The 55,859-nt window shown below is 63.3% G+C and carries 56 protein-coding genes and 2 tRNA genes (2 of these 58 only partly in view); 21 read left to right on the top strand and 37 right to left on the bottom strand.

What is annotated here, in order from left to right:
• A protein-coding gene (locus LB533_RS11285) for an LL-diaminopimelate aminotransferase (RefSeq protein ID WP_224677176.1) crosses the window boundary here: on the bottom strand, positions 1-1,201 show its 5' portion. Its footprint begins 17 nt before the window's first position; 1,201 of the gene's 1,218 nt are visible here — the first part of the coding sequence; the start codon lies at positions 1,199-1,201; the stop codon falls past the left edge of the window.
• Positions 1,202-1,275: 74 nt separating this feature from the next.
• Complete coding sequence (locus tag LB533_RS11290) at positions 1,276-1,668, bottom strand: hypothetical protein (RefSeq protein ID WP_224677177.1); 393 nt, start codon at positions 1,666-1,668, stop codon at positions 1,276-1,278.
• A 98-nt stretch (positions 1,669-1,766) separates the two neighbouring features.
• On the opposite strand from LB533_RS11290, the gene phaC reads away from it, so the two are divergent.
• From phaC to LB533_RS11310, 4 genes are all read left to right on the top strand, one after another.
• Positions 1,767-3,602: a class I poly(R)-hydroxyalkanoic acid synthase gene (phaC, locus tag LB533_RS11295; protein WP_224677178.1), complete on the top strand. Its 1,836-nt coding sequence runs from the start codon at positions 1,767-1,769 to the stop codon at positions 3,600-3,602.
• Between the two features lie 216 nt (positions 3,603-3,818).
• Complete coding sequence (locus tag LB533_RS11300) at positions 3,819-5,066, top strand: YcbK family protein (RefSeq protein ID WP_224677180.1); 1,248 nt, start codon at positions 3,819-3,821, stop codon at positions 5,064-5,066.
• Positions 5,067-5,335: 269 nt separating this feature from the next.
• Positions 5,336-5,410: transfer RNA gene (locus LB533_RS11305), tRNA-Glu, on the top strand.
• Between the two features lie 168 nt (positions 5,411-5,578).
• On the top strand, positions 5,579-6,721 hold the full coding sequence (locus tag LB533_RS11310; protein ID WP_224677181.1) for a hypothetical protein: 1,143 nt from the start codon (positions 5,579-5,581) through the stop codon (positions 6,719-6,721).
• A 41-nt stretch (positions 6,722-6,762) separates the two neighbouring features.
• Here the strand turns inward: LB533_RS11310 and LB533_RS11315 are convergent, their stop codons facing one another.
• The 4 genes from LB533_RS11315 to LB533_RS11330 all read right to left on the bottom strand — a co-directional run bounded on the left by LB533_RS11315 (position 6,763) and on the right by LB533_RS11330 (position 8,382).
• Positions 6,763-7,122: a DUF6074 family protein gene (locus LB533_RS11315; protein ID WP_224677183.1), complete on the bottom strand. Its 360-nt coding sequence runs from the start codon at positions 7,120-7,122 to the stop codon at positions 6,763-6,765.
• Between the two features lie 42 nt (positions 7,123-7,164).
• Positions 7,165-7,461, bottom strand: coding sequence for a DUF982 domain-containing protein (locus LB533_RS11320; RefSeq protein WP_140551494.1), 297 nt, complete (start codon positions 7,459-7,461; stop codon positions 7,165-7,167).
• A 178-nt stretch (positions 7,462-7,639) separates the two neighbouring features.
• Positions 7,640-7,876: a hypothetical protein gene (locus LB533_RS11325; RefSeq protein ID WP_140638919.1), complete on the bottom strand. Its 237-nt coding sequence runs from the start codon at positions 7,874-7,876 to the stop codon at positions 7,640-7,642.
• Positions 7,877-7,983: 107 nt separating this feature from the next.
• Complete coding sequence (locus tag LB533_RS11330) at positions 7,984-8,382, bottom strand: hypothetical protein (protein ID WP_224677184.1); 399 nt, start codon at positions 8,380-8,382, stop codon at positions 7,984-7,986.
• 209 nt (positions 8,383-8,591) lie between these two features.
• Between LB533_RS11330 and map the strand changes: the two genes are divergently transcribed.
• The 9 genes from map to LB533_RS11375 all read left to right on the top strand — a co-directional run bounded on the left by map (position 8,592) and on the right by LB533_RS11375 (position 17,566).
• The gene (gene map / locus LB533_RS11335; protein ID WP_140638921.1) at positions 8,592-9,419 is read left to right on the top strand and encodes a type I methionyl aminopeptidase; all 828 of its coding nucleotides are present in this window, start codon (positions 8,592-8,594) and stop codon (positions 9,417-9,419) included.
• Positions 9,419-10,258: a RadC family protein gene (gene radC / locus LB533_RS11340; protein WP_411970882.1), complete on the top strand. Its 840-nt coding sequence runs from the start codon at positions 9,419-9,421 to the stop codon at positions 10,256-10,258. The genes map and radC overlap by 1 nt, the downstream gene beginning before the upstream one ends.
• Positions 10,259-10,488: 230 nt before the next feature.
• Positions 10,489-11,670 (top strand): carbohydrate kinase family protein, encoded by a 1,182-nt coding sequence (locus LB533_RS11345; RefSeq protein ID WP_140521013.1) that lies wholly within the window; start codon positions 10,489-10,491, stop codon positions 11,668-11,670.
• A gap of 36 nt (positions 11,671-11,706) precedes the next feature.
• Complete coding sequence (locus LB533_RS11350; protein ID WP_140638923.1) at positions 11,707-12,483, top strand: glutamine amidotransferase; 777 nt, start codon at positions 11,707-11,709, stop codon at positions 12,481-12,483.
• A gap of 27 nt (positions 12,484-12,510) precedes the next feature.
• A complete protein-coding gene (locus tag LB533_RS11355; RefSeq protein ID WP_140638924.1) occupies positions 12,511-13,281 on the top strand; it encodes an ATP-binding cassette domain-containing protein in 771 nt (256 codons plus the stop codon).
• Between the two features lie 31 nt (positions 13,282-13,312).
• A complete protein-coding gene (locus LB533_RS11360; protein ID WP_140638925.1) occupies positions 13,313-14,299 on the top strand; it encodes an autoinducer 2 ABC transporter substrate-binding protein in 987 nt (328 codons plus the stop codon).
• Between the two features lie 47 nt (positions 14,300-14,346).
• On the top strand, positions 14,347-15,294 hold the full coding sequence (locus tag LB533_RS11365; RefSeq protein ID WP_224556619.1) for an ABC transporter permease: 948 nt from the start codon (positions 14,347-14,349) through the stop codon (positions 15,292-15,294).
• Positions 15,291-16,247 (top strand): ABC transporter permease, encoded by a 957-nt coding sequence (locus tag LB533_RS11370; protein ID WP_140638926.1) that lies wholly within the window; start codon positions 15,291-15,293, stop codon positions 16,245-16,247. The genes LB533_RS11365 and LB533_RS11370 overlap by 4 nt, the downstream gene beginning before the upstream one ends.
• A gap of 2 nt (positions 16,248-16,249) precedes the next feature.
• Positions 16,250-17,566, top strand: coding sequence for a M20 family metallopeptidase (locus LB533_RS11375; protein ID WP_140638927.1), 1,317 nt, complete (start codon positions 16,250-16,252; stop codon positions 17,564-17,566).
• A gap of 67 nt (positions 17,567-17,633) precedes the next feature.
• Here the strand turns inward: LB533_RS11375 and LB533_RS11380 are convergent, their stop codons facing one another.
• From LB533_RS11380 to LB533_RS11410, 7 genes are all read right to left on the bottom strand, one after another.
• On the bottom strand, positions 17,634-18,512 hold the full coding sequence (locus LB533_RS11380; protein WP_140638928.1) for an SMP-30/gluconolactonase/LRE family protein: 879 nt from the start codon (positions 18,510-18,512) through the stop codon (positions 17,634-17,636).
• 40 nt (positions 18,513-18,552) lie between these two features.
• The gene (locus tag LB533_RS11385; RefSeq protein ID WP_224677185.1) at positions 18,553-19,515 is read right to left on the bottom strand and encodes a 3-keto-5-aminohexanoate cleavage protein; all 963 of its coding nucleotides are present in this window, start codon (positions 19,513-19,515) and stop codon (positions 18,553-18,555) included.
• Positions 19,512-20,459 carry a 3-hydroxyacyl-CoA dehydrogenase gene (locus tag LB533_RS11390; RefSeq protein ID WP_224677186.1) on the bottom strand — a complete coding sequence of 316 codons (948 nt, stop codon included), beginning with the start codon at positions 20,457-20,459 and terminating at the stop codon, positions 19,512-19,514. Before LB533_RS11390 ends, LB533_RS11385 begins: the two co-directional genes overlap by 4 nt.
• A gap of 10 nt (positions 20,460-20,469) precedes the next feature.
• The gene (locus LB533_RS11395; protein WP_224677188.1) at positions 20,470-21,276 is read right to left on the bottom strand and encodes an SDR family oxidoreductase; all 807 of its coding nucleotides are present in this window, start codon (positions 21,274-21,276) and stop codon (positions 20,470-20,472) included.
• A gap of 13 nt (positions 21,277-21,289) precedes the next feature.
• The gene (locus LB533_RS11400) at positions 21,290-23,356 is read right to left on the bottom strand and encodes an ABC transporter permease (protein WP_224677189.1); all 2,067 of its coding nucleotides are present in this window, start codon (positions 23,354-23,356) and stop codon (positions 21,290-21,292) included.
• A complete protein-coding gene (locus tag LB533_RS11405; protein ID WP_224677328.1) occupies positions 23,353-24,894 on the bottom strand; it encodes a sugar ABC transporter ATP-binding protein in 1,542 nt (513 codons plus the stop codon). The genes LB533_RS11400 and LB533_RS11405 overlap by 4 nt, the downstream gene beginning before the upstream one ends.
• 76 nt (positions 24,895-24,970) lie before the next feature.
• A complete protein-coding gene (locus LB533_RS11410; protein ID WP_224677190.1) occupies positions 24,971-26,098 on the bottom strand; it encodes a sugar ABC transporter substrate-binding protein in 1,128 nt (375 codons plus the stop codon).
• Between the two features lie 216 nt (positions 26,099-26,314).
• Between LB533_RS11410 and LB533_RS11415 the strand changes: the two genes are divergently transcribed.
• Entirely contained in the window at positions 26,315-26,995 is a 681-nt protein-coding gene (locus LB533_RS11415; RefSeq protein ID WP_140638934.1) for a GntR family transcriptional regulator, read from the top strand.
• Between the two features lie 44 nt (positions 26,996-27,039).
• On the opposite strand, the gene LB533_RS11420 is transcribed toward LB533_RS11415, so the two are convergent.
• Positions 27,040-27,558, bottom strand: coding sequence for a hypothetical protein (locus LB533_RS11420; protein WP_224677191.1), 519 nt, complete (start codon positions 27,556-27,558; stop codon positions 27,040-27,042).
• Positions 27,559-27,721: 163 nt separating this feature from the next.
• A complete protein-coding gene (tig, locus tag LB533_RS11425) occupies positions 27,722-29,197 on the bottom strand; it encodes a trigger factor (RefSeq protein ID WP_224677192.1) in 1,476 nt (491 codons plus the stop codon).
• 476 nt (positions 29,198-29,673) lie between these two features.
• Here tig and LB533_RS11430 point away from each other — a divergent pair.
• Positions 29,674-29,758, top strand: a tRNA-Leu gene (locus LB533_RS11430).
• A 67-nt stretch (positions 29,759-29,825) separates the two neighbouring features.
• Here the strand turns inward: LB533_RS11430 and LB533_RS11435 are convergent.
• From LB533_RS11435 to LB533_RS11445, 3 genes are read right to left on the bottom strand one after another with little or no spacing between them, the layout of a single operon-like run.
• Complete coding sequence (locus LB533_RS11435; RefSeq protein ID WP_224677193.1) at positions 29,826-30,236, bottom strand: hypothetical protein; 411 nt, start codon at positions 30,234-30,236, stop codon at positions 29,826-29,828.
• Between the two features lie 13 nt (positions 30,237-30,249).
• Entirely contained in the window at positions 30,250-30,834 is a 585-nt protein-coding gene (locus LB533_RS11440; RefSeq protein WP_224677194.1) for a GDYXXLXY domain-containing protein, read from the bottom strand.
• Positions 30,831-31,949 (bottom strand): DUF2157 domain-containing protein, encoded by a 1,119-nt coding sequence (locus LB533_RS11445; RefSeq protein ID WP_224677195.1) that lies wholly within the window; start codon positions 31,947-31,949, stop codon positions 30,831-30,833. The genes LB533_RS11440 and LB533_RS11445 overlap by 4 nt, the downstream gene beginning before the upstream one ends.
• 235 nt (positions 31,950-32,184) lie before the next feature.
• On the opposite strand from LB533_RS11445, the gene LB533_RS11450 reads away from it, so the two are divergent.
• The 5 genes from LB533_RS11450 (at position 32,185) to LB533_RS11470 (ending at position 35,175) form a co-directional block, all read left to right on the top strand.
• Positions 32,185-32,325, top strand: coding sequence for a DUF1127 domain-containing protein (locus LB533_RS11450; protein WP_013531315.1), 141 nt, complete (start codon positions 32,185-32,187; stop codon positions 32,323-32,325).
• Between the two features lie 48 nt (positions 32,326-32,373).
• Positions 32,374-32,514 (top strand): DUF1127 domain-containing protein, encoded by a 141-nt coding sequence (locus LB533_RS11455; RefSeq protein WP_013531314.1) that lies wholly within the window; start codon positions 32,374-32,376, stop codon positions 32,512-32,514.
• 569 nt (positions 32,515-33,083) lie between these two features.
• On the top strand, positions 33,084-34,496 hold the full coding sequence (gene trmFO, locus LB533_RS11460; protein ID WP_224677196.1) for a methylenetetrahydrofolate--tRNA-(uracil(54)-C(5))-methyltransferase (FADH(2)-oxidizing) TrmFO: 1,413 nt from the start codon (positions 33,084-33,086) through the stop codon (positions 34,494-34,496).
• Positions 34,497-34,568: 72 nt separating this feature from the next.
• A complete protein-coding gene (locus tag LB533_RS11465) occupies positions 34,569-34,859 on the top strand; it encodes a type II toxin-antitoxin system ParD family antitoxin (RefSeq protein ID WP_224677197.1) in 291 nt (96 codons plus the stop codon).
• Positions 34,843-35,175, top strand: a complete 333-nt coding sequence (locus LB533_RS11470; RefSeq protein WP_140638940.1) for a type II toxin-antitoxin system RelE/ParE family toxin — start codon at positions 34,843-34,845, stop codon at positions 35,173-35,175. The genes LB533_RS11465 and LB533_RS11470 overlap by 17 nt, the downstream gene beginning before the upstream one ends.
• Before the next feature lie 17 nt (positions 35,176-35,192).
• Here LB533_RS11470 and LB533_RS11475 read toward each other — a convergent pair whose 3' ends face one another.
• The 6 genes from LB533_RS11475 to yajC all read right to left on the bottom strand — a co-directional run bounded on the left by LB533_RS11475 (position 35,193) and on the right by yajC (position 40,862).
• Positions 35,193-36,143: a sterol desaturase family protein gene (locus LB533_RS11475; RefSeq protein WP_140638941.1), complete on the bottom strand. Its 951-nt coding sequence runs from the start codon at positions 36,141-36,143 to the stop codon at positions 35,193-35,195.
• Positions 36,143-36,577 (bottom strand): type II secretion system protein, encoded by a 435-nt coding sequence (locus LB533_RS11480; protein WP_224677198.1) that lies wholly within the window; start codon positions 36,575-36,577, stop codon positions 36,143-36,145. Before LB533_RS11480 ends, LB533_RS11475 begins: the two co-directional genes overlap by 1 nt.
• 82 nt (positions 36,578-36,659) lie before the next feature.
• Positions 36,660-37,475, bottom strand: coding sequence for a phytoene/squalene synthase family protein (locus LB533_RS11485; RefSeq protein WP_224677199.1), 816 nt, complete (start codon positions 37,473-37,475; stop codon positions 36,660-36,662).
• A gap of 25 nt (positions 37,476-37,500) precedes the next feature.
• Positions 37,501-37,890, bottom strand: coding sequence for an Mth938-like domain-containing protein (locus tag LB533_RS11490; RefSeq protein WP_140638944.1), 390 nt, complete (start codon positions 37,888-37,890; stop codon positions 37,501-37,503).
• 29 nt (positions 37,891-37,919) lie between these two features.
• The gene (gene secDF, locus LB533_RS11495; RefSeq protein WP_224677200.1) at positions 37,920-40,472 is read right to left on the bottom strand and encodes a protein translocase subunit SecDF; all 2,553 of its coding nucleotides are present in this window, start codon (positions 40,470-40,472) and stop codon (positions 37,920-37,922) included.
• A gap of 51 nt (positions 40,473-40,523) precedes the next feature.
• Positions 40,524-40,862 (bottom strand): preprotein translocase subunit YajC, encoded by a 339-nt coding sequence (gene yajC, locus LB533_RS11500; RefSeq protein ID WP_027024896.1) that lies wholly within the window; start codon positions 40,860-40,862, stop codon positions 40,524-40,526.
• A 287-nt stretch (positions 40,863-41,149) separates the two neighbouring features.
• Between yajC and LB533_RS11505 the strand changes: the two genes are divergently transcribed.
• Positions 41,150-42,025 (top strand): ATP-binding protein, encoded by an 876-nt coding sequence (locus tag LB533_RS11505; RefSeq protein ID WP_224677201.1) that lies wholly within the window; start codon positions 41,150-41,152, stop codon positions 42,023-42,025.
• Between the two features lie 85 nt (positions 42,026-42,110).
• Here the strand turns inward: LB533_RS11505 and LB533_RS11510 are convergent, their stop codons facing one another.
• The 13 genes from LB533_RS11510 to argS all read right to left on the bottom strand — a co-directional run.
• Positions 42,111-42,416, bottom strand: a complete 306-nt coding sequence (locus LB533_RS11510) for a hypothetical protein (RefSeq protein WP_224677202.1) — start codon at positions 42,414-42,416, stop codon at positions 42,111-42,113.
• Between the two features lie 236 nt (positions 42,417-42,652).
• Positions 42,653-44,185, bottom strand: a complete 1,533-nt coding sequence (locus tag LB533_RS11515; RefSeq protein ID WP_224677203.1) for a LysM peptidoglycan-binding domain-containing M23 family metallopeptidase — start codon at positions 44,183-44,185, stop codon at positions 42,653-42,655.
• A gap of 177 nt (positions 44,186-44,362) precedes the next feature.
• Complete coding sequence (locus LB533_RS11520) at positions 44,363-45,016, bottom strand: protein-L-isoaspartate(D-aspartate) O-methyltransferase (protein WP_140551462.1); 654 nt, start codon at positions 45,014-45,016, stop codon at positions 44,363-44,365.
• Positions 45,013-45,771, bottom strand: coding sequence for a 5'/3'-nucleotidase SurE (surE, locus tag LB533_RS11525; protein ID WP_140638949.1), 759 nt, complete (start codon positions 45,769-45,771; stop codon positions 45,013-45,015). Before surE ends, LB533_RS11520 begins: the two co-directional genes overlap by 4 nt.
• Entirely contained in the window at positions 45,771-47,075 is a 1,305-nt protein-coding gene (gene serS, locus LB533_RS11530; protein ID WP_224677204.1) for a serine--tRNA ligase, read from the bottom strand. Before serS ends, surE begins: the two co-directional genes overlap by 1 nt.
• Positions 47,076-47,450: 375 nt before the next feature.
• Positions 47,451-48,314 carry a twin-arginine translocase subunit TatC gene (gene tatC, locus LB533_RS11535; protein ID WP_140495766.1) on the bottom strand — a complete coding sequence of 288 codons (864 nt, stop codon included), beginning with the start codon at positions 48,312-48,314 and terminating at the stop codon, positions 47,451-47,453.
• The gene (gene tatB / locus LB533_RS11540) at positions 48,311-49,045 is read right to left on the bottom strand and encodes a Sec-independent protein translocase protein TatB (protein ID WP_224677205.1); all 735 of its coding nucleotides are present in this window, start codon (positions 49,043-49,045) and stop codon (positions 48,311-48,313) included. Before tatB ends, tatC begins: the two co-directional genes overlap by 4 nt.
• Before the next feature lie 86 nt (positions 49,046-49,131).
• Positions 49,132-49,353, bottom strand: a complete 222-nt coding sequence (locus tag LB533_RS11545; protein WP_015317533.1) for a twin-arginine translocase TatA/TatE family subunit — start codon at positions 49,351-49,353, stop codon at positions 49,132-49,134.
• A gap of 179 nt (positions 49,354-49,532) precedes the next feature.
• Positions 49,533-50,312 carry an SMC-Scp complex subunit ScpB gene (gene scpB, locus LB533_RS11550; protein WP_140638952.1) on the bottom strand — a complete coding sequence of 260 codons (780 nt, stop codon included), beginning with the start codon at positions 50,310-50,312 and terminating at the stop codon, positions 49,533-49,535.
• Complete coding sequence (locus tag LB533_RS11555; protein ID WP_140639226.1) at positions 50,309-51,112, bottom strand: segregation and condensation protein A; 804 nt, start codon at positions 51,110-51,112, stop codon at positions 50,309-50,311. Before LB533_RS11555 ends, scpB begins: the two co-directional genes overlap by 4 nt.
• 60 nt (positions 51,113-51,172) lie before the next feature.
• Positions 51,173-52,192, bottom strand: coding sequence for a beta-N-acetylhexosaminidase (gene nagZ / locus LB533_RS11560; RefSeq protein ID WP_140517130.1), 1,020 nt, complete (start codon positions 52,190-52,192; stop codon positions 51,173-51,175).
• A 126-nt stretch (positions 52,193-52,318) separates the two neighbouring features.
• Entirely contained in the window at positions 52,319-55,699 is a 3,381-nt protein-coding gene (locus LB533_RS11565; protein WP_224677206.1) for an SPOR domain-containing protein, read from the bottom strand.
• 103 nt (positions 55,700-55,802) lie between these two features.
• On the bottom strand, positions 55,803-55,859 hold the final stretch of the coding sequence (argS, locus tag LB533_RS11570) for an arginine--tRNA ligase (RefSeq protein ID WP_140638954.1). It continues 1,701 nt past the right edge of the window; 57 of the gene's 1,758 nt are visible here — the last part of the coding sequence; its start codon lies beyond the right edge, outside the window — the gene reads right to left on this strand; the stop codon is at positions 55,803-55,805.

A 55,859-nucleotide genomic window follows, 5' to 3' on the forward strand; every position in this document is an offset into this window, starting at 1 on the left:
GCGGCACGACATTGTTGGGTTGCTTGGCGCTGGTCGCCAGGAAGCGCTTGATGTTGCGCGCCGCCTGTCGGATCCGGTGCTCGTTCTCGACCAGCGCGACACGCACGAAATCATCGCCATGTTCGCCGAAGCCGACGCCTGGCGCCACCGCAACGTCGGCATGTTCGATGAGCAGCTTGGAGAATTCGAGCGAGCCGAGATGGCGGAACGGCTCGGGAATCGGCGCCCAGGCGAACATGGACGCAGCCGGAGCCGGAATGGTCCAGCCCGCGCGGCCGAAGGCGTCGACCATCACATCGCGCCGCTTGTGGTAGATGTCGCGTACTTCGGCGATGTCGGCGCCATCGCCATTGAGCGCGTGTGCGGCCGCCACCTGGATCGGCGTGAAGGCGCCGTAATCGAGATAGGATTTCACCCGGGTCAGCGCCGAGATCAGCCGCTCGTTGCCGACGGCAAAGCCCATGCGCCAGCCGGGCATGGAGAAGGTCTTCGACATGGAGGTGAACTCGACGCAAACGTCGATCGCACCCGGCACCTCGAGCACCGAAGGCGGCGGATTGCCGTCGAAATAGATCTCGGAATAGGCAAGGTCCGACAGGATGATGATGTCGTTCTTCTTGGCGAACGCCACCACGTCCTTGTAGAAATCGAGCGAGGCGACCAGCGCCGTCGGGTTCGACGGATAGTTGAGGATCAGCGCCAGCGGCTTCGGGATCGAATGGCGGATGCCGCGCTCGACCGCCGGGATGAAGCCGTCATCGGGCTCCACCTGCAGCGAGCGGATGACGCCGCCCGACATGATGAAGCCGAAAGCATGGATCGGGTAGGTTGGATTCGGGCACAGGATCACGTCGCCCGGCGCGGTGATCGCCTGCGCCATGTTGGCGAAGCCCTCTTTCGAACCCAGAGTTGCCACCACTTGCGTATCGGGATTGAGCTTCACGCCGAAGCGGCGCTGATAGTAAGCGGCCTGCGCGCGGCGCAGGCCCGGAATGCCGCGCGAGGAGGAATAGCGATGGGTGCGCGGATCGCGCACCACTTCGCACAATTTGTCGACGATTGCCTTGGGCGTCGGCAGGTCCGGATTGCCCATGCCGAGGTCGATGATGTCGGCCCCGCGCGAGCGGGCACTGGCCTTGAGCCGGTTGACCTGCTCGAAGACATAGGGCGGAAGCCGACGGACCTTGTGAAACTCTTCCATGGCAGTTCCAGACATCACTTGGCGTTTGGCAAGGCGCGCCGTGTCGGCAAGTGCCTTGGGCGCGCGCTATATACTTATTTGCAGGTAGGGTCGAGGGCGGGGTCGCATTTGCCTTCGATCTGCTTCAGCGTCTGCGCGCCATGCTTGCTGGCCAGGTCCGTCAGCGCCGCCTGGTTGGTGACTTTGGGGGCGCCGCCATTGGCTGCCTGCGCGCTCTCGTCCCCCTTCAATTCCGCGAGCCTGGCGTTCCTCTCGGCATCGGTGAACTGTTTGGCCGCCACTTTCGGCGGGATGTTCAGGTTCGGAAAGGTGCCGGTATCCTTCGGTCCCGCTGATGTGGCGATGGGCACCGGGCCGCTGGTATCGGTGCTCGAGCAGGCCCCAAGGCACAGCAGGGCAATTGCCGCACCGATGCGGCAAAAACGACCGGCGCCGAAAAAAACAGTCTCGCCAATGTTAATCGTCATATTGTTTCCTTGGCAGCCGGGGTAGAGCGAGGTTGGACCCGTTCGGATGTCCCATGGTAATATGTCAAGAAAACGCTTCGGGAGGAACCCCGCGCACCATGTCCAAAACACCCGATTCGGGCAAAACGGAAGATGGCGGACCTTCGACGGTCGAGCAATATCTGGTGAAGGATCCGGAACGCTTCGCCCTGAACATGGCGCGCATGATCGAGCAGGCCGGCAAGGCGGCTTCCGCCTGGGCCGAGCCGCGCGAGAAGGGCGAAGTGCGCGACCATGTCGCCGAACCGGTCGTCGACATGGTGAAGACCTTCTCCAAGCTCAGCGAATACTGGCTTGCCGACCCGCAACGCGCGCTCGAAGCTCAGACGCGGCTGTTCGCCGGCTATATGACGGTATGGGCGAACGCCATCCAGCGCGTCAGCCCCGATGCTGAGCGAACCGAGGACGCGGTCAAGCCGGAGCGCGGCGACAAGCGTTTCCAGGATCCGGAATGGGGCCGCAACGCCTTCTTCGATTTCTTGAAACAGGCCTATCTCGTCACCTCGCGCTGGGCGGCTGAGCTTGTCGAGCACGCCGAAGGTCTGGACGAGCACACCCGTCACAAGGCGAGCTTCTACGTCAAGCAGGTGTCCAACGCCATCTCGCCGTCGAATTTCATCCTGACCAATCCGGAACTGTTTCGCGAAACCATCGCCTCGAACGGCGAAAACCTTGTGCGAGGCATGAAGATGCTGGCCGAGGACATCGCCGCCGGCAAGGGCGACCTGAAGCTGCGCCAGGCCGACTACTCGCCCTTCGAGATCGGCCGCAACATCGCCACCACCCCCGGCAAGGTGGTCGGCCGCAGCGACGTCGCCGAGATTATCCAATACGATCCCGCCACCGAGACGGTGCTGAAACGGCCGCTGCTGATCTGCCCGCCATGGATCAACAAGTTCTACATACTCGACCTCAACCCGCAGAAATCCTTCATCCGCTGGGCGATCGAACAGGGCCACACCGTGTTCGTCATCTCCTGGATCAACCCTGATGAACGCCACGGCATGAAGAACTGGGAAGCTTATACAAGAGAGGGGCTGCAATACGGCCTCGACACTATCGAGAAGGCCACAGGCGAGAAGGAGGTCAACGCTATCGGCTACTGCGTCGGCGGCACGTTGCTGGCGGCGGCACTTGCCCTACTGGCGCAGGAGGGTGACGATCGCATCAAATCGGCGACCTTCTTCACCACCCAGGTCGATTTCACCTATGCCGGCGACCTCAAGGTGTTCGTCGACGAAGAACAGGTCGCGGCCGTCGAACGTGCGATGAATGAAAAGGGCTATCTCGACGGCACCAAGATGGCGACCGCCTTCAACATGCTGCGCTCGGGCGACCTGATCTGGCCCTATGTCGTCAACAACTACATGCGCGGCAAGGATCCCCTGCCCTTCGACCTGCTTTACTGGAATGCCGATTCGACACGCATGGCGGCGGCCAACCACTCCTTCTATTTGCGCAACTGCTATCTCGAGAACAACCTCTCGCGCGGCAGAATGGAACTTGCCGGCCGCACCGTTTCGCTCGCCGACATCAAGATCCCCGTCTACAACCTCGCGTCCAGGGAAGACCACATCGCTCCCGCGCTGTCCGTTTTCCTCGGCTCGAAATATTTCGGTGGCGAGGTCGAATACGTGATGGCGGGCTCCGGTCATATCGCCGGCGTTGTCAACCCGCCCGCATCGGGCAAGTACCAGTACTGGACCGGCGGCAAGCCGGAGGGCGACTTCGGCGAGTGGATCGCCAAGGCCACCGACCATCCTGGCTCCTGGTGGCCGCATTGGCAGAGCTGGATAGAGGCCAAGGACAACAATCGCGTGCCTGCCCGCAAAGCAGGCAAGCATATGAAAACCTTTGGTGATGCCCCCGGCACCTATGTCAAGGTGCGTGTGTAACCGACTGTAATGTCTGGTGAGTTGACGGACCCGTAAAAGCGGGCGAAATGGTGTCGTCAACCATCTTGCCGCCTAAATTCGGCAATTGCCGCAAAAATACTTCCAGGCTTGCTGATTTGACACAGGTCTCGTTTCCGGATCGGAGACAAGGGGCACCTCGACGCAGCCGTTCGGACGCCGCGCCAAGGATATACCGATCGGATATCGAGGGGGAATTTGACTTTGAAATCAGCAGGGTGGAGCCTCGCGAAGGGAGAACGCCGCACCATTGCGGCGGCGCTCTGCTCCGTGCTCCTGGCCTCCTGCACCTCGGCCGGCGACCCCACAATGTCGGTTGGCATGCCCGGCTACAATGCCTCCGCATCGGACATCCACGCAGCCTCGACAAACACGCCGATCGTGGCCGGCGATTCGTCGTCGCAGACGGCGACCACGCAGACCACCGTGATGGCGGAAGGCGACACAGCGCTGCCCGAGACGGTCGCCTACGTGCCGATTGCCAAGCCGCAGGCGGCCTTCCCCCTCACCGCGCCGGCTGAAGCTGAAACGATTGCCGGAAACACGCCGCAATCGCTGGAGCAGCAGCCGCAGACGGCGCAGCAGACCGATGCGGCGGCGCAGAAGATCGCCGCCGCCGACGCGGCCGTGACGGCGCCGAAGCAGGCCGTCACACCGGCGATGAACAATCCAGTCTATGTGACCGCTGGCGAGGCGCCGCAGGCCGAGGCGCCGAAGAAAAGGGGGTTCCTGGCCTCGATGTTTGGCGCCACGCCGGCTTCGGCGAAGCCCGCTCCACTGGTCAACACGCGCGCAGGCGAACAGCCGGCCGTGCAGGCCAAGCCCGCCCCGGGGGCGGCAAAGCCGATCATTACACTGGCCTCGGCCGATTCCACGGCGAAACCGGTGCAACTGGCTTCGCTCGGCGACGACTCAGGTCACATCACCGGCAGCGATGCCCTGCCGGGCGTCCGCCAGACGGCGCTGTTCGAGATCAAGCGCAAATCCGGTCTCGACGACGAAAGCGACGTCGACCTCAACGAGGATGAAGGTTCGGGCGGCCTCTACCAGGTCGCCTCCGCCGCCGGCATGGCGCGCCTGGCGCCCAACGGGCTCTTGAAGCAGAACGAGAGTGTCGACGTGGCGTGCCTCAAGCCCTCGCTGGTGCGCGTGCTCAAGACAATCGAAGGCCATTACGGCCGCAAGATGGTCGTCACCTCGGGCTATCGCGACCCCGCCCGCAACCGCCGTGCCAACGGCGCCAAGAATTCGCTGCACATGTATTGCGCCGCCGCCGACATCCAGGTGCCGGGCGTCTCGAAATGGGAGCTGGCGAGCTACGTCAGGACGATGCCCGGCCGCGGCGGCGTCGGCACCTACTGTCACACCGAATCGGTCCACGTCGACGTCGGCCCCGAGCGCGACTGGAACTGGCGCTGCCGCCGGCGCAGCGGTGGCGAAGGCTGACCAGGGCCGGTTCGGCTGGACGCGCCAAAGCGCGTCGCGCTGAAACGGACGTCACTGTTGAGCGACATGCATATTGCATCAGGCCGCTTCCGCAATCGTCTGAAAAGTGACCGCAAATCCACACGCCGGCTGGGGACGGCCGCCAGAAAAATTGCCGCCGGCGCTGCGTGAATCACTCGCTTCGGCAGGCAGGAAAAAAGTTGTCCAAGCCGGCACCTGACGGGTTGCCGGTTGCGCACAACGCCAGTATAAGCCGCTTTCATCTGAGCGCGCCCATCGTCTAGCGGTCAGGACACCGCCCTTTCACGGCGGTAACAGGGGTTCGATTCCCCTTGGGCGTACCAGCTTCACTCGAAGTCTCCTTCGCTCCCTTTCGGCGTCAAGAGCTATCGCGCCGGACAGGGTAACACCCCCTTCCGAAACGTCATTTTACGTGTTGATCATTCCGCCGCCTCGACCTTGTCGAGGGCAAGGCTCGATGGTTAAATCGGCTTTCCCAGGGGGATGCTAATATGGCAGTTCACCTTTCGGCGGATGCTCGAGCTCCTGCGGCGAGGCCGCCACAAAGATATCTCTTTGGCCCGCTGGCGGACTTCCTCATGCTTGGCGGGAGCGCATTCCTGATTTTGCCAGCCCTGTTCTTCGTGCCGCTCAAATACGAAGGCGCCGTGGCTGCGGTGATGCTTTTCCTGGCTTATCTGACCAACTATCCACACTTCGCCCACTCCTACCAACTCTTCTATCGCAATTTTGGAAGCAAGGTGCGCGGCGACGGATACGACAGGGGCCTCCAGATCCGCTACATTTTCGCCGGCATTGTCGTTCCCCTGCTCATGGGCGGGTTTTTTGCTTACGGCTCGATAACGGCGAACGCCCGGCTGCTCGGAAACGCAGCCAACGCGATGTTCTTTTTCGTGGGCTGGCACTACGTCAAGCAAGGCTACGGCATGTTGATGGTGGACGCGGTGTTGAAGCGCAGGTTCTTCACCAATCCGGACAAGAAAATCCTGCTGGTCAACAGCTATGCCGTATGGCTGTTTGCATGGCTCCAGACGAACACGGCGGTCAGCCAAGCAAAATATTACGGTCTGGAATATTACACGTTTGCCACCCCTGTGTGGCTCAATGCGATCGCGCTGTCGGCCGCGGCCGCTTCCACGGCCGCCACCGTTGTGATGCTGATCAATCGCTGGAGTAAAAATGGCGGCAGCCTGCCGTATAACGGCGTCGTCGCTTACAGCGCGTCCCTGTACCTCTGGATCCTGGTCGTGAGAATAAATCCGCTCTGGCTGCTCGTGGTGCCGGCACTCCATTCGCTGCAGTACCTGGCCGTGGTCTGGCGCTATCAAAGCAATGTCGAGCGTGACGGGCCCGATTCAGAAAGGGTTCCGGACTCCAGAATCCTGTCCATTCTTGGTCCGATCTACAGGATGCGTGTCCTGGGGTTCGTCATCGCCGGCGGGGTCCTCGGCGGTCTCGGTTTCTGGCTGGTTCCGGCGGCACTGACCGCCTTGATCCCTTACGACAAGGAAGTCCTGGGTTCGTCGCTGTTCTTCTTCATAGTGCTGATCTTCATCAACGTGCACCACTACTTCCTTGACAATGTCATGTGGCGACGCGGCAACCCCGAAGTTTCAAAATATCTGTTCCGCTAGCGGTTGGCACGGCCGGGTGCGGGAACGCCTTGCGGAGCACTTCAGGCGGAAAGAATTGGCATCGGCTCGGTTGCCGCGCCGGCCGATATCTCTTGTTGCACGGCGAAGAAGAACCTGCGCACCTCGTCGCTGGCCGCCGCTCTGTCCCTGCCTGACCTGACGACGAGATCGAACAACTCCGTTGCCTTGGCCCTCCAGAACGAGGTGGCGCTGTCGCCATGCAAACTGTCGAGCCTGGCAGCCACCTCCCGAACCAGGAATGCCTGACGGTCGATCGGGAATGCACGGATTTTTTCTGGGGACATCTTCCGAACCACGAGACTGACGCAACGAATCAACCATTGCCGAACAAGCATGGCGTAGCCGCGAAAGTGGAAACGGAAGCTTAATGGCATCCGCATCGATGCGCCGTTCGGCCATGAGAACGAAATAGCGCAGCACCCTCAGGCTTGCAGCCCTCTCGCCTGGCCACCGCGCTTGCGCGGCGCCATCATGTCCCGGGCCATCAGCCCGGTCACCCGGCAGAACGCCATGAACGCCCGGCAGGCATCCTCGGTCTTGACCACGTCCACGGTGGCGCCGAAGCAGGCGTTGAAGGCCTTCTGGTAAATCGGGCCTTGCCGGCGCAGCGGCCAGTCCTGGAGAAAATCAAGGGCCTGTTCGACGCTGTAGATCTCCTCGACAGGCAGGCCGGGTCCGGGCGCGATACGCACCGGCACCTCGAATTGCAATCTGTCCATCCGCCATCTCCCGAACTGTCGTCACCAGCGGCAACGCCATCCGTCGTAAAAAGTTGCTTTGACCGGCCGCTACCGCAGGAATGTGGCGTCTCCGCGGTCATGGACGTTTTGCCGCAGCCGCCGCAAGCAACCGCCAAGGCGCTCGACCTTGTCGAACGCGGGCGCCTTGGCGATCCGGCTACTGGTTGGCGGGATCGGTCTCCGCATCGAAGGCCATGCGCACCGCCGTAAGCAGCACGAAGGCCGACGGCACAGCGAAAATCCCGCCAAGGACAAGTGCCCCTGTCGCCGAAAGGCCGAGCGTCTCCGTCAGCGCCCAGTAGACGGTTCCGATACAGATGAGCGCCTGGACGGAAAGGAAAATGGCGGCGCAGGCCGCGCGTGAAAGGCTCTTGAATGTCTTGATACGTTGCATGGAAACAATCCGGAAATGACGCGCCACACACCGCTGCGCGACCGAGGCCGCCGCACGGATCGCGACGCGAACAGGAAGTGATTTGAGTGAAGGAGCGGTTGAACCGCTCAGGCCGGAAGCGACGGCGGTGCGCGCGGCTGATTGGCAGTCGCCCAAGATGTACGGGCCAACTCGCCAGCAGCGACGATCTCCGCCGGCGGAACCGAAACAAACCAGGAAAAGACGGTGTCCCGAGCCGGCAGGGCCGGATGGCCGCCGGCGAACTTGACCAGGGCCGGCCGGCCGGAACGAACTTCCAGCGCCTGCGCCTTGCCGGTGATGCGCAGCAGCGCCGCCGCTTCGCCGGACCGCTCCACGCCGGCGCTGGCGACACCGGAGGCTGCTCCGGCATGGACGGGCACCTCCGGCCGGCCAAGGGACAGCATCGCCAGCAGCACCAGGCTCATCAGCAATGAGCAGGCCGCCTTCAACGGCGCTTCCGGCAGTCTGGCGTGTCTGACCCTCATGAAATCTCCAAAAACCTCCCTCGCCCTACCGTACGGTCGACTGAAAGGGAAGGAACAAGGGCGTCAAAGACACCGGGGCGCGCCGAATATCCCTCCCGCTTGGTCGTGTCCGGGCAGTTCTTCCTTGAACCTTTTGCCCTCAAGTGCCAAATCTGGGGAGATTTTCACGCCGGCTCCCTTGCAGAGCCACACCCGCAAGACGGACACCAATGGTCACCTATCTCGACGCCGCCACGGCACCGCTTAGAAACACCGGCCAGATCCGCCTCTACGGCGAGGAAGGTTTTGCCGGCATGCGCAAGGCATGCGACCTCACGGCGCGCTGCCTCGACGAACTGGTGCCGATGGTTGCGCCCGGCGTCACCACCGACACCATCGATCGCTTCGTTTTCGAGTTCGGCATGGATCATGGCGCGCTGCCGGCGACGCTCAACTACCGCGGTTACACCAAGTCTTCCTGCACCTCGATCAACCATGTCGTCTGCCATGGCATCCCCGACAACAAGCCGCTGAAGGATGGCGACATCGTCAACATCGACGTCACCTACATCCTCGACGGCTGGCACGGCGATTCCTCGCGCATGTACCCCGTCGGCACCATAAAACGCGCGGCTGAACGCCTGCTCGAAGTCACCCACGAATGCCTGATGCGCGGCATTGCCGCGATCAGGCCCGGCGCCCGCACCGGCGCCATTGGCGCGGCCATCCAGAGCTATGCCGAGGGCGAGCGCTGCTCGGTGGTGCGCGACTTCTGCGGCCACGGCGTCGGCCAGTTGTTCCACGACGCGCCCAATATCCTGCATTACGGTAGCGCCAATGAGGGCATCGAGATGCGGCCCGGCATGATCTTCACCGTCGAGCCGATGATCAACCTCGGACGGCCGCATGTGAAAGTCCTGTCGGACGGCTGGACGGCGGTGACGCGCGACCGCTCGTTGTCGGCGCAATACGAGCACACGATCGGCGTGACCGACACCGGCTGCGAGATCTTCACGCTATCCCCCAAAAAGCTCGACCGCCCCGGCCTGCCGGCATAATGTTTCGTCCTGCCGGACCTCGCGGTCGGGAGAGTTTGGGGGCAGACGATATGTCACGTGACGACGACGAGCGCAGTTTCTTTGCAGAAAAGCCTGCGCAACTTCTCGCGACCATGCACTCTCCTGCGAAAGCCGGGCCTCCCGCGAAGGCCAGGGGGATTGAGGAGAAGCCGCATTATCTCGGCCATCGCGACCGTTTGCGCGAACGCTTCGCCTCGGCAGGTCCGGACGCCCTGCCCGATTATGAGCTTCTGGAACTCCTCCTCTTCCGCCTGATTCCCCGTGCCGACACCAAGCCGGTCGCCAAGGCGCTGCTCTCTCGCTTCGGTACCCTGGCCGAGGTGCTTGGCGCGCCAGTCGGCCTCCTCCAGGAGGTCAAGGGCGTGGGCTCGGCGGTGGCGCTTGACCTGAAAGTCATTGCGGCGACGGCCCAGCGCATGGCGCGCGGCGAGGTCCATGGCCGCGAAATCCTCTCCTCCTGGCAGCAGCTTCTCGACTACTGCCGGTCAGCCATGGCCTTCGAGGCGCGCGAGCAATTCCGCATCCTGTTCCTCGACAAGAAGAACACGCTGATTGCCGACGAGGTGCAACAGACCGGCACCGTTGACCATACGCCCGTCTATCCGCGTGAGGTGGTCAAGCGCGCTCTCGAACTGTCGGCGACGGCAATCATCCTGGTGCACAACCACCCGTCGGGCGATCCTACGCCATCGCGTGCCGATATCGAGATGACCAAGGAGATCATCGACGCTGCCAAGCGGCTCGGCATTTCCGTGCATGACCACATCATCATCGGTCGCAAGGGCTATTCCAGTATGAAGGGGCTGCTGCTGATCTAGATCATCGGCTTGGCGAAGCCACCCGAACGAAAGCAGGCAATCGCCGGCGCGGTCTTTCGGCTCAAGAATTTGAAAATCGTTCAATTCTGGAACGAATGGCCCGAAATTCAGGCCATCTCGCCACAAGTTTCCAAATTCCCCTGCAAATTCCCGGTCTTTTAGAAGATAATTCCGTTGAGGGGCGGCTTTTCCGTTGATACCGTTTGAAACGCTTCAATTGGAACCTGCCATTGCAACGCAAGCGCCCAACCATAGCGGATGTCGCACGCGCCGCCGGTGTCTCCATCGGAACGGTGTCAAACTTCATCAATGGGACCGCCGGCCTGAAGGAGGCCACGCGCGAACGCATTGAAAAGGCGATCGCCACGCTGATGTACCGGCCGAGTTCGTTTGCGCGTTCGCTGCCGGGCCGCGCGCCCCACAGGCCGAAGAATCTCGATCATCTGCCGAGGCTCCTGGTCGCGGGCCGGGTCAGCGTCGACTTTCTCTGCCGCGTCGACGTCCTGCCGCATCGCGACGACCGCATCACCGCCAGCCATATCGAGAAGGCGCTGGGCGGGCCTGCGGCCAATCTCGCGGTTGCCGCCGCCGGTGTTGGGGCGCCCTACGCTCTCGACGTGGAACTGGCGACGGCGGTCGGCGAAGACCCGGAGAGTGACTGGGCGCTCGGCGCGCTTTCCAAACTGGGCGTCCACGCATTGCCGATCCGCAACACCCCCAACAACCGCCTTTCGCAGGCCATCGTGATCATCGAGCGCAATGGCAGCCGCACGATCATCAGTGAACCGTTCGAACTCGGCGAGATCGATCTGACCGCCAATCTGGACATCCAGCCCGAACCGCGCCCGGCCTGTCTTCACATCGAAGGCTTCCACTACGAAACGATGACCGCTTCCATCGCGCGCTTTCATCAGGCCGGCTGGAGGGTGAGCCTGCATTCGGCCGGCCTGCCCAAGAGCGCACGCACGCCCGAAACGTTCACGCAGATGGTCCGGCACATCGATCTGACCTTCATCAACGACGTGATGATGCGGGAGATTTTCGACTTTCGCTCCAGGATGGCGACAATGATCGAAGAGGTGCGGCTGATGCTGGCGCGCATCAAGCCGCGCGGAACGGTCGTGCTCACTCTCGGCGAGTTTGGCGCGGTCGTCTTTCCGGCGAATGGCGGGCCGCAGATCGAGGTGCCGGCACTGCCTGTCGACCGCGTCGATGCGACGGGCGCTGGCGACAGCTTCGCCGGCATATTCCTAAGCCTCTGGCTGCATGGTGCGTCGCTGGACGACGCCGCCCGCCATGCGGCGATCGGCGCGAGCCTGACGACCACGGTCGAAGGCGCACAGGGCTACATCGCGGATTTCGCGACTTTGAAGGCTGCCGCCTTGGCGAACAACGCCATGTTGGCAAGCTGAACCGACAACTTACGGGAACCCAGGAGAGTATTGATCATGGCGAAAACAAGAGTGCTTCTGGTCGGCGAGAGCTGGATGAGTTCGGCGACCCACTACAAGGGGTTCGATCAGTTCGGCAGCGTCACCTTTCACCTGGGCGCGACGCCGCTGGTCGATGCCTTGAAGGGCAGCGAATTCGACCTCGACTACATGCCGGCCCATGAAGCCGTCGAAAAGCTGCCCTTCACCATGGAGGGCCTGTCGCAATACAAGGCCATCATCCTCTCCGACATCGGCGCGAACTCGCTGCTGCTTCACCCCGATGTCTGGCTGCACGGCAAGACAGTGCCCAACCGGCTCAAGCTTCTGCGCGACTGGACCCAGGCCGGCGGCGGCCTGGTCATGATCGGTGGTTATTTCTCCTTCCAGGGTATCGACGGCAAGGCGCGCTGGCACCGCACGGCCGTCGAGGAGGCGCTGCCGGTGACCTGCCTTCCCTATGACGACCGGCTCGAGATTCCCGAAGGGTTCCGGCCTGAAATCACCGGCCCCAAGGATCACCCGATCTTTGCCGGCATCGAAGGCGAATGGCCGCTGCTGCTCGGCGCCAACGAGGTCATTGCTCGCGATCGCGACGACGTCGAAATCCTCGCACGGTTGCCGCAGGATCAGGGCGGCCATCCGCTGCTGGTCACCGGCCGCCATGGCCAGGGCCGCACGCTGGCCTGGACGTCGGATATCGGCCCGCATTGGCTGCCCAACAGCTTCGTGGAATGGCCGGGCTATGCGCATCTTTGGACCAACGTGCTGCGCTGGGTCAGCAAGGCCGTCTAGCCGACCAGCAACCGCCGGGGAACCGCCATGACAGAACCGTTTCTTGTCGCCAGAAATATCGCCAAGCGCTTCGGCGCTCTGACCGCGCTTGCCGATGTCGACCTGGAGATCCGCTCCGGCGAGGTGCTGGCGCTTCTCGGCGACAACGGCGCCGGCAAATCCACCTTCATCAAGATCCTGGCGGGCGCCCATCCGCCCAGCGATGGAAAGCTTCTCATCGAGGGCAATCCGGTGGCTTTCTCCTCGCCCAAGGACGCAGCATCGTCGGGGATCGCGACGATCTTTCAGGAACTGGCGCTCTCGGAAAACCTGTCGATTGCCGAAAACGTCTTTCTCGGCCGCGAATTGAAACGCTCCATTTTGGGTATTCCCTTCCTGAAGCGCAAGGAGATGCGCCAGCGCGTCGATGGCCTGTTGAAAGAGCTCGACGCGCATATTTCCGATCCGGAAGCACCCGTCGGCAGCCTGTCCGGCGGTCAGCGCCAGGCCGTGGCCATCTGCCGGGCGCTTAATCTGAATGCCAGGCTGGTCATCATGGACGAGCCCACGGCGGCACTCGCCGTCGCCGAAACCCGCAAGGTCCTGGCACTGACGCGGCGGCTTGCCGCGCGCGGTTGCGCCGTCGTCCTCATCAGCCACAACATTTCCGAAGTGTTCGAGGTTGCCGACCGCATCGTGGTGTTCCGGCGCGGCCGCAAGGTGGCCGAGCGGCTGGCGGCCGAGACCAGTCACGAGGAAGTCGTTTCGCTCATAACAGGCGCCCATCCCGACGTGCGGGCGCTTGAAAAATCAAACTGAAATGCACGTCCATTCCAGAGAGGATAAACCAATGCTTTCTCAACTCAAAAAGGCGCTCGCCGTTTCCGTGCTGTCACTCGTGGTCGCCACGGCGGCCCATGCCGCCGACAAGCCCAAGGTCGCCTTCGTCCCGCAATTGATCGGCATCCCCTACTTCAATGCCATGGAAGCCGGCGGCAATCGCGCCGCCAAGGACCTGGGCGTCGATTTCATTTATTCCGGCCCCGTCGACACCAACCCGGTCGATCAGTTGCAGATCGTGCAGAACCTGATCGACCAGGGTGTCCAGGCGATCTCGGTCAGCGTGCTGGATGCCTCCAGCATCGCGCCCGTCGTCGAGAGCGCCAAGGCCAAGGGCATCAAGCTTTTCACCAGCGACAGCGATGCACCCGACAGCGGCCGTGCCGTCTATGTGGCGCAAGCGACCGACGAAGGGCTCGGCACGACGATCATCGACGAGCTGGTGAAGCGCGTCGGCGAGGACGCCACGATCGGCATCGTCTCCGGCGAGGCGACGGCGTCCAATCTCAACGCCTGGATCGGCTTCATGCAGAAAGAGGCCAGCACCAAATATCCGAAGCTGAAACTGCTTGCTCCGCAATTTGCCGGCGGCACGGCCGAGCGCGCCGCGCAGATATCAGGCGATCTCATGGCCGCCAATCCCGACATCAAGGCCATCATCGCCGTCGCATCCTCGACCTGTCCGGGCGTTGCCCAAGCCATCGAAACCGCCGGTAAGATCGGCTCCGTCATCGGCACGGGCTATTGCAGTCCGAACACGGCGCGATCCTACCTGAAGAGCGGCGCCTTCGGCTTTACCGTGCTGTGGGATCCCGAGCAACTGGGCTATCTCACGGTCTGGGCCGGCAAGCAGTTGATCGACGGCAAGAGCTTCGAAGCCGAGAACAAGATCGCCGGCCTCGAAAAGCCCGCCACCTATGATGCTACCAAGGGCATCCTGCTGCTGGGGCCGCCGGCTGTCTTCACCAAGGACAATGTCGACAAGTTCAACTTCTGAGCCTTGGGATGAACACGGTGCGACAGTTTGGAAACGGCGTTTTGGCCATGAACGGGCGGGAGTGGTCCCTGCTTGCCGCCTGTCTCCTGGCGATCGTCATCTTTTCTGTCGCATCGCCCCACTACGCGACGCCAGGCAATGCGGCGACCGTCCTGCGCAACAGCGTCGAACTGCTGTTGATCGGCCTTGGCATGACCTTGCTGCTTGCCATGGGCGGCATCGACGTCTCGATCGGCATCGTCATGGGCCTGGCGGCAATAGCAATCGGCCGTGTGCTCGGAGCCGAGGGCAATCCGCTGCTGGCGATCATCGCTGGCCCTGCGGTCGGTGCGCTGCTCGGCTGCGTGACGGCCACCGTCGTCGTCCTCGGCCGCGTCCCGGCAATCGTGGGAACGCTCGGCCTGCTTGGCGTCTACCGCACCGCCGTCTTTGTCCTTCTCGGCGGGCAGTGGCTCTCCGGCCTGCCCTCGAGTCTCACCAATCTTCTGGCAACCACCGTACTCGGCATTCCGGTCCCAGCCATCGTCATCGCCGTCGCCTATCTGGTCGTCTGGCTGGCGTTGCGGCGAACCCCCTACGGGCCGCACCTGCTGGCGATCGGCAATTCCGAGGAAAAGGCGCGGCTGTCGGGAATCCCCGTGGTCAAGGTGCGCTTCATGACCTTCGTCATCAGCGGCGTCCTGACCGGCATTGCCGCCACGTTCTACGTCGCCACCTACCGCAATGTGGAGATGACGATCGGCAGCACGCTGGCCCTCGATGCCATCGCCGCGGTCATTCTCGGCGGCACGAGCATATTGGGCGGCAGATGCAGCTTGATCGGCACGGTCTTCGGCGTACTGCTTCTGAGAATTCTCCAGAATGGATTGCTCTTGATCGGCGTTCCCTCGCTTTGGCAGCCTGTGGTTACCGGTGTTCTCATCATCGGCGTGCTCGGCTTCGAAGCCGTCTCCAACCGGCTGCCGTTTGCCCAATTCCTGCGAGCCCGCGCATGAACAGGATCCGGAACCTGCAGGGCCCCGCCCTCACCTTGGCTCTGCTGTGCGGTCTCTGGCTGGTCGTTATTGTCGGCCTGCTGGCGCTCAAGCCTTCGGTCTTCAATCTCGGCACCGTCACCACAATTTTGCAATTTTCGACGATCCTGGCCCTGGTCGGCCTTGGACAGGCGCTGGTCGTCCTGGCCGGGGGCGCGGGCATCGACCTGTCCGTTGGCGGCGCCGTTTCGCTCTCGGCGATCGTTGCCATGCTTTCCCTGAAGCTGGGGTTGCCGCCCCTTCTGTTGCCAGTCGTCTGCATCCTGGCCGGCGCCGTGCTCGGTGCCTTGAACGGATGGCTGGTGAACGGGCTCGCCCTTCTCCCCTTCATCGCGACGCTGGGAACATTCTTCGTCTATTCCGGCCTGGCGCTTGCCGCCACCGGCGGTGCGGCGCAGTCCGGCGTGCCCGCCTGGCTGCTCGTTTGGGGGCGCGGTGCGATCATGGGCATCCCCGTGCCTTTCCTTACGCTCGCCGTCCCCTGTTTCGCGCTTGCCGGTCTCGTGCTGCTCTCGACGGCTTGGGGACGCTGGATCTACGCCATGGGCTTCAATGAACGTTCGGCCAAACTGGTCGGCATTCCGGTCGATCGCGTGCGCTTCATCCTTTATGTGCTGAGCGGCGCGCTTGCCGGTGCGGCCGGGCTCGTCTCTCTCGCCTGGCTCGGCAGCGGCAGGCCCAATATCGGCCAGAACCTCGAACTGGAATCCCTGACCGCAGCCATGCTGGGAGGCATCGTCATCACTGGCGGGCGCGGTGGCGTCGGCGGCGTGTTCGCAGCCGTCCTGCTGCTGGTCACGCTGAAGACCGGCCTTTTGCAATTGAACATCAACACGGTCTGGCAGGTGGGGATTGTCGGCGCCCTTCTGGTTTTCGTCCTTCTCGCCGACCGACTTTCCCAACGTTGGAGATAACAATGCCTTCCATGGAAGAGACCATCGCCGCGCGCGTCGAGGCAGCCGCCGAGCGCATCGTGAAGACGCTGAGCGATCTCGTCGCCTTCCCCTCGATCGTGAAATCGAATCCGAAGGAGGCCGGCCCCGGCGAGCGGGATTGCCAGCTCTACCTGCAAAAGCGCCTTGAGGCGCTCGGCTTCTCGACCGATCTCTGGGATCCGGACGGCCCGGCGCTCTACGAAAAATACAAGGGACGTGCCGGCGCCAACAAGGGCAGGACGTTCGAGGGCCGGCCCAATCTCGGCGGCGTTTTGAAAGGCACCGGCGGCGGGCGATCCATCATGCTGACCGGCCATATCGACGTCGTGCCGCCGGGTGCCGCCGGCCACTGGACCACCGATCCCTTCCAGCCTGTCCTGAAGGACGGATACCTGCACGGTCGCGGCACGGTCGACATGAAGGGCGGCGTCGCCTGCATGCTGATGGCCGTCGAGATCCTGAAGGAGCTCGAGGTTCCCTTGTCTGGGGACGTCGTCTTCACCACCGTCGTTGACGAGGAAATCGGCGGCATGGGCTCGCTCGCCATGGTCGATCGGGGCTTTCGCGCCGACGCCGGCATCATGACGGAACCGACGGCGAACAGGATCGCACCGCTTTGTCACGGCATTCTGTGGGGCAAGATCATCATAGACGGCATAGGCGGCCATGCCGAACTGACGCCGAACTCCTGGTATTCGAGCGGCCCGGTCGACGCCGTCCAGCTTTGCCGGCAGATCCTCGACGGCATCGACATCCTCAACCGGCGCTGGATGTTCGATCCCAGGAAGAACCACCCGCTGATGGACCTGCCCAACCAGATCATCGTCACCCAGATCAATGCCGGCGAACATCCATCCTCCATGGCGGGACGCGGCGAGATCATCATCGACGCACAGTATCTGCCGAGCGAGCATGACGAGTTCAGGCTGGGTGGCAACGTCAAACGCGAAATCGAAGAGCACATCGCCAATGTCTGTCAGGCGGATCCTTATCTGCGAAAGCGCCCTGCCCGTGTCGAATGGATCCTCGATGCCGATTGCGCCGAGATCCCGGCGGACAACCCCTTTGTCGGCCTGTTCCAGGAGGCCGTCAAAGCAGCCGACCTGTCGCCGGCCCTGAGCGGCTTCGGCGCACACAGCGACATCGGCCTGCCGACCGGCCTGGGCCACACCCCGACCGTCAACTTCGGTCCTGGCGATCCGGCGCAGGCGCATCAGCCGAACGAGCGCGTTTCGGTGCGCGATCTCGTCGACTGCACGAAGGCCATCGCCATCGCGGTGGAGAAATGGTGCCGCTAGCGTAGCCGGCTGCGAGCGGCGGGGGAGCTTGCGGAAGCAATCCGGGGCTTAGCAAAGCAGTTCCCCGTCACCCGCCAAAGCGCGGTTCGGGAACGCCGGTCACGCCAAGGCCGGTGATGGCGAACAGGCTGCCGCGCAGCACGCCATCGCCGGGAAAACGCGGCAGCGGTGGCTTGGCCATGGAGGTGACGTAGAGCGTGTCGAGCTTCGGTCCGCCGAACATGGCGCTGGTGATCTTCTTCACCGGCATGTCGATGATACGGTCTATGCTGCCGTCCGGCGCATAGCGCACCAGGCGGCCATCATAGACCAGCGCATTCCACAGACAGCCTTCGGCATCGACGGTCGAGCCGTCGGCGGCACCACCGCGGCTGGTGTCGACGCGAGCGAAGGTGCGGCGGTTGGTGGCCGCACCTGTCGCGAGGTCGTAATCATAGGCCCAGATCTCACCGGTCCAGGTGTCGGCGAAATAGAAGGTGCGGTCGTCGGGGCTCCAGCATGGACCGTTGGAGCAGATGATGCCGGAATCGATCCTGGTGACGGAAAAATCCGGGTCGAGCCGATAGAGACCGCCGGACGGCCCCTCCTCCATAGTGTCCATCGAGCCGGCGAAGAAGCGGCCGCGCCGGTCGACCTTGCCGTCGTTGAGACGGTTCATCGGCTTGTCCGGCTCCGGATCATGGATCAACGTCACCTCGCCGGTGGCGAAATCGAGCAGATGGAAACCGCGCTGCAACGAGACGACAGCGCCGCCGCCATCCTTGCGCAGCGCCATCGAGCCGATTTTCATCGGCACGTCCCAGCAGCGGATCTCGCGCCCGTCGGCAGTCGCGCGGAACACGCGCCCATCGAAACTGTCGATCCAGTAGAGACGCTCCTGCTCGACGTCCCAGAGCGGTCCCTCGCCAAGCGTGGTCTTCACGTCCACCACGACTTCGATCTTCATGCCGTCCTCCTCTTTGTGGCTCGCGCAGCGATTGGGTGCGTCAGAAAGCGACCTTGCCGCCGCCCTTCAGCGACAGGATCTCGCGCGCTTCGTCCGGTGTCGCCACCTCCATGCCGAGCCCCTCGATGATCTTGCGCGCCAGCACGACCTGCTCGGCATTCGACTTGGCGAGCTTGCCCCTGCCGGCCCACAGGCTGTCCTCCAGCCCCACCCTTATGTTGCCGCCGAGTGCTGCCGATTGCGCGGCGATGCGTAACTGGCTGGCGCCGGCGCCGAGCACCGACCAGCGGAACTGGTTGCCGAACAGCCGGTCCGCCGTGCGCTTCATATGCGCGACATCCTCCGGATGCGTGCCGATGCCGCCCAGCAGACCGAACACCGACTGCACGAAGAAGGGCGGCTTCACCAGCCCGCGGTCGGCGAAATGGGCGAGGTTGTAGAGATGCGCAATGTCGTAGCACTCGAACTCGAAGCGCGTGCCATTGTCGTAGCAGGTGGCAAGGATGTACTCGATATCCTTGAACGAGTTGCGGAAGACGAGATCACGCGTCGCTTCCAGATGAGGCTTTTCCCAGTCGAACTTGAAGGTCTCGTATTTGTCGGCGAGGTGATAGAGCCCGAAATTGATCGAGCCCATATTGAGCGAGGCCACCTCCGGCTTGAACTGGGCGGCCGGGCGCACCCGCTCCTCGACCTTCATATAGGGGCTGCCGCCGGTGGTGATGTTGATGGCGGCATTGGTGCCTTGCTTGACGCGGGGCAGGAAACGGGCAAAGGCCTCCGGCGTCTGGTCGGGCTTGCCGGTCTCCGGATCGCGGGCATGCAGATGCAGGATCGCCGCACCCGCTTCCGCGGCGGCGATTGCCTCCGAGGCGATCTGGTCCGGCGTGATCGGCAGGTAAGGCGACATGGTCGGCGTGTGGATCGCCCCCGTCACCGCGCAGGTGATGATGACCTTGCCCGTGGCCGCCGTGGCGCCGGGCTTGCGGCTGGTTTCCTTCATTGTCCGAACTCCTGATCCGATTTCTTCTTGTGCGCCGCCAGCGCCATCAGTCGGCGATCCCGCCATACCTGCCGATCAACCAGCTTCTCCCGGGGCAAGCGCCTGCTACGCTCGGCCTCGACGGTTTCCATCACCTCGCCCGCCCAGTCGACGCGGCGCAGCATCTGCGGAAAAATATTGGAATAGATGCCCTGGTAGCGCTCGGCATAGTCGCGCACGCCGCCCGGCGCGTTGAGGTCGATCGTTTCGAAGGGCCCCATGAACGACCAGCGCAGCGCCAGCCCGTCGCGGATGCCGATATCGACGTCCTCGACGCTGGCATAGCCGTCGGCGACAAGCCGGAAAGCTTCCTCGAGCAGCGCCCCTTGCAGCCGGTTCATGATGAAGCCGTCGAGCTCGCGCTTCATCACCAGCGGCGCGTGGCCGGCATCGATGAGGAAGGCCCGCGTTCTTTCGAGCGTCTCGGCGGACGTCCACGGCGCCGGCACCACCTCCGCCGCCGGAATGAGGTAGGGCGGGTTGATCGGATGCACGACCAAGCAGCGGTGCCGCCCCGGGAGATGATCGGTGAATCTCGACGGCAGCAGCGCCGAGGTGGAACTGGCGATCACCGCCTGCGGGCCGGCCAGCGCATCGATGCGCGAGAACACCTCTCGCTTCACCTCGAGATTTTCCGGCGTATTCTCCTGGATATGCACGGCACCGGCCAGCGCCGCGTCCATATCCCTCACGACGGCGATACGCTCGAGCACCGCGTGCGCGGACTGTCCGCGCAGCAGGTCGTTCGAAGCTAGATCGCCGAGCACGCCTTCTATGTAGTCGCGTGCGCCGCCGGCCGCGACCGGCGACTGGTCCCACATGCGCACATCATGGCCGGCGCGCGCGAAGCTGATCGCCCAGGCCCGTCCGATGAACCCGCTTCCGACAATTGCAACCTTGGCCATTGCTTGCTCCTCAAAGCGTTTCGACGTTGCCGTCGACGCCGAGCGACTGGCCTGAAATGTTGATGCCCGCGTCGGACAGCAGGAATGCGACCATCGACGCCACGTCATACGGGCTGGTCATGCGGCGCAACGAGATGTTCTGCAGATAGCGTTCGGTCATCTCCTGGTGGCTGATGCCGACCTGTTTGGCGCGTGCCGAGATGACGCTCTCGATGCGCGGCCCCTCTATGATGCCCGGCAAGATGGCGTTGACCCTGATGCCGTGCGGCCCGAGCTCCTTTGCGAGGCTCTGCGTAAAGCCGATGACGCCGAATTTGGCCGCAGAATAAGGTGTGCGGAACGCATAGCCGTGGCGCCCGGCCGCCGACGACATCGAGACGATCGAACCGCCGCCGGCCGCCTTGATGAGTGGCACCGCGCGCCGCGCGCACAGGAACTGGCCGGTCAGGCCGATGTCGAGACAGCGCCGCCAGTCGGCCGGATCGATTTCGTCGACGCCGCCGGTCGGCCCGGCGATGCCGGCATTGTTGATCAGTGCGTCGAGGCCGCCGAGTTTCTCCTTCACCGCCTCGAACAGCCGGTCGACATCGTCGTCGCGCGAGACGTCGGCCTTGACCGCCGCGACAAGCGTCATCTTCTTGGGAGCGGCCGCCAGGGCTTCGTCGGATACATCGCACACGACGATGCGCGCACCAAGCCGCGACAGTGTTTCGGCAATGGCGAAGCCAATGCCGCCGGCGCCCGCCGTTACCAGGACACGTTGCCCTTTGAGCCCTGCCAGGAATTCGTCCGGCGATTTGGGTGCGCTCGTGCTCATCATTCCATTCCCTTCATTGAATGCGTCTTTCGCGCAGCGCCATGACGGCACCGAGCACCACCAGCCCGAACAGGATCGCCCGTGTGGCGTAGGGCAGCGTCGTGCCGGCCAGCAGCATCTGCAGCGCCGTCAGCAGCAGCACGCCGCCGAGCATGCCGAGATAGTGCCCGCGCCCGCCCGTGATCAGCGCGCCGCCGACCACGACAACGGCGATGGACGGCAGGAGATAGTCGTCGCCCATGCCGAGGCTGGCCTGGCCGGAAAAGCCGGTCAGCATGACGCCGACGATCGCCGCGCACAGCGCCGACAGCATATAAACGAAGATCAGCGTCCGCCCGACGGCAATGCCCGAAAGCTGGGCGGCGCGCGGGCTGTTGCCGATGCCGTAGACCTTGCGGCCGAAGGCGGTGCGACCGAGCAGCAGCACCGCAAGGGCCACGAAGACGACCATGAACGGCACGACGGGCGTTACCACCCATATCTTGCCGGTCATGAACCAGCGCAGCATCGGCGAGGAGAAGCCGGCCGGCGTGCCTTGCGAATAGAGAAGCGCGAAACCTTGCAGGATGCCGTTGGTGGCGAGCGTCATGACGATCGGTGAGATGCCGAGGAAAACGATGCCGATGCCGTTCGCCAGTCCGATAAGACAGGCGATGGCGAGCACCACCGGCAGCGCATAGACGAGTGCCGCGTCCGATCCGTTCACCAAGCCGGCAAGGAGGATGCCCGACAGGCCGATCGTCCACGGCACCGACAAGTCGAGCCCGCCGGTGAGGATGACGCTGCCCTGCCCGAGCGCAAGCACGGCAAGGAAACTCGACAGCACGAACAGCGAGTTCCAGTAGGTGGGATTGAAGATGGCCCGGCCGAGCCAGACCTGGGTGACGATCATGACGACGGCTAGGCAGACATAGGCCGGCAGCGCGTAGCGCAGCGCCTCGGCATTGCGCACGCGAAAGCCGGGCGCCTGTCCTGGAACGGCCGTTTTGTGAGCGATGCGCAGCCTGCGGTCGCGGGGATCGAGTTGTGACGGCAGCATGCCGGCGCGCCAGGCGGCAAGCCGCGCGCGCAAGGCGCGGACCTGGTAGGCGAGGACGGAGCCATGCGACAGCGAGCCCGCGAGCACGGCAAGGATCAGGATAGTGCCCTCGGCAATGGTCGAATAATAGGCCGAGACGTTGAGCACGAGCAGGACGTTGACGACCATCATCAGGATATAGGCGCCGAAGACGGTGCCGAAGGGGCCGCCCTGCCCGCCGCCGAGCCGCGTGCCGCCGACCACGACGGCGGCGAACATCGACAACAGCAGCGGATTGCCGACGAGCGGATCGCCGCTGCCGGTCTGGGCGCTGATGAACACGCCCGCAAGCCCGTAGCAGCCGCCGGCGATGACATAGACGAGGAAGCGCACGAGAACGACGCGCACGCCGACCGCGGCCGCGGCATCTGGATCGCTGCCGACCGCGTAGAGCGCCGTACCGAACCGCGTGCCCTTCAGCCAGAACCATGCCAGCAGGACCGCGCCGATGACGACCAGCGGCATGGGCAACCAGCCCGGGATCGCATCGCCGAGATAGAAAGTGCCGAGATCGGGCGAGACGAAGCCGCCGGGCTTGTCCATGACCAGCAGTGTGATGCCTTGCAAGATGAACATGGTCGACAGCGTGACGACGATGGGCTGCATGCGCAGCACCGCGATGAAGAAGCCGTTGAATGCCCCGACGAGCATGCCGACGCCAATGCCGGCCAGCGTCCACAGCCAGACGCTCGTTCCGGTCGCCATCGGATCCATCGACGTGGCCAACACTACGTTGACCAGCGAAACCACGGCGCCCGCCGACAGGTCGAAGCCGCCGGACAGGATGACGATGGTCTGGCCCATCGCCGCCAGCGCCGAGGTGGCGCCGCCGCTCGACAGGAACGAGATATCGAAATAGGTGAGCCGCCCGGCGCTGATCAGGTCGACGACGACGAGCAGCACTGCAAAGACGATCGCCGCGATAATGGCGCCGCGATGCCGCGCCAGAAGGCGCACCAGGGATCCGGCCTGTCCGGTTGTTAACGAACCGACCGCGCTCACTGTGCTGCCTCCAGCATATTGCCGCCATGTCCCAGCGCCGGCCGCATGATCGCGCTCTCGGTGATCTCGTCGCCGGCGAGCTCGGCCACCAGCCGTCCGTCATAGAGAACGAGCACGCGGTCGCATTGATGGACGAGTTCGGGAATTTCGGTCGAATGCAGCAGGATCGACCCGCCGGCCGCCACATAGTCGCGCATCATCACGTAGAGCTCGTGCTTGGTGCCCACATCGATGCCGCGGGTCGGGTCGAAGAGCAGCAGGATGCGGCTTTCGGCAACCAGCCATTTGGCGATGGCGATCTTCTGCTGGTTGCCGCCGGAAAAGGCGCCTGCTCTTGTCCACAGCGCACGCCTGTCCACCTCGACCGTCGAGAAGGCCGCCTGCACGGCCCGTGCTTCCTCTTCCTCGCGGATCAAGCCGAGCCGGGTGAAGCGGCCGACCACCGGCAGCGATGCGTTCTGCCGACCCGACAATTTCAGGAACAGGCCTTCGGTCTTGCGGTCCTCCGGCACCAGCCCGATCGCCATGTTGGGCCTCAGCGCATCGGCCGGCGAGCCGAGCCACACTTTACGGCCGTCGACCATGACGTGGCCGCGTTGGATCTCGGCCATGCCGAAGCAGGCGAGGAACAGGTCTAGCTGGCCCATGCCCTGAAGTCCGGCGATGCCGACGATTTCGCCCTTGCGCAGGTCGAAACTGGCGCCGTCGAGTTTTCTGCCCGCCTTGAGATCGCGTACGCCGAGCACCGGCGGACCGAAGACCGCCGCACCCTCGGGCTTTGGCGGAAAGGTCTGCGCGAGAGCGCGGCCGATGATCTTCTCGATCACATCCTCGTCCGAGATGTCGGCCACAGGTGCCGTGACGATGTGGCGGCCATTCCGCAGGATGGTCAACGTATCGCAGAACGCCCGCACCTCGCGCATGCGGTGGGTAATGAACACGACCGTCGTTCCGGCGGCCTTGAGCCGCGCGATGATCGTTCCCAGCCATTCGACGTCGCCGCCCGAAAGCGTCGAGGTCGGCTCGTCCAGCAGCAGGATGCGCGGCTTCCGGTAGACGGCGCGCGCGATCTCGATCTTCTGGCGGACCGCGAGATCGAGCGTCGCCACCTCGGCATCGAGATCGACCGAAAAACCGAGATCGGCAATGTGCCGTCCGACCGCCTTGCGCGCGACCGACCGCCTGATCAATCCGGTCGGGCCGGATGGCGCATAGGGCAGCAGCATATTGTCGAGAACGCTAAGGTCGCGGACCAGCGTCATCTCCTGGAACGCCGTCTGCACCCCGCGGTCGTGCGCGGCGCGCGGCGAACCGAGCGCGGCCGGCGCGCCAAGGATGCTGATCTGGCCTTGGTCGGGCCGCACCAGTCCCGATAGGAGCTTGACCAGCGTCGACTTGCCGGCGCCGTTCTCTCCCAGCAAGGCGTGTACGCTGCCGGGCGCGATCGCGAAAGAGACGTCGTCGAGCGCGACGGTCGCCCCAAACGCCTTGCGTATGCCGTTGACGGCAATAGCCGGCACATGCGTTGTTGAAGTCATCATTCCCGGTTCCGGCATGCCATGCCTGCATGCGCGTGGAGCCACACAGCGCTCCACGCGCACGGACTGCTGAAGCTTACTCTTCGGGTTGGCCGACGAGCGCCGCGTTGAGACCGATCTCGGGCGTCTGGTCGGAGAAGATCGACGCGAACCAGCCTGGGTTGGAAACCAGCGACGGCTTGAAGGTGTTGCATCCGGCCTTCATTTCCGCCCAGGTGCCCTCGTTGCAAAGCTTGATCGTCTCGTTGGTGACGATCGGCAGCGGCAGGATCGTCGCTTTCGGCACATCCTTGCCCTCGATCGCCTCGATGGCGAGCTTCAAGGCGAGCGCGCCGGAATAAGGCGGCGAGGCATAGGAAATGCGCGGCGCGCCGAGTGGCGCGTAGGGAGAAGCGGCACCCTCGACCTCGGTGCCCTCCGGCAGCATCTGGATGCGGCCGCCATTGGAGCCTTCGCCGGCGCAAGGCAAAAGCGCGCTGGCTTTCCTGCCTGCCTCGAGCTGCATCGAATTGGCGGTGAAGCAGCCCACCTGCATCCACAGCCCGTTAATGTCGTCCCAACTGCGCGTGGCGAGAATCTTGGAAAGCTCGGTGCGTGCCACGGCCTGGCTCCACATGCCGACCGCCTCGCCGACGATCTTGATGTCGGGATATTTGGCGAAGACCGCCTTGGCAGCTTTGGTGCGCAGGTCATCGACCGAAGTGCCGGGAACGCCGGTCACGGCGATGATGTTGCCCTTGCCGTTGAGCTTCTTGGCCAGCCATTCGGCTGTCACCCTGCCAGCCTCCTCCTGGTCGATATGGACATTGTAAGCGCATGGCTCGGTGATCTCGGCGTCGTAGGCGAAGACCTTCACCCCCTTGTCGCAGGCATTCTTCACGACCTGATTGAGCGCGGTCGGCGAGATCGGATAGACGACGATCGCCTCGGCGCCGCTTTGCACCATGGCGTTGATCTGCTGGATCTGGCGCTGCGCATTGGGCCCGGCGACCTGGACTTGCAGGTCGACCTTGTCGGCAAGGCTTTTGTGAGCGGCCATGGCCTTGACCATGTTGGCCGCCTCGGCCTGCCAATCGTTGCCGATATAGCTCATGCTCAGAAATATCTTGTGCCTTTCGGCGGCCTCGGCCGCGGACATGCCAAAGGCGCAGGCAGCCATGCCGGCCAGCAGCGCAAGCCGCCGGGCTTTCAATCCGATACCCATTATGAAACTCCTCCCGATCCGAACGATCGGATGCCTCCCAAGGGCACGAGACGTGACCTTGCCATCCGATATCCCAAGCGTATCATCATTTGATCAAAGATCAATGATGAAATATGCTCATGACAAGGCGACGGCCGGGGCGCTTGACGCCGCAGCCGGAAGCCTGCATTCCGGATACGGGTCATGGCGCAGCTTGCGCGGGAAGGTTGAGGGGAGATGGCTGGAGCGGCGTTCAGAAAGCCGGGTGTCGAGATCGCGCCCCTGTCCAAGGAGACCTTGCAGGACAGGGTCTATCGCCATGTCACCGAATTGATCCTCGACGGCAGCATCGTGCCGGGCGAGATGGTAACGGTGCAAAGCCTTGCCGATGCTTTCGGCGTCAGCCCGATGCCGGTCAGGGAGGCGCTGCGGCGGCTGACCGCCGCCAACGCGCTGATGGTGGTTTCAGGCCGCTCGATCGGCATTCCCGCACTCAGCCGCACACGCCTCGTCGATCTGAGAAACGTCCGCTTCGAGATCGAGGCGATCGCCGCTGCATGGGCAGCCGAGCGCATGGACGACCAGGCTATCGCCCGGTTGCGCCAGCATCTGGACGCGCTCGAACAGGCCAATGCGGCGGGAGACGTCAAGTCCTATCTGCGCGCCAACTACGCCTTTCATTTTTCCATCTACCGGGCGGCCGGCTCCGAGAACATCCTCAACATCATCGAGAACCTGTGGCTGCAGATCAGTCCTTATTTCAACATGCTGCATGATTCCGGAAACTACTCGACCGCCAACGCGCACCATCAAAAGATGTTCGCCGCGTTGCGCGACCGGGACGCGGAAGCGGTCAAGGCCGCGGTCCGCGCCGACATCGACGCCGCCTTCGACGTTCTGGTCGGTCTGCTGAAATAGCCCAAATGAGTTCCGTCGGCGCCCAAAGCGCGCAGCGGACACGTTCAAGGCATAGAGGTGTTGCAACTGCCGGCAAGCTGGCTGACCGCTTCATCGAATCCGGCCAGGTCGAAATCGGCCTGGCCGCGTCCCGACAGCAGCCCGAAGCGCCACGAAAGCTGGAGCCGGTTCGCGGCGGCAAGGCGCTTTATGCCGTCGGCGCCATCGCGCACCAGCATGCGGCCGCGCGGGCCGACCAACCAGCTCTCGTCGAACTTGTTGTCGCCGTCGACGGTGACCGACATGGTGATCTTGCGATTGGCCGTGACGGTGTCGTTCAATTGCAACCATTCGGTCCAGCGCGGTTGGCTGTCCGGGCGGCAGGCGATGGTCAGGATCGGGCTATAGCTCAGGGCGCCACCGCCGGTGATCAGCTTGTTGGTGGCATGAACCGAAGCCGTGACGAGGCCATCATCGTCCGTGCCGATGCGCCAGGTGCCGGCATCGGCCTGGGCGAAATCGCAGGCAAAGGCCAGGACGATCGCCAAGGCGACGACGCGTCGCGTTTCGAAGAATAGGCTCAACCGCCCCTCCAACAACCCTGTGGTTTGCAGCAGGAGCGCAGATAGTGATCAATGCTTGGTATCGACAATGGTCACCGTCCGCGAAACGGATTGGCTGTTGCAGTTTCGCAACGAAAAAGGCCGCCTCGAGGGGCGGCCTTCGTCAGTTCCATCAAGTCGGGACTTATTCGGCGTCCTTGGCGGCCTTCTTCTTCGGCGCTGCCTTCTTCTTCGGCTCTTCCGTGTCGTCGCTCTTCTTGTCTTCAGTCTTCTTCGACGCGGCCTTCTTCGCCGGCTTCGCCTTGGTCGCGGTCTCGGCTTCCTCGTCGTCGGCCATCAGCTCTTCCTTGCTGACCTTGACGTCGGTGACCGAGATCTGCCCGAGCAGGTGATCGACCACCTTCTCCTCGAACATCGGCGCGCGCAGCGCATTCAGCGCCTCGGGATTGTTGCGGTAGAACTCGAAGGCTTCCTGCTGCTGGTTGGCCGGAAAGCGACGAACCTGCTCGAACAGGCCGCGCTGCAATTCCTCGTCCGACACGGTGACCCCGGCCTTCTCGCCGATCTCGGCCAGCACGAGGCCAAGGCGCACGCGGCGCTCGGCGAGCCGCATATATTCGGCGCGGGCTTCTTCCTCGGTCGTCTCTTCATCGGCGAAGGTGCGGCCGGCCGCTTCCAGATCGCGGTTGACCTGCGCCCAGATGTTGTTGAACTCGGCCTCGACGAGCTTCGATGGCGCCTCGAACGAATAGGCCGCGTCGAGCTGGTCGAGCAGCTGGCGCTTGACCTTCTGGCGCGTCATCGAGCCGAACTGGCTCTCTATCTGGCCGCGCACGATCTCGCGCAGGCGTTCCAGCGACTCCAGACCGAGATTCTTCGCGGTCTCGTCATTGATTTCCAACTCACCCGGCTTAGACACTTCCTTGACCGTGACGTCGAAGGTCGCTTCCTTGCCGGCCAGATGCGCCGCCTGGTAGTTTTCCGGGAAGGTCACGGTGACCTGCTTCTCGTCGCCGGCCTTGCTGCCGATGAGCTGATCCTCGAAGCCCGGAATGAATTCCTTGGAGCCAAGCACCAGCGGCTGATCGGTGCCGGCGCCGCCGGCAAAGGCCTCGCCATCGATCTTGCCGACATAGTCGATGCTGACGCGGTCGCCTTCGGCCGCCTTGCCGGTCTTCGGCTCGTAGCTGCGCGCCGATTCAGCGACGCGCTTGACCTGCTCGTCGATCTCGGCCTCAGGCACGTCGAACACCTGGCGTGTCACCTTGATGTCGGAAAAATCCTTGATCTCGATGGCCGGGATGATCTCGTAATTGAGGCGGAATTCGAAGTCGGCGCCGCCGGCCAGGATCTTCTCGGCTTCCTTCTCGTCCTCGGTCATGATGACTTCGGGCTGCATGGCGGCTTTTTCGCCGCGGCCCGAAATGATCGACCGGGTCGAATCGTTGAGGATCTCGTTGACCACCTCGGCCATGAACGACTTGCCATAGACCTTGCGCAGGTGCTGCACCGGCACCTTGCCGGGACGGAAGCCGTTGATGCGAACCTTGTTCCTGGCGTCGGTCAACCGCGCCATCAGCTTGGCTTCCATGTCACCAGCCGGCACGGTGATCTTGATCTCGCGCTTGAGACCGGAATTGAGTGTTTCGGTGACCTGCATCGTAAAACCTTTGTTTCCACCAATGAGGCTGCCAAACGGCTCTCCGCCGTTCACAGCCTGCCGGTATAATCTTGCCGGGAATGGCTTTTGGTACGGAACCTGGCGATTTGACCGGAAATACGGCTCAAACTCTTCCAAACTGCGTTCCAAAATGTGAATAAGTCTTTGTTTTTCCTACTTCTTATCACATTTTGCAGAAGCGGATCGTCGCGTCCCGTCACATTCGACACGCCTTTTGTCACAGGCGAGGCCAATTTTCAACCATCTTCGCGTTTAGGCGAATAACCATCATTTCGGCCCTGACATTGACAGAATGATGGCTAATGGGATCGCCGGTCCATGCGGGCGTGGCGGAATTGCCAGACCTTCAAGTCGGGGCCGGCGGCTGCCGCGATATTCAAAGGACGATGCGGTATTCCACCTCACTCCCAAAGACCTCGACAAGTCCGCCGAGGCTCTGCTACAGCCCGCCTGAGGCGCGTGTGGTGGAACTGGTAGACACAGCAGGTTTAGGTCCTGCCGCCGCAAGGCTTGGGGGTTCGAGTCCCTTCACGCGCACCACTGAATGCCGGCAAGACAATGTTTCGCGGCTAGTCCGCGGCGCCCGGCAAAAAATCAGGAAACCGTCTTAGGCGAGCTTCTTGATGCGACCCTTGTCGAGGCGGAAGATGCCGTCATTACCACCTTGGCGCTGGAAATCATCCTGCAGCTCGTCCCATGTACCAAGATACTGACCGCAGTCGTCGCACTTGATGCTCGTCGAAGGTTCGGCATCGGCAGGAATCCGCAGTCTTATCGTGCCGCAAAAGGGGCACTCCAACTGGTGGTCCAAGTACCCCGTCGCCATGGGCTTTCCATCTTTCTGAATGCCACTGCCATCGTGGAGAATATACCCACCACGCAACACAATCCAGTGGCGAGACGCGAATGCCGGAAATGGCCCTGGGATCGATCGACGTTCAGGACGTTCCAGCCACTCCAAGGCGTGAGCTTCGGGGCCGCGCCGCCCTTCGCTCTTCAAGCTGTGGATGGCGGCCACCCCGTAGCACACCTTAATATAGCGGCTCCTGAAACAGCGTCTTGTCGCCATCCACCAGCGCCTTGATCTGGGCGGTGCCGTCGCTGGCCAGCGCAAGACGGATCCCGAACGGGCGCACCCGCATGTCGTTCTGGATTGCCATCCCCTCGCCTTCCGGCAGGTAGAACCGTTCGATGCCGTAATCCGGCGCGATCGTCATTCCCTCGCCGCGAAGATCCCAACCTTCTGCGACATGACCGCGAATATCGGCCTCGTTGGCACCGGCCGGTGTCGGCGCGGCGCCGAACCAGGCGGCGCTCGGCGTCCAGTAGCCGTCGGCGTTCTTCTTCAGGCGGACGACGATCGAGGTGTCGTCGCTGGAAAGTTTTCCGGCCGGGATGTTGGCGATCATCGTCACGGGTATGCGCGAGATCTCGTAGGCGAGCATGACATAGTCGCCGCGCAGCAGGTCGCGCGGATCGACAGGCTCGATCTTCAGCAGCACTTCCTTGCCGCTGCGCAGGATCGCCGCCCGGCCGGCGATGATCCACCCCAAGAAGCCGATCTGGACAAGCGCCAGCACCAGCGCCGAGATAACAAGCCTCTTCCCGGTCATCATGCCGTGGCTCCTCCGGTGGCGGGATCCTTCATGCGTTTCTCCACGCGGATGATGACGATCGCCAGGATGCCAAGCAGCACCGCCGCGGCAAGGAAGAAGCCGGCCGTGTCGAGCATCGACTGCAGAGTTACGACATAGATCATGGCGAGTTCGAAGGCGAAACCGAGATAGGCAAGCCAGCGCAGGCCACGGCTTTCACGCCCTGCGAGCACAATGGCGGCGACGATGCCGGCCAGCGCGACGACCGAGGCAATGGCGAAACCGCTGTTGTAGCTGCTTTCGTCGGCCAGTTCGAACTGGATGATGGCCAGGCCGGTGAGGAAGCCAAGCAGCGCATGTAGCGGCAAGCGGCCGCCAAGCTGCACGATCCTGTCGACCGGTTCCGGCGCGAAGACGGAAGCCACGAACAACAATACAGACACGATGACCAGCGGGATCGCCACCGGCAGCGTCTCGTGATCCACGGCGACCAGCACAAGATAGAAGAGCAGAGACAGGATGATCAGGTGCCGCGCCGCCTGGCTGCGGGTCCAGAACGAGACGGCAAACAGCACGATCGCCATGACGAGGAAGAGATGCGGAAACTGGCTGCGGTTGAAATAGTCGAACCCTTTCAGGAACAGCCAGGCATCGGCGATGCCGACCGCAGCGACGGTCAGCGGGTTGGACCGCAGCGCCACCGCCGCCAATGCGGTTCCGGCGCCCCAGGTGATCAAGGCCGAGGCCTCGTCCCCCGACAGATGGTACATCTGGCCTATCAGCGCGATCGAACCGCCGAAAGCAGCCGCCGCCACGATCCACAACGCCTCGCCGATCGCCGCATGGTCGCGGGTTTTCAGCACCGCACCGCCGACATAGCCGCCAAGGATGACAGCAAAGAGCGCGGCAACGCGCGCCAGCCGCGGAATGGCTTCCCAGTTGGCGGCGATGAAGATCAGGATGGCCGCGCCGAACAGGAGCGCGGCCATCATCGCCAGGATCGAACCGAAGCTCAATGACTGGCGCGCGTTGATCTCGACATCGCGCCTCAATGCATCGGCCGTCGGGGCGTCGATCAGTCCGGCCTCGAGCCATCGCGCAATGTCCAACCTGACCCGTGTCGCGTAGCCCGCCATGCCTTCCCCCGCTGCTTGGTCGGTTTTTCAGCTGGAGCTGCCAAACCGTTGACGTCACGGCACTTTCTGATTCTGGCTTCTTTGTGTCAGGTCCGTGAAGGCTTGTTAATGTTGCATTGCACAATTTGCATTGCTGCCATGCAGCCATAGCGCTTTTAAATCGATATGGGCCCGCCTATTTATGGTTTGTACACAAACGGAATGATCCGCAAGAAAAGACGAAACGAGAAATACCATGAACCTGATCCGCAACTACCGCAACTGGCGCCGCTACCGGGACACCGTTTCCGAGCTGAGCCGCCTGAGCAACCGTGAACTGACCGACCTCGGCATCAGCCGCAGCGACATTCCTTACGTCGCTCGCAAGGCGGTCTAATCCTTCGGACCGCGAATGGTCCGAACCAGTTTTGAGAAGAGCATGACAATGAACCTGATCCGCAACTATCGTAACTGGCGCGTTTATCGCGAGACGGTTACCGAGCTGGGTCGCCTTTCCAACCGCCAGCTGCATGATCTCGGCATCGTCCGCGACGAAATCAAGATCATCGCCCGCCAGGCGATCTAACAACGGAATTTCGCCAGGGTCGACCTCCTCCCCGACCCTGACGAATACGGTCACCCCTTACCTCCTCCCAAGGGTTGACCACCAAAACGGCGCCCGCCGCACCTCCTCCCGCGGCGGGCGTTGTTTCCTCGGAGCAAAAGGAATTTTGCTCTGGAGGTTTCGCCCCTCTTCCAAATGGCGAAAAGAATTTCGTCAAAGCCGACCTCCTCCCCGGCGATGACGAATACGGTCGACCTTCACCTCCTCCGAAGGTTGGCCACCCAAACGGCGCCCGCCGCACCTCCTCCCGCGGCGGGCGTTGTTTCCCGGAGCAAAATGAATTTTGCTCCAGAGGGCTTTGCCCCCTTTCAAAATGGCAAAAAGAATTTCGTCAGAGCCGACCTCCTCCCCGGCGATGACGAATACGGTCGGCCTTCACCTCCTCCCGAGGGTCGACCCCCAAAACGACACCCGCCGGACCTCCTCCCCCGGCGGGTGTTGTTGTTTTCAGAGGCAACTTTCGCCGTCACGGCCACGTCGCCTCAGCGCGGCAATTGCAATCGTTCCCCCAAGCGATTATTCCGGCGCTCATGAGCAAAAATCCCATCCACATCGTCGGCGGCGGCCTCGCCGGATCCGAAGCCGCATGGCAGGCGGCGCAAGCCGGCGTTCCCGTTGTGCTGCACGAAATGCGGCCCGTTCGCGGTACCGAGGCGCACAAGACCGACGGCCTGGCCGAACTCGTCTGCTCCAATTCCTTCCGCTCCGACGACGCCGAGAACAACGCCGTCGGTCTTTTGCATGCCGAAATGCGGCTGGCCGGCTCCCTGATCATGAGCGCCGGCGACGCCAACCAGGTGCCGGCCGGCGGCGCGCTGGCCGTGGACCGCGACGGATTTTCCGACGCGGTGACGGCCAGGATCGAGGCACATCCGCTGATCTCCATCCAGCGCGAGGAAGTTTCCGGCTTGCCGCCGGTCGAATGGGATCAGGCCATCATCGCCACCGGCCCGCTGACCGCACCCTCGCTCGCACAGTCGATTGCCGAAGCGACGGGCGCCGATGCGCTCGCCTTCTTCGATGCGATCGCGCCCATCATCCATTTCGACACGATCGACATGGACACCTGCTGGTTCCAGTCCCGCTACGACAAGGTCGGGCCCGGCGGCACCGGCAAGGACTACATCAACTGTCCCCTGGACAAGGACCAGTATCTTGCCTTCGTGCAGGCACTGGTGGAGGGCCAGAAAACAGAATTCAAGCAATGGGAAGGCACGCCCTATTTCGACGGCTGCCTGCCGATCGAGATCATGGCCGAGCGTGGCGTCGAGACGCTGCGCTACGGGCCGATGAAGCCGATGGGCCTCACCAACGCGCACAATCCGACTATCAAGGCCTACGCCGTCGTGCAACTGCGGCAGGACAATGCGCTGGGCACGCTCTACAACATGGTCGGCTTTCAGACCAAATTGAAGCATGCCGAGCAGGTGCGCATTTTCCGCACGATTCCTGGCTTGGAGAACGCCGAATTCGCCCGCCTCGGCGGCCTCCATCGCAACACCTACATCAACTCGCCGACCTTGCTCGACGGCTCGCTGCAGCTGAAGTCGCGCCAGGGCCTGCGTTTCGCCGGCCAGATCACCGGCTGCGAGGGCTATGTCGAAAGCGCCGCCATCGGCCTGCTCGCCGGCCGTTTCGCCGCCGCCGAGCGGCTCGGCCACGCGCCGTCGCTGCCGCCACTCACCACGGCGTTCGGAGCACTGCTCAACCACATCACCGGCGGTCATATTGTTTCGGATGATGAGCCGGGAAAGCGCTCTTTCCAGCCGATGAACGTCAATTTCGGCCTGTTCCCACCGGTGGAAGCGCCAAAGGCCGACGGCAAGCGCCTGCGCGGCAAGGACAAGACATCAGCCAAGCGCCATGCGATCACGTCGCGTGCGCGGGCTGACTGTCGGCAATGGCTGGGACTACCGTCCGAGACGGCCCAAGCGGCAGAGTAACGGGGTGCTCGTTCGGATTGGATCAGGACGTAAAGTAGTATAGTATCCCACTTTTCGCCCGGGAGCCGACCAATGGAAGCCGCCGAGAAACTTTCCATCACCGTAACGCCCGCCATGGCGCGCATGATCCGCGAAAGGGTCGATGACGGTTCTTTCGGCTCGGCAAGCGAAGTCATCCGTGCAGCACTCCGCGCCTTCCAGCGCGAAGAGGAGGAACACGCCGAGCGGATGGCGTCGATCCGGGCGCGGGTGAAGGCTTCGATCGAGGACACGAGACCGAACCTTTCCGGAGAGCAGATTCGCGACCGGCTTAAGAAATTGGCTGAGCAATATTCGAGCCGTGCCGATGATTCGGCGGCTTGAAGTCGAGTATCGCGAAAGTGCCAACAACGATCTTGCCAACATTTTCAAACACATCGTCGAAGCTGGCGGGAATCCGGATGTAGCGCTGAGGTTCGTTCTGCGCATCGAAGACCGCTGCCACAACATCGGCAATGCACCTCGCGGTGGTCGCTCGCGCGACGACATGGCACCGGGACTGCGAACCGTCCCGTTCGAGCACTCCGCCGTCATCGCCTACGTGATCGAGAGTGATGTCATCAGCATCGTCAATATCTTCTATGGCGGCCGCGATTACGAGACATTGATGCGCGACGGCGGTTCGAGTGACCCTTCTTAGCTGCCGCGACGAAACATCTACTCCGCCGGCTCGGTAACCGCCATCGGTAACCCTGGCCGACCTGCCTCACCCGGGTTTCTCCTGACATAGGCTGCTTTCAGGCTTTCCGACGTTTCGCGCGAGCCGTCATGGCTCCAACCTGGCGGCTTGATCAGATAGTTCAGACGGTCCCCAAGGCCCAACCCCGGCATCAGCGCATCCCGGAACATGCCGATCCATTCATGGAACGCCACTTTCAGCGGATTGAAGGTGCCTAGATTCTTGACGATGCCGTAGCGCGGCCGGTCTTCCTCCAATTCCGGAACGAAGGTGCCGAACATGCGATCCCAGATGATCAGCGTGCCGGCATAGTTGGCGTCGAGATAGCGAGGATTGGTGGCGTGGTGGACGCGGTGATGCGACGGCGTGTTGAAGATGAATTCGAACCAGCCCCACATCTTGCCGATCGTCTCGGTGTGTATCCAGAACTGCCAGACCAGATTGAAGCCGAAGGTGAAGGCAATCACCGCCGGATGGAAACCGAGCAGCACCAGCGGCGCCTGCAGCACGAACATGAAGGTGAACAGGCCCGTCCAGCTCTGCCTGAGTGCCGTCGACAGATTGTAGTGCTGGCTGGAATGGTGGTTGACGTGCTCGGCCCACACCCAGCGCACCCGGTGCGCAATGCGGTGGTAGATGTAGTAGCGCAGGTCATCGAGCAGAAAAGCGGCCAGGAACACCCAGAACGACAGGCCGAGATTGAACAACCGGAATTGCCAGAGCCACAGCAGCGCCCAGTAGGAGACGACGCCGAGCAGCAGCCCGGCGACGACATTGCCGGTGCCCATCATCAGGCTGGTCAGCGTGTCGCGCGTCTCGAACGAGCCCTTGGCCCGGCCGGTACGCACCAGCCACAGCTCGATCAGGATCGCGGCAACGAAGAACGGGATGGCGAGTTGGGTAACCTGCGGAAAATTGTAATCGCCCATTACGCGGCCTCCCTGGTCGAACGAGGATGCTGCGGCTGAAGAACTCTAAGCACAGCATGCGCGTCGGCAGCGTTTGCGAAAGTGAAGCGGCCGCCTTTCCAGGTGAAATCGGCAAGGCGCAGCGCAATCGTGCCGGCACTATCGTCACTCCACGCCAATACATCGCGCGGCGTGACGATCCGCGTCAGGAAACAGTCCCCGATGGTCTGCACGATGCCAAGGCGCCCTCGCCCGAGTTCCAGGAACGCGGTCCGACCGTCGGTTGTGAGGTGGATGGCTGCCGCCGGTTCATCTGGAAAATCCTCGGCAAAACGCTCTCGCGCCTGCTCCGCATCGGCCAGCCTGGCCTTGCGGCTGCCGCCGGTGAAATGAACGGCGGCGACCGACAGCGCGATGCCGAATACGACGATCACGACCAGCACGGGCAGGCTCATGGACAGGCATCTCCTCCAGCCGGCCTGTTGTCTTGGCAACAATTCCCGGTTGAGCGATTCATTAGCACAATTGACGTTTACGTCAAAGTGCTGGCCAGCCCACCATCGCGTGACGCAGCATGAGCCAGTGGCGGCGCATGGTCGAGAGTCGCACCGTGCCGTCGAGCGGCGAACCGCGTTCCATTTTCGTCAGGTAGGCTCGCGGCAGGACCAGCGGCAGAAAAGCCGGGCGCAGCGAAGCCGGCAAATCCGATGCGCCTTTCTCGAAGGCCGAGAGATGCTCCCGCGCCAGCGCGATCATGGCGGCGACGGCGCGCTGCGCACCTGGTCCACCATCGTCGGTGACGAATTCCTCCGGAGACGAACCCGCCGCGGCCAGGATGTCGGCCGGAACAAAACACTGCCCGCGCCTGCGATGCAGCGGCAGCAGGAGCAACAGTCCCGTAATCGCCTGCGCGCAACCCGCCCTACCGGCCAGTTCGGCGAAACGTGGGGCCACTCCCGGATCCAGCACCATTGCCGCCAATTGAATGAGCGCGGCTGCCGTTTCGCCGCAATAGCCTTCGAGATCGGTTCGCGACGGCATCGGGTCGTCATAGAGGTCGAAGATCCTGGCCTCGAGCATGTTCTCGAATGCCGGTTTCGGCAGGCTGTACCTGGAAATCGTGGCCTTCAGCGCATCCGCGATCGGATGGCCCGTCTCGGACCCTTCGGCTGCGATGACGTCGCGCCACCATTGCAACCGCACCTCGCCCGGCAAGGCCTCGCGGATGCGGTCGCGAATGCCCGCGATTTCGGCGTTGAAGGCGTAGAGCGAAAACAGCGCGTCGCGCTTGTCGGTCGGCGCATAGAGCGCGCTGAGATAGCGGTCATGGTCGGCGGCGCGCACGGCGCCCATGACGATTTCGCCTCTGTGGTCCACGTCAGTCGACGGCGATCAGCGCGGCAGCGACCGCGCGATCCTCGGCGAGCAGGACATTATATGTCCGCACCGCCGCACCCGTCGCCATCGGGTCGGCGGCTATGCCCGCGGCCTTCAAGGCGGCGCGAAGCCCCGCCGGCAAGGGTCGTAAATCCTTGCCCGTGCCGACCAGCAGGATTTCGATCTTCTCGGCCTGGGCCAGCAGCCGTTCGAAATCCGCCACCGTCAGCGCAGATGGGTCCGCCGGCTCCCAGCCATGGATGCCCGACGGCAGGCACAGAAGCGAACCGCGATGCGACATGTCGGCGAAACGGAAGCCGCCATTGCCATAGGCCTCGATCGGCGCGCGGCCGGGGAAATGCGCCTCGCGGATGACGATACCTTTGGCCATCCCTGCCGATCCGCCCTTCGGGTCGCGCGTCAGGTCGCGACCGCCTTGCCGCCGCCGACCGGCTTTTCCTCGTCCGATCTCGTGGCCTGCGGCCGCAGCTTGAACAGGATCAGCAGCGGCGCGGCGATGAAGATCGACGAATAGGTGCCGAAGATGACGCCGAACAGCATTGCCATCGTGAACGAGCGGATCACCTCGCCGCCGAACAGCACCAGCGCCAGGAGCGCCAGGATCGTCGTCACCGAGGTCAGCGTCGTTCGCGACAGCGTCTCGTTGATGGCGTTGTTGAGGAGCTGCGGCAGCGGCATCTTCTTGTATTTCCTGAGATCCTCGCGAACGCGGTCATAGACCACGATCGTATCGTTCAGCGAGTAGCCGATGATGGTCAGGATCGCCGCCAGCGACGATTGGTTGAACTCCAGCCCGGTGATGACGAAGAAGCCTATCGTCATGACCACGTCGTGGACGGTCGCCACGATAGCGCCGACCGCGAACTGCCATTCGAAGCGGAACCAGACATAGATCAGGATGCCCACCAGCGCGACCAACATGGCGATCGTGCCTTGCTTGGCCAGTTCCCCCGACACGGTCGGTCCCACCACCTCGACGCGGCGGAAATCGTAATTGTCCTGCAGCTCGCCACGAACCTTGTCGATGACGGTCTGCTCGGCATTCTCGCCGCCGTCCTGAGTGCCGACGCGGATCAGCACGTCGTTCGGCTCGCCGAACTGCTGCACCTGAACTTCGCCGATATTCAGTTCCGAGAGCCTGGCTCTGATGTCGGCAAGATCGGCATTACCGCTCTTGGACTTCACCTCGATCAGCGATCCGCCCTTGAAATCGATGCCGTAGTTGATGTCGACGGTCATGAACAGCACCACCGACAGGACCGACAGCAGGCTCGACAGAGCGAAGGTCCAGCGGCGGATACCCATGAACGGAATCTTCGTGCCGGGCGGAACGAAGGTCACCGGCGCCCGCGGCAATTCCTTCGGGCGGGCGCGGCGCAGCCAGATGGACACCAGCAGCCGGGTAAAGGTGAATGCGGTGAACACCGTGGTCAGGATGCCGATGGCGTAGGTGATGGCAAAGCCCTTCACCGGCCCCGTTCCGAGATAGAACAGCACCACGGTCGCGATCAGCGAGGTGACGTTGGAATCGACGATCGTCGCCAGCGCCTTCGAGAAGCCGGTATCGATCGCCTGGATCACCGAGCGTCCGGCGCGCCGCTCCTCGCGGATGCGCTCATAAATCAACACGTTGGAATCGACGGCCATGCCGATGGTCAGCACGATACCGGCAATGCCTGGCAAGGTCAGCGTCGCGCCAAGCAGCGACAACAATCCGACGATCATCGCCACGTGCACCGCCAGCGCGATGTTGGCGAGAAAGCCGAGAAAGCCGTAGGCGACGAACATGAAGGCGACGACGAGGATAGAGCCGATGATGCCGGCGACCTTGCCGGCATGGATCGAATCCTGGCCGAGGCCCGGACCCACCGTGCGCTCCTCGATCACGGTCAGCTTTGCCGGCAGCGCGCCGGCGCGCAGCAGGACGGCGAGGTCGTTGGCGCTCTCGGCCGTGAAATTGCCTGAGATCTGGCCGGAGCCGCCCAGGATCGGCTCGCGGATCTGCGGCGCCGAAATCACCTGGTTGTCGAGGATGATGGCGAACAGCTTGCCGACATTCTGCGATGTCGCCTGCCCGAACCGGGTCGCGCCGCGCGAGTTGAAGGTGAAGGAAACCACCGGCTCGTTGGTCTGCGAGTTGTAGGTTGCGGTCGCTTTTGAGAGGTCTTCGCCGGAAACGATGACGCGGTTTTCGATCAGGTAGGGAACCGGCGGATCGTCCTGCGAATAGAGGATCGATGAACCGGCCGGCGGACGGCCCTTCAGCGCATCCTGCACCGGCATCGACTGGTCCACCATCTGGAAGGTCAGCTTGGCGGTCTGGCCGATGATTTCCTTCAGCCTTTGCGGGTCTTGCAAACCGGGCACCTGCACCAGGATGCGGTCATCGCCCTGCCGCTGCACGATCGGTTCGGTGGTGCCGAGTTCGTTGACGCGGCGTTCGACGACTTCGATCGACTGTGCCAACGCAGCCGAGGTGCGATATTTTATGCCGGCGTCGGTGACGGTGAACTTGAGCAGGCCGGGCTCTGAATCATCCAGCGCTATCTCCTGGACGGAGCCGCCGGTGAACAGGCTTGCGGCGACCGGATCGGTCAGCGGCTTCAGTGCCGTCTTGGCCGCGTCGAGCTGGTTCGGGTCCTGTATGCGGACCTGTACGGTCCTGCCCGTGCCCGCCAGGCCGGTATAGCCGATCTTGGCCTCGCGCAGCAGCGTCCTGATCTCGTCACGCGTCGTCTCCAGCTGCGCCTTAACCAGATCGTTCTGATCCATCTGGAGCAGGATGTGCGAGCCGCCCTGCAGGTCCAGGCCGAGCGTCATCTGCCGCTTGGGCACCCAGCTCGGAAGCTGCGCCAGCGTGCTTGCGGGGATGAGATTGGGCGCGGCGAGGACCACTGTGGCTGCCACGGCCAGCCAGATCAGGATCATCTTGAAGCGCGAGAAATAAAGCATATAGCGTCGTCCGTCAGAGCGTGTCCGCGGATCGCTCCGCCTGGAATTTGGTTATTTCTTGGCGTTCTGGTTCGCCACCGGCTCGCCCTTGACGCGCACGTCGGCGATCGTCGAGCGCAATGCCGTCACCTTGGTGCCGCCGCCGAGGTCGATCTCGAGTTCATTGTCGTCGATCACCTTGGTCACCTTGCCGACGAAGCCGCCGCCGGTGACGACCGTGTCGCCGCGGCGTACGGCCGCCAGCATCTCGCCGCGCTTCTTCAGCTGCGTGCGCTGCGGCCGGATGATGAGAAAATACATGATCACGAAGATCAGGACGAACGGCAAAATGCTGATGAACATGTCGGGAGAAGCCCCAATGCCTTGGGCATATGCCGGTGTCACGAACATCGAGGTACTCCTGGATTTTGAAAACAGCCGCCAAACGGTTCAGTGGATTTGGCAGCCCCGCGAAATTTGGCCGGAATATAGTCGGTAAAGTTGCCAATGCAACTGCGTGGCCGGGCAAATCGGCTGCTTTTCCGGCCTGTTCGCCCGTGTTAGAGCAGGATCGCGAAAAGCGCGAGCGGGTTTTCGCAAAAGATCACGCTCGAACAAACGGTTGCAGCCAGTTTCGAAACCGTCGGGGTCGAACCCGGCCGCACCTGCCCACGCAGAACCAAAGCAAAAGACCTGAGATGACCGATACCAGCATCGACGCCTTGAACCAGAAATTCGACCGGCTGATCGAGGCGGTCAGCCGCCTCGCCCCGCCGCCTGTGCCCGAAACCGACCTTGGCGAGGCCGACTGCTTCGTCTGGCAGGCAGATCCGGGTTATCTGGAGCCGGTGCGCAAGGTCAACCGCGTCGACATCGGCCTGATCCGCGGCGTCGACCGCGTACGCGACATCCTCGTCGACAACACAGAGCGCTTCGCCTCCGGCTATGCCGCCAACAACGTGCTTTTGTGGGGCGCGCGCGGCATGGGCAAATCGTCGCTGGTCAAGGCGGTGCATGCGGCAATCAACGCCTCGCCGAAACTCGACCGCCCGCTCAAGCTGATCGAGATCCATCGCGAGGACATCGACACGCTGCCGAAGCTGATGATGCTGCTGAAGGCCGCACCCTACCGCTTCATCCTGTTTTGCGACGACCTCTCCTTCGACCATGACGACACCTCCTACAAGTCGCTGAAGGCGGCGCTCGAAGGCGGCGTCGAGGGCCGCCCGGCCAATGTCATCTTCTACGCCACATCGAACCGCCGCCATCTTCTGCCGCGAGACATGATCGACAATGAGCGCTCGACCGCCATCAATCCGTCCGAGGCGGTCGAGGAGAAGGTTTCGCTCTCCGATCGCTTCGGCTTGTGGCTTGGCTTTCACAAATGTTCGCAGGACGAATATCTCGAAATGGTCAACGGCTACGCCAGCCATCATGGGCTCGACATCGATCCCGACCAGTTGCGCGCCGAGGCGCTGGAATGGGCAACGACGCGCGGCAGCCGCTCGGGCCGCGTCGCCTGGCAGTTCACGCAGGACCTTGCAGGCCGGCTCGGCAAGGCGTTGAAGGACTAGGCGCGGTCGACCGAGTGACGGCAAGAGCCGGCCACAAAAGTTTCGTGGCCGACCCCGTCCGGGGACGCTGGTTTCTATATCGTGTTCATTGCCGCACAGGCTTTATGCTTCCCAGAACCATGGGAATATCGGTTTGTATCCCGAGTGTATCGGTTGCCCAAGTCTGCATTTCTGGTGAAGAATCACCTGATTTCAGGATGGAAATGGCCAGCTTGGACATGTCTGTGGGCGGCTTGGTATTGATCACCGCATAGGAGAAATAACCGGCCAGAGCGGCACTTGCGATCGAAATGACCGGCGCAACGATCAAAGCAGTTGCTCGCACATGCGATTGCCAGCGATGCGTTGGGCTGGCAGACGGAAGTTCATCCTCTTCGACAGATTCAGTCATTCCACTCTCCTTGCAGAGCGTCGAGAATGACTTTCCTCTATATTAGTTAAAATGCAGATAACCGCTTTTCTGACGACGGCCCCGGTTTTGGAACGACGACATGCGTGGAAACAACGACGTGGATCCCGCAACCAACTGAAAAAGCCCGCTCCTTGCGGGGCGGGCTGAGCCGGCGGGCCGGACTGGAGGTCAGGCGGCCTGCAATCGCTTTTTTTATTCTATTCCACGTAGCCCGACTATTCGAGATAGCCGGAGGGATCGACCGGGGCAGAGTTCTTGCGTACTTCGAAGTGCAGCTTCGGCGAGTCCGTCGTGCCGCTCATGCCCGACAGCGCGATTTCCTGGCCGCGCTTGACCTTCTGACCGCGCTGCACTTCGATCGAACTGGCGTGACCGTAGACGGTGACCAGGCCATTCTCGTGGCGCACCAGCACCGTATTGCCGAATTCCTTGAGACCGTCGCCGGCATAGATGACGACGCCATTCTCGGCCGCCTTGACCGGCGTGCCCGTCGGCACGGCGATGTCGACGCCGTCCTTGCCGGAACCGAAACCGGAGATGACGCGGCCGCGCACCGGCCAGCGCATCTTACCTATGCCGGTGGCGTCCGGCGCCACAGCGTCGTCGTCCTCGGCCTGCTGGATGACCTTGGCGTCCTTCTTCGGCGGCGTGTAGGAGGCCAGCGTTTGCGAAGGCGTCGTCTTGGCCGCCGGCTGCGTCGTGGCTGTCGTCACCGGGTCTACCGCCGCAGGCTTTGCGGCGGCCACCGTGGCCGTTCCGCCGGCCGGCACCTTCAGTGTCTGGCCGATCTTCAGCAAGCCGTCCTGCATGCCGTTCGCCTGCTTGATGGCGACGACGCCGACACCGGTCTTCCTGGCGATCGAGGAAAGCGTATCGCCCGACTGCACCGTATAGGTGCCACCGGCGCCGGCCTTGGGCGCGGCGGCGGCCACTTGCGGCGCGGGCTTGTTGTCCTTGGGCTTGTTCGCCGCCGCCGATGTATCGACCTGCGCGGCCGGCTTGCCCTCCTTGAGCTTCGGCTGCTGCGGCAGCACGGCGACCTTTTCCGGCGCGGTGGCCGGCAAGTCGCGCTTGCCATTGGCTGGCTTGGCGTCGGCCACCTTGGGCTCGGCCTTGCTGGAATAGCCATAGGCCGGAATGACGATCTTCTGCCCGGTCTTCAGTCCCTTGGTCGGGCTCAGCCCGTTGACCTTCATGATCACGTCGGCCGGCACTTTGTAGTGCTGCGCCAGGCCAGAGATCGTTTCACCGTCCCTGACGACGATCTCGGTGGCGTGCGGCGTACCGGCTGCCTTGGCGTCGGGCTGGGCATCCTTGAAGGGCTTCGCCGCGGGAGCAACCGTGCCGGTCGTCGTCCGGTCGACATGCGGCGCCGGACGCACCAGAGCGGGCGCCGATGCAACGCGCACCGGGTTGGCCGCGGGTGCCAGCGCCGGAGCCGGCTGCGCCTGGGCGACCGGGGGCGGCAGCGGCCGCGTAGAAACCGGTTCGAGGCTGGAGCGGCTGACCGACTGCGTGTGGGTGCCATCAAGCGGCGCGGCCGCGACATCTCCCGGATAGGGCTGCTGCACGGCGTCCTGCTTGTTGATGATGGCGCGCTGATTGTTTGTCGAGGAGGTGAAGACGTCGTCGACGCCGTTGAACCGCGACACTTGCGAGCTGCACCCAGCCGCAGCACCCGCGATCATGAGAACAGCGCAGCCCCGCGCCAAATTGCGACTGTTCGCCTTCAAAACACTGAGTTGCATCGCACTAACCCGCACAAACTCTGCACCAACTGGACAGGATTAAAGCGCGTTAATGTTACTGGTCGGTTAACCCCTTAGAATCAGACGCAAATTTTCTTAAAATATTTGGGGCCGCCCAGACTGCCCATATAGAGGCACGCGCAGCCGCCGTTGCAGGCCGGCTGACATGGACAATCCCTAGATAACGGCCGCCAGGCTGCGCAATACCGGCTGCAGGCGCACGAGGCCGATATCCTCGCGCTCGAAGCGGCTGCCGACCTTGGTGAGCTTGGCCAGCACCTGCTCGCCCTCCTCCGGCCCGATCGGCGCGATCACGATGCCGCCGCTCGACAACTGGTCGAGCAGGAAACGCGGCAGGCTGTCGAAGGCGGCCCAGGCGACGATCCGGTCGAACGGGCCTTCTGCGGCCAAACCGGAGGAACCGTCCACCTGGCGCGCGATGACGTTGCCGATGCCGAGCGCCTCGAAGCGCTGCCGGGCCTGTTCGACCAGCGTCTTGTAGCGGTCGATGGTGACGACCCGGCCTGCCAGGCGCGACATCACCGCTGCCGTATAACCGGAGCCGGTGCCGATCTCGAGCACGCGGTTCCCGACTTCGATGGCGAGTGCGGCGATGACCGCCGCCTGCATGTCCGCGCCCTCGATCGCTTCGCCGCATTCGATCGGCAGCATGCGGTCCGACCAGGCGATGGAATGGAACTGGGCGGCCAGGAAGCCGCGCCGCGGCGTCGCCTCGAAGGCCGCGATCAGCGCCTTCGGCACGGTCCCCCTGCCGCGCAGGCGCAGCAGGAAGGCGGCAAATCCTTCTCGGTCATCGATTGGCAGGTTCATGCAAGGGCCTTGCTCAGCTGGTCACGAATCTCATGCGCCGTGAGGTCGAGCTGCAATGGCGTCACCGAGACCAGGCGATTGCGCAGCGCGAAGAGGTCAGTGCCCTGCTTGCCCTCGACCGGTTCGCGGCCGAAGCGCAGCCAGTAGTAAGGCAGGCCGCGCCCATCGCGCCGCTCGTCGACCCACAGGCTGTGCACGAGCTTGCCTTGCGAGGTGACCACTGTGCCGGCGACTTCTTCGGGCAGGCAGTTCGGGAAATTGACGTTGAGCAGCACGCCGTCCGGCAATGGCGTCGCGACGAGCTTGTTGAGCAGCGCCGGCGCCAGCGCCTCAGTGGTCTCATAGGGAACGACGCGGTCCTCGCCGACAGTGCTGTAGCCTTGGCTGAGCGCGATCGAGCGTATGCCGAGCAGCGCGCCCTCCATGGCGCCGGCGACGGTTCCCGAATAGGTGACGTCGTCAGCAATGTTGGCGCCGGAATTGATGCCCGACAGGATCAGGTCGGGCGCGCCGGGCAGGATCTTCTTCACGCCCATGATGACGCAGTCGGTCGGCGTGCCGCGCACGGCAAAGTGCTTCTCGCCGATTTTCCTCAACCGCAGCGGCTCCGAGATCGACAGCGAGTGCGCATAGCCGGATTGGTCCTGCTCCGGCGCCACCACCCAGACATCGTCGGACAATGTGCGCGCGACGCGCTCGAGCGATGCCAGGCCCTCGGCGTGAATGCCATCGTCATTAGTCAGGAGAATGCGCATTATTTCGATTCGATCTTTTCCAGCCCGCCCATGTAAGGCCGCAGCACTTCAGGAATGGTTACGCTGCCATCCTCATTCTGGTAGTTTTCGATGACAGCGATAAGTGCGCGGCCGACCGCCGTGCCCGATCCATTGAGCGTATGGACGAAGCGGTTGCCCTTGCCGTCCTTGTCCTTGTAGCGGGCGTCCATGCGCCTGGCCTGGAAATCGCCGCAGACCGAGCAGGACGAGATTTCGCGATAGGCGTTCTGGCCGGGCAGCCACACCTCGATATCATAGGTCTTGCGCGCGCCAAAACCCATGTCGCCGGTGCACAGCACCATGGTGCGGAATGGCAACTCCAGCCGCTTCAGCACTTCCTCGGCACACTCCGTCATACGCTCGTGCTCGGCGAGCGAGGACTCCTGATCGGTGATCGATACCAGCTCGACCTTGTAGAACTGGTGCTGGCGCAGCATGCCGCGCGTGTCGCGGCCTGCCGAGCCGGCCTCCGACCGGAAGCACGGCGTCAGCGCGGTGTAGCGCAGCGGCAGTTTTTCATGCGCGGTGATCTCTTCGCGTACGAGGTTGGTGAGCGGCACTTCGGCGGTGGGGATCAGGCCAAGCCTGCCATCTCCATGCGGCGTGAAGAACAGATCCTCCTCAAACTTCGGCAGCTGGTTGGTGCCGAAAAGAACATCGTCCTTGACCATCAGCGGCGGGATGACTTCCTCGTAGCCATGCTCGGTCGTGTGCAGGTCGAGCATGAACTGGCCGATCGCGCGTTCCATCCGCGCCAGCCCGCTCTTCAGCACGGTGAAGCGCGAGCCCGAGAGTTTCGCGGCGCGCTCGAAATCCATCATGCCGAGCGCTTCGCCGATCTCGAAATGCTCCTTCACCCAGTTCGACCGCGTCGGCACCTTGCCGACAATGTGCTTGACCACATTGTCGTGCTCGTCCTTGCCGACCGGCACATCGTCGAGCGGCACATTGGGCAGCACCGCCAGCGCGTCGTTGAGCGCCTTGTCGAGCTCGCGTTCGCGCGCCTCGCCGTTCTGGATGAAGGCTTTTATCTCGCCGACTTCGGCTTTCAGCTTTTCGGCAAGGGCCGCATCGCCCGAGCGCATGGCGTTGCCGATCTCCTTCGAGGCGGCGTTGCGGCGTTCCTGCTTGGTCTGCAGCTCGGTGACATGTTCGCGCCGTGCCTCGTCCCTGGCGATCAGGTCATCGACGGTGGACTGCGCTTCCTCGGCCGGCCACGAGCGCTTCGCCAGCGCCTCGACAAGGGCCCTCGGGTTGTCGCGAATCCATTTGATGTCAAGCATGGTCTGAAAGCTCCTGCGGTAGCTTGCCGCCCAAAGCGCGCGGCGGTCTGCGCTACGATATGCTCAAGAATAAAGCCCGAAACGCATCGTGGGTTTCGCGATGCGTTTCAGGCCAGAGGGGGTAAACCGCATCTCTGATCGATGCAAGATCGGGCTTGCTGACGGCAAGGCCGCGGCCCGCTTTCGACTGGTGAGGGATAGCGCGACAGTCCAAACATAAAAAACCCGCCTCGGCGGCGGGGCGTTGGCGCAAACCAGCACCATAGGTAAATATCTACCATAGTGGCGGGCACGAAGTCAAGAAAAAATTCCTATCGACATCGGGCCGCGCACCGATTCCGAGCCCGGCAGCCCGCAGGGGCGACGCGCCCTGCCCTATGTGGAGGATGCGTCCGCCGGCTTTTCCGCCACCTCTTCCTCGGATTGCTGCTTCTCCCGCGCCAGGCGCTCGCGCTCCTGGCTGCGTTCGATCATCCGCGCCGACCAGATGGCGACCTCGTAGAGCAGGATGGTCGGGATGGCGAGGCCGATCTGGCTCATCGGATCGGGCGGCGTCAGCACCGCCGCGACGACGAAGGCGATGACGATTGCCCATTTGCGTTTCTCGGCCAGCGCCTTGGATGACAGCATGCCGACGCGCGTCATCAGGCTGGTCACCACCGGCAGCTGGAACACCAGGCCGAAGGAGAAGATCAGCGTCATGATCAGGCTGAGATATTCCGACACCTTCGGCAGCAGCGAAATCTGCACCTGATCGTTGGTGCCCGACTGCTGCATGGCGAGGAAGAACCACATCACCATCGGCGTGAAGAAGAAATAAACCAGCGAGGCGCCCATCAGGAACAGGATGGGCGACGCGATCAGGAACGGCAGGAAGGCGTTGCGCTCGTTCTTGTAGAGGCCGGGCGCGATGAACTTGTAGATCTGCGTGGCGATCAGCGGAAAGGCGATCACCATGCCGCCGAACATGGCGAGCTTGACCTGGGTGAAGAAGAATTCCTGCGGTGCGGTGTAGATCAGCTCGACCTTGTGCGGATCGAGCCCCGCCCATTGCGTCGCCCATTTGAACGGCACGACAAGCAGGTTGAACAGCTTCTTGGCAAAGAAGAAGCAGACCAGGAACGCGGCGAAGAAGCCGCCGAGCGACCAGATCAGCCTGCGGCGCAACTCGATGAGATGCTCCATCAGCGGCGCCGAGGATTTCTCGATCTCGTCCTTTTCCTTGTCCGAAACGCTCACTTGGCGGCTCCCGCCGTCTTTTTGGCCACCGGCTTCTTCGCTGGCGCCGGTTTCGCCTCGGCCTTCGTCGTCGCCGTCTTGGCTGCTGCCGGTTTGGCAGCCTTGGCAGCCTTTGACGCCGACACGGGCTTCGCCGGCGCTTTGGGCGCTGGCGCGGGTTTGGCGGTCGCCGCTTTCGCAGGCGTGGAAGCTTTCGCGCCATTCGCCAAAGCCTTGGCCGCCTTCCCTGCCGCGGGTGCCTTTGACGTCAGCTCTGTCGGCACTGAAGACGCCACCACCGATTCATCGGTCATGACCGGGAAGATCGGCGCGGCCGGCGTGGCATCGGGGTCATTGGGCCCCGGCATGGTGGTCGCACCATTCTTCAACGGTTCGGCCGCCTGCGGTACCGAGCCCGCGGGCGCCGCCGTATCGACGGCCGGCTTCGGCTTCATCGCCGCGTCGACGCCGGAACGCACATCCGCGGCCGCCTGCTCGAACGGATTGAGCTGTTTCCTGATCTCGGCAACCGGGCTGAGCCCCCTTAGCTCGTCGACCGACTTCTTGACGTCGTCGAGCTCCGCTTCCTTCAGTGCCTCGTTGAACTGCCTCTGGAAATCGGCCGCCATGGCACGCAGCTTCGCCGTCGTGCGGCCGAAGGTGCGCAGCATGTTGGGCAAATCCTTCGGCCCGACGACCACGATCATAACGATCGCGATCACCAGCATTTCGGTCCAGCCGACTTCAAACATGGCTATCCGTTCCGACTAATGCATGCCGCCCAAAAGTGCGAAGCGGTTTTGGGACAACGACACACACAAAAGCAACAACCCTTGGCTCAGCTCTTGCTGGCCTTTTCCTTCGCTGCCGAAACGGTTTCGTCGGCGCGATGTTCGACGGTACGCTTGTCGTCGGCAACGTCGTCGTCGGCCATGCCCTTCTTGAAGCTCTTGATGCCCTTGGCCATGTCGCCCATCAGCTCGGGTATCTTGCCGCGGCCGAACACCAGAAGCACGATGACCAGCACGATCATCCAGTGCCAAATCGAAAATGAACCCATAGCAACTCTCTCTCGAATGGTTTCCCTGGCGATGATCTATGCGTTTTCGCGTTGGGATTCAAACACAACCGCGACAGAGTTTATGAAAGGGTGTCGGATGTCACGCATTTTCGGCGATGCGGTCCGCTACCAATCGGCGCATCTAGCCCGGGAAAGCCTCCAGGAACAGAGGCTTGCGGTCAATCTTCCGTGACGCGCGGCGTCAGCAGGCCGAGTTCCTCGAGATCGATATCGGTCAGCGGATCCTCGTCTTCGGTCAGCGCATCCGGATCGGCCGGCGGCTGCGGAATGGAGAAATTCGACGGCATGCGGCCCGAAAGCAGGCCGGCGCCCTTCAATTCCTCCATGCCGGGGAGATCGCGGATCTCCTCGAGCGCGAAATGATCGAGGAAGGTTTCGGTGGTGCCATAGGTCACGGGACGGCCCGGCGTTTTGCGCCGGCCGCGCATGCGCACCCATTCCGTTTCCAAGAGCGTATCCAGCGTGCCTTTCGAGGTTTCGACGCCTCTGATGTCCTCGATCTCGGCGCGCGTCACCGGCTGGTGATAGGCGATGATCGCCAGAACTTCGAGCGCCGCGCGCGACAGCTTGCGCTGTTGCACGGTGTCACGGCTCATCAGGAAGGCAAGATCGCCGGCGGTGCGAAACGCCCAGGCATCGCCGACCCGCACCAGGTTGACGCCGCGGCGCGCATAAATCTGCTGCAGCTCGGCCATCGCGAGCGCGATGTTGATGCCATCGGGAAGGCGCGCGGCCAACTGCTTTTCACTGACCGGCTCGGCACTGGCGAAGACGATCGCTTCGGCCATGCGCACCGCCTCCGCCATATGCAGCCGCTCGGCGGGATTCTGCGCCGGATTCTGGGCCGGATTCGGAACCGAAGCCTGGTCGATCTCGCCCTCCTCCGGTTCGTTGTCCATCTTGAACGGGACAACCGAAGCGTTGGCGCGTTCGCTCATGATGCCACCTCGACTGCCTTGATTGCCGGTGCGCGGTGATCGCGCAGATAGATCGGCGCGAACACCTCGTCCTGCCGCACATCCATCTTGCCCTCGCGCACCAGTTCCAGTGTCGCCGCGAACGAGCTGGCGATCGCGGTGCGCCGCTCTTCCGGGCTGGACAGATATTGGATGAGAAAACTGTCGAGCGCCGTCCAGTCCCGCAAGCTTCCGATCAGGCGGGTCAGGATGTCGCGAGCGTCCTTGAGCGACCAGACGCCGCGCCTGGCGATCGTGACATTGGTGATTGCCTGCTTCTGCCGCTGCTGGGCATAGGCGGTGAGCAGATCGTAGAGCGACGCCGAATAGGCATTGCGCTTCTCGATGATGACCATTTCCGGCATGCCGCGTGCGAACACGTCGCGGCCGAGGCGGTTTCGGTTGACCAGCCGCGCCGATGCATCGCGCATGGCTTCCAACCGCTTGAGCCGGAATTGCAGCACCGCCGCCAGTTCCTCGCCGCTTTCGCCTTCCTCGCCCGGCTGCTTCGGGATCAAAAGCTTCGATTTGAGGAAGGCGAGCCACGCCGCCATCACCAGATAGTCCGCGGCGAGCTCAAGTCTCAGTGCCCTCGCCGTCTCGACGAAGGCCAAATACTGCTCGGCCAGCGCCAGGATGGAGATGCGCGCGAGATCGACCTTCTGGTTGCGGGCAAGATGCAGCAGAAGATCGAGCGGGCCCTCGAATCCTGCGACGTCGACGACCAGCGACGGATCGCCGGTCAGCCGGGTATCGTCGCCTTCGGCCCACAGGCGGTCCATCGGTGCGGCCTTCCCGGCCTTGCTTTCCAATGCTTCCGCCACGTCCCGTTCTTCCCTCTGTCAGGCCACCGCATCGAAATAGGTGGCGAATTCGGCGCGTATCTCGGTTTCTTCAGCCGCGTCGCGTTTTTCTATATAGGTCATTGCCCGGTTTGCGCGCTCAAGCGACTTGCCCTCGAGCCCTTTGGTTCGCGATGCGATGCCCGCCATCTCCTCGAAAACGCCGTTGCAGTGAAGGACCAGATCGCAGCCGGCCGCAAGGATCGAGGCCGCCTTTGTCGGGAAATCCCCAGAAAGTGCCTTCATCGAGGTGTCGTCGCTCATCAGCAGCCCATCGAAGCCGATCTCGCGGCGAATGATCTCGTCGATGACCTTGCCGGAGGTGGTTGCCGGGTTCTTCGGGTCGATCGCGCTGTAGACGACATGGGCGGTCATCGCCATCGGCAGGTGGTTGAGTTCCCTGAACGGCGCAAAATCGTGCCGCTGCAGCTCGCTCATCGAAGCGTCTACGACAGGCAGTTCGAAATGCGTGTCCGCGAAAGCGCGGCCATGGCCGGGAATATGCTTCATGACCGGCAGCACGCCGCCAGACATCAGGCCTTCCGCCGCGGCGCGGCCCAGCTCGATGACCGGGCGAGGCTCCTTGCCATAGGCGCGCGCGCCGATGACGTCGCTCGCCCCTTCGATCGGCACGTCGAGCACCGGCAGGCAATCCGCCGTGATGCCGTAGCGCAGAAGGTCGAAAGCGTGCAGCCGCGCCATCAGCCAGGCAGCGCGGGCTCCGGCGTCGTGGTCGTCGCGCCACAGCGCACCGAGCGCGCCGCCGGCTGGATAGTTCGGCGCCAGCGGCGGCCGCAGCCGCTGCACCCTGCCGCCTTCCTGGTCGATGAACACCAGCGCGTCCGGGCGTCCGATGCAGTCGCGCATCTCGGCGACCAGATCGCGGATCTGCTCGGTCTCGCTGATGTTGCGGGCAAACAGGATGAAGGCCCACGGGCATTCATTGCGATAGAAACTGATTTCTTCGCGGGTGAGCGATTTCCCGGCACAGCCAAGGATCATGGATTTTGATTCGGTCATGCCGACGAGTCTAGAATCTTCCGCGGCCAAAGGGAATCACGTCGAAAAGTGCAAAAAGAAAACCGGCGCGGCGTTGAGGCCGCGCCGGTTTTCGAACCGCTCTCCTCCGACACGGGAGGTGAATGACTACCTCGACACGAAGCAGTTGCCGCCGGCAGCCTTATAGCTGGTGCACAGATTGATGGCATCGTTGCGCGACTGCGCAGGCACGCGGACCCGGTAGAACGTCCCCTTGCCGGCGATCTCCGCCTTGACGATGTTGGCGGTACGGCCGGAAAGCACGCCACCGTAGCGGCGCTGCAGATCCTGATAAGTCGACTGCGCGCTTTCGACCGTCGGCTGCGAGGCGATCTGCATCGACCACGAACCGCCGCCGGTCGAGGGCGCCGCGGGACTGATGGAGGCAACCTGATCGGGCTTGACCTCGCCGACCACGTCGACCGGCTGGTCGGACGGGCGCTGCGGCGCGACCGGAACCTTGGCTGGCGTGTTGGCCGACTGGGCCTTGGCTTCCGCCTTGGGCTCGGCCACCGGTTTCAGGGCTGGCTCATCGTCCGCCTGCGCGGCGTTCGGCGCCACCGTGCCGGTTTGGTCAGCATCAGTCTGAGCCGACGGCGCGACATGTTGCGGCGCCGGATCGACCGGCTCCACGGCAGCCACTTGCGGTGCGGGGGGCGCCGGATCCTCACGCGGCACCAGCGACCCGTCCGATTTGACCACCATGGTCCTGACCTTACGCGGCGCCACGGCGACGACGTCGGGATTCGTGCCCTTGTCGGCATCCTGTAGAACCTGCGCGATACGGTCCTCGGACTTGGGTGCGGGCGCGGCGTTGTCGGCTGGCGCCGCAACGGCGGTTGGAGCATCGCCACCGTCGGCGTCGGTCGCGCCGGCTGCGGTCTGGCCGGGCGAGAGATCGATGGCGCGAGCCGGATCTTTCGCCGCCACATCAACCGGTTCCTCGACATTGGTGACGAGCTTCTGCTGGACCGGCTCGGCGGGCTTGGCGCCCTTGGCCACCGCGTCGTAGACCTTGTTGTCCTGGTTCGGCACCACGGCGCCGCCCGGGTTTTCCGGCTTGACCTTGATCGGTGCGTTGTCCGCCTTGACCAGGACCGGGGCGTCACTGCCGCCCTGGCCGCCCGGAGACAGCGCGAAGGCGCCGAGGCCTCCAGTGACAACGACTGCACCGACAATGGCGGCGATGAGCAGGCCGCGCCTGCGCGGCGACCCGCTGGCCTCGCGTTCGGCGAGACCAGGAACCGACATCGCCTCATCCAGCTCGGGATCGTAGTCGAGCTCGTCGACGGCAAAATCGTCGGCCTGTGAAACCGGCTGGCTGCCCGGCAAGTCGTCGACGTCGAAACCATTGGTGGCATCGGCATAACCTGCCGGCGCTGTCGCGCGGGCAGACATTTCCGCTGGCCGTGCCGCATAGGTGCGCGCCTCGGGCTGATAGCCCGGCTTGAGAGCCTCATAGCCCGGCTTGAGCCCCTCATAGCCCGGCTTGAGCCCCTCATAGCCCGGTTCAAAGGCATCGTATCCCGACTTGAAGCCGGGATTGTAGGAGTCGTCGGCATAGGACGCGCTGGTGTTTGCGGGAGCCGCAGCGACATCCACTGTATTCATCTCGGTCAGCAGATTGGAGAATTCGGCATCGAGATCGTCGTAGCCGGGCGCGGCCGGCTCGTCCTCTTCGAAGTGCAATTCCGGAATGTCGAGATCATCCTGAAGCGCCACGACGCGCTCCGGCACATCGACGGTCTCGACGTCGGGCATCTCGTCATAGGACGCGGACTGCTCGCGCTGCGCGCCGGCCGGCGCCGCATAAGCGGCAGGCTCAGCTGCACGATAGGTCGGCGGGACCGCGGCAGCCGGCGCCGCAGCCATGGGGGCCGCCGAAGCCATCGGCTGGGCGGTAAAACTCGCCTGTTGCGGCTGCGGGACCGGCGTAACCCGGCTCCACGAGCGGGCCGGCTCGGGCGGCGTGGACTGCGTCGTCAGCCAATCGAGGGAATCGTCGCGGAAAGTTTCCGGCGCGGCGGGATCCGCGGCGACGTCTTCATCCCGGTCGATGCTTTCGGCCAGGTCGATGCTTGCGGCGAGTTCCGCTTCGAAATCATCGTCTTCAGAGGCAGTGGCATGCGCGCCGAGGTCCTGGTCCTGAAGCTCATCGAGCATGAGATCGTCAAGATCGACGTCAGCGGTCGAGACCGCCTGATGCTGCTGCGCCGCCGCAGGTTCGTCCAGGTTCCAGTCGAGGTCACCGGCAGCCGGTTCTTCGTCGGGTTTCGCGGTCGCGGCGACAGGCTGCTGAACCGCGACCTCCTCTTTGGCCACCGGCGCCGGGCGTGCGCTCATAGCGCCCAACAGCGCGTTCAACTCGTCTTCAAGGCTACGCTCGTCGGCGGCGGCATGCACCGGTTCGGCCATAGCCGGGCCGGCCGGCTGAACGGGGGCAGCCACAGGCTCAGCAGCCGGCTCGTCCGTCGCTTCGGCAAGCGCGTCGTTGAAATCCTGCTCGAAAGCATCGTCCAGCGGCTCATCGGCGGCCAGGTCTGCCGCCTCGCCTTCCGCATCGGTCGCCTCGGCGAACACGTCATCCATTTCGTGCGCATCGGCCGTCTCGGCGGTCACCTCGTGCGCGTCAAGGGCATCCGTCCCCGCAGCCACGGGCGCATCGGTCGCGACCGAGTGATCGGCAGGTAGATCGAAATCGATATCCGCCAACGCGTCGTCGAAAGCCGTGGCGTCATCAAGCCGATCGCCAAAATCCTCTTCGGAAACCGCATGGTTCGCGTTCAGCACCGCCTCGACGGGAGGCTCAACCGGAGCCGCGGCCGCTTCAGGCTGCTGCTCCGCCACGTGACCATCGAGCATCAGTTCGTCTTCGAGCGAAAGAGCAAAGCCATCGTCGAATTCATGATCGACGGTCCGCTCCGCGACAGGCTCCGCCACGTCGGCGGCCAGGGCGGGCTCGGCCGCATCGATCGCGTCATCGAGCCGGAAGTCCTGATCGAGCGATGCCGCAAGCTCGTCCGCCATGGGCAGATCGTCATCGAGCGGCGAAACGCCATCGAGGGAGCTGGCTACCGCATCGTCGAAATCCGTATCGAAAGCGGGATCGACGGTTGGCGCGGCCTCGGCAACGACACCTGCGTCATCGACGCCATGCTCATCGTCGAGCTGCATGTCGTCAAACGCCATGGCGAGTTCGTCATCCGTGCCGTCGGTAGCGGCGGCGTCGAACGCCGGCTCATCAACATCGGCGACCGTCGCAGCGTCGCCTTCGGCAAAGTCGAAGTCGCCCATCAACTCCTTTTCGAGATCGATGTCGAAATCGCCCTCCTGCGCCTGCTGATCAGCGGCGGCTTTCGGCTGGGCGGGCGCCTGTGGCCTGACCGGCTGGCGGGGGTCGAATCCCATGATCCTGGTCAGTTCCGCGAACGGATCATCGTTGGCGATGTCGTTGTTGTCGGCTATTCTCAGCTGGGTTCTGTCTGCCATTATTGTTCCCGAACTCGCACTCATTCGGACGCCATGGACGTCGCGCAGGGTTGGCCCTTACCAGCGCAATGTGGGCAAAAGGTGACAGGTTTTTTAGTCAAACCTAACGCATTTCGGTGGGCGCCGCGGCGCCGATCAGCGTCAGGCCGGACGTCAAGAC

It is taken from the genome of Mesorhizobium sp. BR1-1-13 (genome assembly GCF_020165515.1).
GTDB lineage: Bacteria > Pseudomonadota > Alphaproteobacteria > Rhizobiales > Rhizobiaceae > Mesorhizobium.

What these genes read in the sequence shown, in the direction of transcription:
- LB533_RS11310 (WP_224677181.1), top strand. Translation starts at nt 5,579, where the DNA reads ATGGCAGTTCACCTTTCGGCGGATGCTCGAGCTCCTGCGGCGAGGCCG.
- LB533_RS11445 (WP_224677195.1), bottom strand. Translation starts at nt 31,949, where the DNA reads ATGGCGGGCTACGCGACACGGGTCAGGTTGGACATTGCGCGATGGCTC.
- LB533_RS11415 (WP_140638934.1), top strand. Translation starts at nt 26,315, where the DNA reads ATGGCTGGAGCGGCGTTCAGAAAGCCGGGTGTCGAGATCGCGCCCCTG.
- LB533_RS11510 (WP_224677202.1), bottom strand. Translation starts at nt 42,416, where the DNA reads ATGACTGAATCTGTCGAAGAGGATGAACTTCCGTCTGCCAGCCCAACG.
- LB533_RS11485 (WP_224677199.1), bottom strand. Translation starts at nt 37,475, where the DNA reads ATGGGCGCCGTGCGCGCCGCCGACCATGACCGCTATCTCAGCGCGCTC.
- LB533_RS11450 (WP_013531315.1), top strand. Translation starts at nt 32,185, where the DNA reads ATGAACCTGATCCGCAACTACCGCAACTGGCGCCGCTACCGGGACACC.
- LB533_RS11360 (WP_140638925.1), top strand. Translation starts at nt 13,313, where the DNA reads ATGCTTTCTCAACTCAAAAAGGCGCTCGCCGTTTCCGTGCTGTCACTC.
- LB533_RS11370 (WP_140638926.1), top strand. Translation starts at nt 15,291, where the DNA reads ATGAACAGGATCCGGAACCTGCAGGGCCCCGCCCTCACCTTGGCTCTG.
- LB533_RS11475 (WP_140638941.1), bottom strand. Translation starts at nt 36,143, where the DNA reads ATGGGCGATTACAATTTTCCGCAGGTTACCCAACTCGCCATCCCGTTC.
- LB533_RS11555 (WP_140639226.1), bottom strand. Translation starts at nt 51,112, where the DNA reads ATGGACCGCCTGTGGGCCGAAGGCGACGATACCCGGCTGACCGGCGAT.
- secDF (WP_224677200.1), bottom strand. Translation starts at nt 40,472, where the DNA reads ATGCTTTATTTCTCGCGCTTCAAGATGATCCTGATCTGGCTGGCCGTG.
- LB533_RS11465 (WP_224677197.1), top strand. Translation starts at nt 34,569, where the DNA reads ATGGAAGCCGCCGAGAAACTTTCCATCACCGTAACGCCCGCCATGGCG.
- LB533_RS11505 (WP_224677201.1), top strand. Translation starts at nt 41,150, where the DNA reads ATGACCGATACCAGCATCGACGCCTTGAACCAGAAATTCGACCGGCTG.
- LB533_RS11470 (WP_140638940.1), top strand. Translation starts at nt 34,843, where the DNA reads ATGATTCGGCGGCTTGAAGTCGAGTATCGCGAAAGTGCCAACAACGAT.
- LB533_RS11350 (WP_140638923.1), top strand. Translation starts at nt 11,707, where the DNA reads ATGGCGAAAACAAGAGTGCTTCTGGTCGGCGAGAGCTGGATGAGTTCG.
- LB533_RS11455 (WP_013531314.1), top strand. Translation starts at nt 32,374, where the DNA reads ATGAACCTGATCCGCAACTATCGTAACTGGCGCGTTTATCGCGAGACG.
- scpB (WP_140638952.1), bottom strand. Translation starts at nt 50,312, where the DNA reads ATGAGCGAACGCGCCAACGCTTCGGTTGTCCCGTTCAAGATGGACAAC.
- LB533_RS11410 (WP_224677190.1), bottom strand. Translation starts at nt 26,098, where the DNA reads ATGGGTATCGGATTGAAAGCCCGGCGGCTTGCGCTGCTGGCCGGCATG.
- phaC (WP_224677178.1), top strand. Translation starts at nt 1,767, where the DNA reads ATGTCCAAAACACCCGATTCGGGCAAAACGGAAGATGGCGGACCTTCG.
- radC (WP_411970882.1), top strand. Translation starts at nt 9,419, where the DNA reads ATGTTTCGTCCTGCCGGACCTCGCGGTCGGGAGAGTTTGGGGGCAGAC.
- LB533_RS11395 (WP_224677188.1), bottom strand. Translation starts at nt 21,276, where the DNA reads ATGAGCACGAGCGCACCCAAATCGCCGGACGAATTCCTGGCAGGGCTC.
- LB533_RS11385 (WP_224677185.1), bottom strand. Translation starts at nt 19,515, where the DNA reads ATGAAGGAAACCAGCCGCAAGCCCGGCGCCACGGCGGCCACGGGCAAG.
- LB533_RS11365 (WP_224556619.1), top strand. Translation starts at nt 14,347, where the DNA reads ATGAACGGGCGGGAGTGGTCCCTGCTTGCCGCCTGTCTCCTGGCGATC.
- LB533_RS11355 (WP_140638924.1), top strand. Translation starts at nt 12,511, where the DNA reads ATGACAGAACCGTTTCTTGTCGCCAGAAATATCGCCAAGCGCTTCGGC.
- LB533_RS11440 (WP_224677194.1), bottom strand. Translation starts at nt 30,834, where the DNA reads ATGATGACCGGGAAGAGGCTTGTTATCTCGGCGCTGGTGCTGGCGCTT.
- tig (WP_224677192.1), bottom strand. Translation starts at nt 29,197, where the DNA reads ATGCAGGTCACCGAAACACTCAATTCCGGTCTCAAGCGCGAGATCAAG.
- LB533_RS11325 (WP_140638919.1), bottom strand. Translation starts at nt 7,876, where the DNA reads ATGCAACGTATCAAGACATTCAAGAGCCTTTCACGCGCGGCCTGCGCC.
- LB533_RS11515 (WP_224677203.1), bottom strand. Translation starts at nt 44,185, where the DNA reads ATGCAACTCAGTGTTTTGAAGGCGAACAGTCGCAATTTGGCGCGGGGC.
- LB533_RS11330 (WP_224677184.1), bottom strand. Translation starts at nt 8,382, where the DNA reads ATGAGGGTCAGACACGCCAGACTGCCGGAAGCGCCGTTGAAGGCGGCC.
- LB533_RS11565 (WP_224677206.1), bottom strand. Translation starts at nt 55,699, where the DNA reads ATGGCAGACAGAACCCAGCTGAGAATAGCCGACAACAACGACATCGCC.
- serS (WP_224677204.1), bottom strand. Translation starts at nt 47,075, where the DNA reads ATGCTTGACATCAAATGGATTCGCGACAACCCGAGGGCCCTTGTCGAG.
- tatB (WP_224677205.1), bottom strand. Translation starts at nt 49,045, where the DNA reads ATGTTTGAAGTCGGCTGGACCGAAATGCTGGTGATCGCGATCGTTATG.
- nagZ (WP_140517130.1), bottom strand. Translation starts at nt 52,192, where the DNA reads ATGACCGAATCAAAATCCATGATCCTTGGCTGTGCCGGGAAATCGCTC.
- LB533_RS11380 (WP_140638928.1), bottom strand. Translation starts at nt 18,512, where the DNA reads ATGAAGATCGAAGTCGTGGTGGACGTGAAGACCACGCTTGGCGAGGGA.
- LB533_RS11480 (WP_224677198.1), bottom strand. Translation starts at nt 36,577, where the DNA reads ATGAGCCTGCCCGTGCTGGTCGTGATCGTCGTATTCGGCATCGCGCTG.
- LB533_RS11375 (WP_140638927.1), top strand. Translation starts at nt 16,250, where the DNA reads ATGCCTTCCATGGAAGAGACCATCGCCGCGCGCGTCGAGGCAGCCGCC.
- LB533_RS11315 (WP_224677183.1), bottom strand. Translation starts at nt 7,122, where the DNA reads ATGCGGATGCCATTAAGCTTCCGTTTCCACTTTCGCGGCTACGCCATG.
- map (WP_140638921.1), top strand. Translation starts at nt 8,592, where the DNA reads ATGGTCACCTATCTCGACGCCGCCACGGCACCGCTTAGAAACACCGGC.
- yajC (WP_027024896.1), bottom strand. Translation starts at nt 40,862, where the DNA reads ATGTTCGTGACACCGGCATATGCCCAAGGCATTGGGGCTTCTCCCGAC.
- LB533_RS11290 (WP_224677177.1), bottom strand. Translation starts at nt 1,668, where the DNA reads ATGACGATTAACATTGGCGAGACTGTTTTTTTCGGCGCCGGTCGTTTT.
- LB533_RS11520 (WP_140551462.1), bottom strand. Translation starts at nt 45,016, where the DNA reads ATGAACCTGCCAATCGATGACCGAGAAGGATTTGCCGCCTTCCTGCTG.
- trmFO (WP_224677196.1), top strand. Translation starts at nt 33,084, where the DNA reads ATGAGCAAAAATCCCATCCACATCGTCGGCGGCGGCCTCGCCGGATCC.
- LB533_RS11390 (WP_224677186.1), bottom strand. Translation starts at nt 20,459, where the DNA reads ATGGCCAAGGTTGCAATTGTCGGAAGCGGGTTCATCGGACGGGCCTGG.
- LB533_RS11405 (WP_224677328.1), bottom strand. Translation starts at nt 24,894, where the DNA reads ATGACTTCAACAACGCATGTGCCGGCTATTGCCGTCAACGGCATACGC.
- surE (WP_140638949.1), bottom strand. Translation starts at nt 45,771, where the DNA reads ATGCGCATTCTCCTGACTAATGACGATGGCATTCACGCCGAGGGCCTG.
- LB533_RS11490 (WP_140638944.1), bottom strand. Translation starts at nt 37,890, where the DNA reads ATGGCCAAAGGTATCGTCATCCGCGAGGCGCATTTCCCCGGCCGCGCG.
- LB533_RS11545 (WP_015317533.1), bottom strand. Translation starts at nt 49,353, where the DNA reads ATGGGTTCATTTTCGATTTGGCACTGGATGATCGTGCTGGTCATCGTG.
- LB533_RS11320 (WP_140551494.1), bottom strand. Translation starts at nt 7,461, where the DNA reads ATGGACAGATTGCAATTCGAGGTGCCGGTGCGTATCGCGCCCGGACCC.